General features: G+C 65.8%; 54 protein-coding genes, 1 tRNA gene and 1 pseudogene (2 of these 56 running past the window's edge). 14 read left to right on the top strand and 42 right to left on the bottom strand.

Translation table 11 applies throughout. The features are described from left to right. Together KT882_RS11300 and KT882_RS11295 are read right to left on the bottom strand one after the other, a co-directional pair. Positions 1 to 2753 carry the 5' portion of an efflux RND transporter permease subunit gene (locus tag KT882_RS11300; protein WP_161075668.1) on the bottom strand. The gene continues 400 nt to the left of window position 1, outside the view, so only the first 2753 of its 3153 coding nucleotides appear in the window; the start codon lies at positions 2751 to 2753; its stop codon lies beyond the left edge, outside the window. Continuing rightward, positions 2750 to 4345 carry an efflux RND transporter periplasmic adaptor subunit gene (locus KT882_RS11295; RefSeq protein WP_228895811.1) on the bottom strand — a complete coding sequence of 532 codons (1596 nt, stop codon included), beginning with the start codon at positions 4343 to 4345 and terminating at the stop codon, positions 2750 to 2752. Before KT882_RS11295 ends, KT882_RS11300 begins: the two co-directional genes overlap by 4 nt. Positions 4346 to 4608: 263 nt before the next feature. Here KT882_RS11295 and KT882_RS11290 point away from each other — a divergent pair, with 263 nt between their 5' ends. Continuing rightward, positions 4609 to 5301 (top strand): response regulator transcription factor, encoded by a 693-nt coding sequence (locus KT882_RS11290; protein ID WP_161075619.1) that lies wholly within the window; start codon positions 4609 to 4611, stop codon positions 5299 to 5301. Next, positions 5301 to 6770 carry a sensor histidine kinase gene (locus tag KT882_RS11285; protein ID WP_228895809.1) on the top strand — a complete coding sequence of 490 codons (1470 nt, stop codon included), beginning with the start codon at positions 5301 to 5303 and terminating at the stop codon, positions 6768 to 6770. Before KT882_RS11290 ends, KT882_RS11285 begins: the two co-directional genes overlap by 1 nt. Here the strand turns inward: KT882_RS11285 and KT882_RS11280 are convergent. From KT882_RS11280 to KT882_RS11265, 4 genes are all read right to left on the bottom strand, one after another. Further along, positions 6746 to 7330 (bottom strand): hypothetical protein, encoded by a 585-nt coding sequence (locus KT882_RS11280; RefSeq protein WP_161075620.1) that lies wholly within the window; start codon positions 7328 to 7330, stop codon positions 6746 to 6748. The genes KT882_RS11285 and KT882_RS11280 overlap by 25 nt on opposite strands. Before the next feature lie 194 nt (positions 7331 to 7524). After that, the gene (locus KT882_RS11275; protein ID WP_228895808.1) at positions 7525 to 8004 is read right to left on the bottom strand and encodes a GNAT family N-acetyltransferase; all 480 of its coding nucleotides are present in this window, start codon (positions 8002 to 8004) and stop codon (positions 7525 to 7527) included. Positions 8005 to 8024: 20 nt separating this feature from the next. Beyond that, positions 8025 to 9896: a signal peptide peptidase SppA gene (gene sppA, locus KT882_RS11270; RefSeq protein WP_161075622.1), complete on the bottom strand. Its 1872-nt coding sequence runs from the start codon at positions 9894 to 9896 to the stop codon at positions 8025 to 8027. 45 nt (positions 9897 to 9941) lie between these two features. Then, positions 9942 to 11414: a sodium:solute symporter gene (locus KT882_RS11265; protein ID WP_161075623.1), complete on the bottom strand. Its 1473-nt coding sequence runs from the start codon at positions 11412 to 11414 to the stop codon at positions 9942 to 9944. A gap of 98 nt (positions 11415 to 11512) precedes the next feature. On the opposite strand from KT882_RS11265, the gene dgt reads away from it, so the two are divergent. After that, positions 11513 to 12730, top strand: coding sequence for a dGTP triphosphohydrolase (gene dgt / locus KT882_RS11260; protein WP_228895806.1), 1218 nt, complete (start codon positions 11513 to 11515; stop codon positions 12728 to 12730). A gap of 43 nt (positions 12731 to 12773) precedes the next feature. On the opposite strand, the gene KT882_RS11255 is transcribed toward dgt, so the two are convergent. Next, entirely contained in the window at positions 12774 to 13991 is a 1218-nt protein-coding gene (locus KT882_RS11255; protein ID WP_228895804.1) for an MFS transporter, read from the bottom strand. Positions 13992 to 14089: 98 nt separating this feature from the next. Between KT882_RS11255 and KT882_RS11250 the strand changes: the two genes are divergently transcribed. Next, positions 14090 to 14326 carry a DUF3820 family protein gene (locus KT882_RS11250; RefSeq protein WP_228895802.1) on the top strand — a complete coding sequence of 79 codons (237 nt, stop codon included), beginning with the start codon at positions 14090 to 14092 and terminating at the stop codon, positions 14324 to 14326. Positions 14327 to 14370: 44 nt separating this feature from the next. Here the strand turns inward: KT882_RS11250 and KT882_RS11245 are convergent, their stop codons facing one another. Further along, the gene (locus KT882_RS11245; protein ID WP_228895800.1) at positions 14371 to 14586 is read right to left on the bottom strand and encodes a hypothetical protein; all 216 of its coding nucleotides are present in this window, start codon (positions 14584 to 14586) and stop codon (positions 14371 to 14373) included. A gap of 215 nt (positions 14587 to 14801) precedes the next feature. After that, complete coding sequence (locus tag KT882_RS11240; protein WP_228895798.1) at positions 14802 to 15023, bottom strand: hypothetical protein; 222 nt, start codon at positions 15021 to 15023, stop codon at positions 14802 to 14804. Positions 15024 to 15119: 96 nt separating this feature from the next. Here KT882_RS11240 and KT882_RS11235 point away from each other — a divergent pair, with 96 nt between their 5' ends. After that, positions 15120 to 15683 carry a DinB family protein gene (locus tag KT882_RS11235; RefSeq protein WP_161075627.1) on the top strand — a complete coding sequence of 188 codons (564 nt, stop codon included), beginning with the start codon at positions 15120 to 15122 and terminating at the stop codon, positions 15681 to 15683. Here the strand turns inward: KT882_RS11235 and ampC are convergent. Next, on the bottom strand, positions 15680 to 17542 hold the full coding sequence (gene ampC, locus KT882_RS11230) for a class C beta-lactamase (RefSeq protein ID WP_228895790.1): 1863 nt from the start codon (positions 17540 to 17542) through the stop codon (positions 15680 to 15682). The genes KT882_RS11235 and ampC overlap by 4 nt on opposite strands. Positions 17543 to 17661: 119 nt before the next feature. Here ampC and KT882_RS11225 point away from each other — a divergent pair, with 119 nt between their 5' ends. The 3 genes and pseudogenes from KT882_RS11225 to blaOXA all read left to right on the top strand — a co-directional run bounded on the left by KT882_RS11225 (position 17662) and on the right by blaOXA (position 19820). Then, positions 17662 to 18042: a BlaI/MecI/CopY family transcriptional regulator gene (locus tag KT882_RS11225; RefSeq protein ID WP_161075629.1), complete on the top strand. Its 381-nt coding sequence runs from the start codon at positions 17662 to 17664 to the stop codon at positions 18040 to 18042. Next, positions 18039 to 18926, top strand: a pseudogene (locus KT882_RS30890) (M56 family metallopeptidase); the annotation flags it as partial. The gene KT882_RS11225 and the pseudogene KT882_RS30890, both read left to right, overlap by 4 nt. Before the next feature lie 87 nt (positions 18927 to 19013). Then, complete coding sequence (gene blaOXA / locus KT882_RS30885) at positions 19014 to 19820, top strand: class D beta-lactamase (RefSeq protein ID WP_407682046.1); 807 nt, start codon at positions 19014 to 19016, stop codon at positions 19818 to 19820. Here the strand turns inward: blaOXA and KT882_RS11215 are convergent. The 3 genes from KT882_RS11215 to KT882_RS11205 all read right to left on the bottom strand — a co-directional run bounded on the left by KT882_RS11215 (position 19815) and on the right by KT882_RS11205 (position 21876). Next, positions 19815 to 20210, bottom strand: a complete 396-nt coding sequence (locus KT882_RS11215; RefSeq protein WP_228896611.1) for a PPC domain-containing DNA-binding protein — start codon at positions 20208 to 20210, stop codon at positions 19815 to 19817. The two genes, blaOXA and KT882_RS11215, sit on opposite strands and share 6 nt — an antisense overlap. Before the next feature lie 2 nt (positions 20211 to 20212). Beyond that, complete coding sequence (locus KT882_RS11210) at positions 20213 to 20590, bottom strand: glutaredoxin (protein WP_161071916.1); 378 nt, start codon at positions 20588 to 20590, stop codon at positions 20213 to 20215. Positions 20591 to 20673: 83 nt separating this feature from the next. Next, a complete protein-coding gene (locus KT882_RS11205) occupies positions 20674 to 21876 on the bottom strand; it encodes an MFS transporter (protein WP_228895785.1) in 1203 nt (400 codons plus the stop codon). A 99-nt stretch (positions 21877 to 21975) separates the two neighbouring features. Here KT882_RS11205 and KT882_RS11200 point away from each other — a divergent pair, with 99 nt between their 5' ends. Next, positions 21976 to 22884, top strand: a complete 909-nt coding sequence (locus KT882_RS11200; RefSeq protein ID WP_161071918.1) for a LysR family transcriptional regulator — start codon at positions 21976 to 21978, stop codon at positions 22882 to 22884. 31 nt (positions 22885 to 22915) lie between these two features. On the opposite strand, the gene KT882_RS11195 is transcribed toward KT882_RS11200, so the two are convergent. The 4 genes from KT882_RS11195 to KT882_RS11180 all read right to left on the bottom strand — a co-directional run bounded on the left by KT882_RS11195 (position 22916) and on the right by KT882_RS11180 (position 29471). Next, positions 22916 to 25117 (bottom strand): DUF3466 family protein, encoded by a 2202-nt coding sequence (locus KT882_RS11195; RefSeq protein WP_228895783.1) that lies wholly within the window; start codon positions 25115 to 25117, stop codon positions 22916 to 22918. A gap of 194 nt (positions 25118 to 25311) precedes the next feature. Further along, positions 25312 to 27474 (bottom strand): putative bifunctional diguanylate cyclase/phosphodiesterase, encoded by a 2163-nt coding sequence (locus tag KT882_RS11190; protein ID WP_228895781.1) that lies wholly within the window; start codon positions 27472 to 27474, stop codon positions 25312 to 25314. Continuing rightward, positions 27467 to 28438, bottom strand: a complete 972-nt coding sequence (locus tag KT882_RS11185; RefSeq protein WP_161071921.1) for an EAL and HDOD domain-containing protein — start codon at positions 28436 to 28438, stop codon at positions 27467 to 27469. The genes KT882_RS11190 and KT882_RS11185 overlap by 8 nt, the downstream gene beginning before the upstream one ends. 115 nt (positions 28439 to 28553) lie before the next feature. Further along, entirely contained in the window at positions 28554 to 29471 is a 918-nt protein-coding gene (locus KT882_RS11180) for a LysR substrate-binding domain-containing protein (RefSeq protein WP_228895780.1), read from the bottom strand. 153 nt (positions 29472 to 29624) lie between these two features. On the opposite strand from KT882_RS11180, the gene KT882_RS11175 reads away from it, so the two are divergent. The 4 genes from KT882_RS11175 (at position 29625) to KT882_RS11160 (ending at position 33548) form a co-directional block, all read left to right on the top strand. Beyond that, on the top strand, positions 29625 to 30326 hold the full coding sequence (locus KT882_RS11175) for a pirin family protein (RefSeq protein WP_161071923.1): 702 nt from the start codon (positions 29625 to 29627) through the stop codon (positions 30324 to 30326). A gap of 136 nt (positions 30327 to 30462) precedes the next feature. After that, complete coding sequence (gene ribA, locus KT882_RS11170) at positions 30463 to 31113, top strand: GTP cyclohydrolase II (protein WP_228895778.1); 651 nt, start codon at positions 30463 to 30465, stop codon at positions 31111 to 31113. Positions 31114 to 31149: 36 nt separating this feature from the next. Continuing rightward, positions 31150 to 32568, top strand: a complete 1419-nt coding sequence (locus KT882_RS11165; protein ID WP_228895776.1) for a S1 family peptidase — start codon at positions 31150 to 31152, stop codon at positions 32566 to 32568. Beyond that, positions 32565 to 33548 carry an FHA domain-containing protein gene (locus KT882_RS11160; protein WP_161071926.1) on the top strand — a complete coding sequence of 328 codons (984 nt, stop codon included), beginning with the start codon at positions 32565 to 32567 and terminating at the stop codon, positions 33546 to 33548. The genes KT882_RS11165 and KT882_RS11160 overlap by 4 nt, the downstream gene beginning before the upstream one ends. A 62-nt stretch (positions 33549 to 33610) precedes the next feature. Here KT882_RS11160 and KT882_RS11155 read toward each other — a convergent pair whose 3' ends face one another. From KT882_RS11155 to KT882_RS11035, 25 genes are all read right to left on the bottom strand, one after another. Then, positions 33611 to 34018 (bottom strand): VOC family protein, encoded by a 408-nt coding sequence (locus KT882_RS11155; RefSeq protein WP_161071927.1) that lies wholly within the window; start codon positions 34016 to 34018, stop codon positions 33611 to 33613. Positions 34019 to 34027: 9 nt separating this feature from the next. After that, positions 34028 to 34330 (bottom strand): hypothetical protein, encoded by a 303-nt coding sequence (locus tag KT882_RS11150; RefSeq protein ID WP_187358669.1) that lies wholly within the window; start codon positions 34328 to 34330, stop codon positions 34028 to 34030. A 395-nt stretch (positions 34331 to 34725) separates the two neighbouring features. Continuing rightward, complete coding sequence (gene ispF / locus KT882_RS11145; protein ID WP_161071928.1) at positions 34726 to 35217, bottom strand: 2-C-methyl-D-erythritol 2,4-cyclodiphosphate synthase; 492 nt, start codon at positions 35215 to 35217, stop codon at positions 34726 to 34728. Further along, on the bottom strand, positions 35214 to 35951 hold the full coding sequence (ispD, locus tag KT882_RS11140; RefSeq protein WP_228895774.1) for a 2-C-methyl-D-erythritol 4-phosphate cytidylyltransferase: 738 nt from the start codon (positions 35949 to 35951) through the stop codon (positions 35214 to 35216). Before ispD ends, ispF begins: the two co-directional genes overlap by 4 nt. Positions 35952 to 35961: 10 nt before the next feature. After that, complete coding sequence (locus KT882_RS11135) at positions 35962 to 36681, bottom strand: hypothetical protein (protein WP_187358670.1); 720 nt, start codon at positions 36679 to 36681, stop codon at positions 35962 to 35964. Between the two features lie 5 nt (positions 36682 to 36686). Further along, entirely contained in the window at positions 36687 to 37244 is a 558-nt protein-coding gene (locus KT882_RS11130; protein ID WP_161071930.1) for an NUDIX domain-containing protein, read from the bottom strand. 36 nt (positions 37245 to 37280) lie between these two features. Then, positions 37281 to 37634, bottom strand: coding sequence for a DUF2818 family protein (locus tag KT882_RS11125; RefSeq protein WP_161071931.1), 354 nt, complete (start codon positions 37632 to 37634; stop codon positions 37281 to 37283). Further along, complete coding sequence (gene nuoN, locus KT882_RS11120; protein WP_161071932.1) at positions 37634 to 39139, bottom strand: NADH-quinone oxidoreductase subunit NuoN; 1506 nt, start codon at positions 39137 to 39139, stop codon at positions 37634 to 37636. The genes KT882_RS11125 and nuoN overlap by 1 nt, the downstream gene beginning before the upstream one ends. A gap of 22 nt (positions 39140 to 39161) precedes the next feature. Next, a complete protein-coding gene (locus tag KT882_RS11115) occupies positions 39162 to 40643 on the bottom strand; it encodes an NADH-quinone oxidoreductase subunit M (RefSeq protein WP_161071933.1) in 1482 nt (493 codons plus the stop codon). A gap of 37 nt (positions 40644 to 40680) precedes the next feature. Then, positions 40681 to 42765, bottom strand: coding sequence for an NADH-quinone oxidoreductase subunit L (gene nuoL / locus KT882_RS11110; protein WP_161071934.1), 2085 nt, complete (start codon positions 42763 to 42765; stop codon positions 40681 to 40683). 36 nt (positions 42766 to 42801) lie between these two features. Next, positions 42802 to 43110 (bottom strand): NADH-quinone oxidoreductase subunit NuoK, encoded by a 309-nt coding sequence (gene nuoK, locus KT882_RS11105; RefSeq protein WP_008450334.1) that lies wholly within the window; start codon positions 43108 to 43110, stop codon positions 42802 to 42804. Beyond that, positions 43107 to 43739, bottom strand: coding sequence for an NADH-quinone oxidoreductase subunit J (locus tag KT882_RS11100; RefSeq protein ID WP_161071935.1), 633 nt, complete (start codon positions 43737 to 43739; stop codon positions 43107 to 43109). The genes nuoK and KT882_RS11100 overlap by 4 nt, the downstream gene beginning before the upstream one ends. Before the next feature lie 28 nt (positions 43740 to 43767). Next, positions 43768 to 44256, bottom strand: coding sequence for an NADH-quinone oxidoreductase subunit NuoI (gene nuoI, locus KT882_RS11095; protein WP_056397264.1), 489 nt, complete (start codon positions 44254 to 44256; stop codon positions 43768 to 43770). Positions 44257 to 44265: 9 nt separating this feature from the next. Next, entirely contained in the window at positions 44266 to 45348 is a 1083-nt protein-coding gene (gene nuoH, locus KT882_RS11090; RefSeq protein WP_161071936.1) for an NADH-quinone oxidoreductase subunit NuoH, read from the bottom strand. Further along, on the bottom strand, positions 45348 to 47678 hold the full coding sequence (nuoG, locus tag KT882_RS11085; protein WP_228895771.1) for an NADH-quinone oxidoreductase subunit NuoG: 2331 nt from the start codon (positions 47676 to 47678) through the stop codon (positions 45348 to 45350). The genes nuoH and nuoG overlap by 1 nt, the downstream gene beginning before the upstream one ends. 17 nt (positions 47679 to 47695) lie before the next feature. Further along, on the bottom strand, positions 47696 to 48991 hold the full coding sequence (nuoF, locus tag KT882_RS11080; RefSeq protein ID WP_161071938.1) for an NADH-quinone oxidoreductase subunit NuoF: 1296 nt from the start codon (positions 48989 to 48991) through the stop codon (positions 47696 to 47698). Beyond that, positions 48988 to 49476 carry an NADH-quinone oxidoreductase subunit NuoE gene (gene nuoE, locus KT882_RS11075; protein WP_228895770.1) on the bottom strand — a complete coding sequence of 163 codons (489 nt, stop codon included), beginning with the start codon at positions 49474 to 49476 and terminating at the stop codon, positions 48988 to 48990. Before nuoE ends, nuoF begins: the two co-directional genes overlap by 4 nt. Before the next feature lie 18 nt (positions 49477 to 49494). Next, a complete protein-coding gene (locus KT882_RS11070) occupies positions 49495 to 50748 on the bottom strand; it encodes an NADH-quinone oxidoreductase subunit D (protein WP_161071940.1) in 1254 nt (417 codons plus the stop codon). Further along, positions 50748 to 51341 (bottom strand): NADH-quinone oxidoreductase subunit C, encoded by a 594-nt coding sequence (locus KT882_RS11065; protein ID WP_161071941.1) that lies wholly within the window; start codon positions 51339 to 51341, stop codon positions 50748 to 50750. The genes KT882_RS11070 and KT882_RS11065 overlap by 1 nt, the downstream gene beginning before the upstream one ends. Positions 51342 to 51359: 18 nt before the next feature. Next, positions 51360 to 51836 carry a NuoB/complex I 20 kDa subunit family protein gene (locus KT882_RS11060; protein ID WP_056397301.1) on the bottom strand — a complete coding sequence of 159 codons (477 nt, stop codon included), beginning with the start codon at positions 51834 to 51836 and terminating at the stop codon, positions 51360 to 51362. 3 nt (positions 51837 to 51839) lie between these two features. Beyond that, positions 51840 to 52199 carry an NADH-quinone oxidoreductase subunit A gene (locus tag KT882_RS11055; protein ID WP_093556298.1) on the bottom strand — a complete coding sequence of 120 codons (360 nt, stop codon included), beginning with the start codon at positions 52197 to 52199 and terminating at the stop codon, positions 51840 to 51842. A 188-nt stretch (positions 52200 to 52387) separates the two neighbouring features. Further along, a tRNA-Leu gene (locus tag KT882_RS11050) sits at positions 52388 to 52472 on the bottom strand. 125 nt (positions 52473 to 52597) lie between these two features. Next, positions 52598 to 53035, bottom strand: a complete 438-nt coding sequence (gene secG / locus KT882_RS11045; RefSeq protein ID WP_161071942.1) for a preprotein translocase subunit SecG — start codon at positions 53033 to 53035, stop codon at positions 52598 to 52600. A gap of 54 nt (positions 53036 to 53089) precedes the next feature. Beyond that, positions 53090 to 53851 carry a triose-phosphate isomerase gene (tpiA, locus tag KT882_RS11040; protein ID WP_228895767.1) on the bottom strand — a complete coding sequence of 254 codons (762 nt, stop codon included), beginning with the start codon at positions 53849 to 53851 and terminating at the stop codon, positions 53090 to 53092. 98 nt (positions 53852 to 53949) lie between these two features. After that, complete coding sequence (locus tag KT882_RS11035; protein WP_228895765.1) at positions 53950 to 54927, bottom strand: NAD(P)H-quinone oxidoreductase; 978 nt, start codon at positions 54925 to 54927, stop codon at positions 53950 to 53952. A gap of 196 nt (positions 54928 to 55123) precedes the next feature. Here KT882_RS11035 and KT882_RS11030 point away from each other — a divergent pair, with 196 nt between their 5' ends. Further along, positions 55124 to 55408: the 5' portion of a TonB-dependent receptor gene (locus KT882_RS11030; RefSeq protein ID WP_228895763.1), read on the top strand. Its footprint extends 2082 nt past the window's final position; the window shows 285 of its 2367 coding nt (coding positions 1-285); its start codon is at positions 55124 to 55126; its stop codon lies beyond the right edge, outside the window.

Raw genomic sequence — 55408 nt, 5'->3', positions numbered from 1 at the left:
ATGATGCCGATGATGCCGATCACGCCCAGGTCCTGGCCGCTGACCATCAGCGCCAGCAAGGCGCCCACGCCGGCCGAGGGCAAGGTGGACAGGATGGTGAGCGGGTGGATATAGCTTTCATACAGCACGCCGAGCACGATGTAGACGCAGATCACGGCGGCCAGGATCAGCCACAGCTGGTTCGACAGCGAGGCCTGGTAGGCGCCGGCCGCGCCCAGGAAGGTCATGGACACCGCCGGCGGCAGCTGGATCTCCTCGGCGGCGGCGCGCACCGCCTCCACCGAGCGGCCCAGCGAGACGCCGGGCGCGGTGTCGAAGCCCAGCGTGGTGGCCGGGTACTGCGCCACGTGGGTCAGCTGCAGCGGCGCCGGGCGCTCGGTGATGCTGGCCACGGCCGACAGCGGCGTGGGCTTGCCGGAGCTGGTCTTCAGGTGCAGATTGCCGAGCGACTCGGGCGTGGTCAGCGTGCCCGGCTGCGCCTCCAGGATCACGCGGTACTGGTTGGTCTCGGTGAAGATGGTGGAGACGATGCGCTGGCCGAAGGCGCTGTAGAGCGCGTCGTCGATGGCGGCGGCGGTCACGCCCAGGCGCGAGGCGCTGTCGCGGTCTATGCTGACCTGGGCCGCCACGCCGGTGGCGCCGGCGTCCGACACCACGTTGCGCAGCTGCTCGTGCTTCTGCATCTGCGCGGCCAGCTTGCCGGCCCATTCGGTGACGGTGGCCGTGTCGGCGCCCTCGAGCGAGACCCGGTACTGCGTGGGGCCGGATTCGGCGTCGATGGTCAGGTCCTGCGTGGGCTGCAAATAGATGGTCACGCCGGCCACGTCGGCCACGCGGCGGCGCAGGCGCTCCATGATGGCGTCCTGGTGGCCGCGCTTGTCCTTCAGGTTGATCAGCATGCGGCCGGTGTGCAGCATGGTGTTGTTGGCCGCGTCCACGCCCACCAGGGAGCTGAGCGTGTCCACGTCCGGGTCCTCCATGATGGCGCGCGCGGCGGCCTGCTGCAGCTCGGCCATGCGGCTGTAGGACACCGCCTGCGCGGTCTCGATGCGGGCCTGCAGCTGGCCGGTGTCCTGGGTCGGGAACAGGCCCTTGGGAATGAGCACGTACAGCAGCACGGTCAGGCCCAGCGTGGCCAGCGCCACCAGCAGGGTCAGGCCCTGGCGCCGCAGCACCCATTGCAGCGAGCTGTCGTAGTGGCCGATCACCTTGTCGAAGAAGCGCTGCACGCGGGCGCCGAAGGAGCGCGGGTCGTCGTCCTTGTGGCTGGTGAGCCAGCGCGCCGACATCATGGGCACCAGCGTGAGCGAGACCACGGCGGAGATCAGGATGGTGATGGCCAGCGTGACGGCGAACTCGCGGAACAGCCGGCCCACCACGTCGCCCATGAACAGCAGCGGGATCAGCACGGCGATCAGCGACACCGTCAGCGAGATGATGGTGAAGCCGATCTGGGTGGCGCCCTTGAGCGCGGCGGCCATCGGCGTTTCGCCCTCCTCGATGTAGCGGGCGATGTTCTCGATCATGACGATGGCGTCGTCGACCACGAAGCCGGTGGCGATGGTGAGCGACATCAGGCTCAGGTTGTTCAGGCTGTAGCCCAGCAAATACATGACGCCGAAGGTGCCCACCAGCGAGATCGGCACGGCCAGGCTGGCGATGACGGTGGCGCGCACGCTGTGCAGGAAGAAGAAGATCACCAGCACCACCAGCAGCACGGCCAGCACCAGCTCGAATTCGACGTGCTTGACGGAGGCGCGGATGCCGGTGGTGCGGTCGCTCAGCACGTCGACCCGCAGCGCGCCGGGCAGGCCGGCCTGCAGCTCGGGCAGGCGCTCCTTGATGGCGTCCACGGTGGCGATGACGTTGGCGCCGGGCTGGCGCTGCACGTTGAGGATGATGGCGGGGACCAGCGCGCCTTGCCGGCCGGACCAGGCGCCCAGCTTGACGTTCTCCGCGCTGTCGACCACGCGCGCCACCTCGGACAGGCGCACCGGGGCGCCGTTGCGGTAGGCCACGATCAGGCTTTTGTAGTCCTGCGCCGTGAGCAGCTGGTCGTTGGCGTTGATGGTGAAGGAGCGCGTGGGGCCGTCGAAGCTGCCCTTGGCGCTGTTGGCGTTGGCCGCGCTGATGGCGCTGCGCAGCGTGTCCAGGCCCAGGCCGTAGGACGACAGCGCCTGCGTGTCGGCCTGGATGCGCACGGCCGGGCGCTGGCCGCCGCTCAGGCTGACCAGGCCCACGCCGGAGACCTGGCTGATCTTCAGCGCCAGGCGGGTGTTGACGATGTTCTGCACTTCCGTCAGCGGCATGGTGTCGGAGGTGATGGCCAGCGTCAGCACGGGGGCGTCGGCCGGGTTGACCTTGGCGTACACGGGCGGCGCCGGCAGGTCGGTGGGCAGCAGCGAGCCGCCGGCGTTGATGGCGGCCTGCACTTCCTGCTCGGCCACGTCCAGGGTCTGGCCCAGGCCGAACTGCAGCGTGATGATGGACACGCCGGCGGCGCTGGTGGAGCTCATGCGCTGCAGGCCGGACATCTGGCCGAACTGGCGCTCCAGCGGGGCGGTGACGGTCTGGCCCATCACTTCCGGGCTGGCGCCGGGGTATAGCGTCTGCACCTGGATGGTGGGGAAGTCGACCTGCGGCAGCGCCGACAGGGGCAGGAACTTGAAGCCGACCAGGCCGGCCAGCACGATGGCCAGCATCAGCAGCGAGGTCGCTACCGGGCGCTGGATAAAGGGACGCGACGGACTCATGGCGCGGACTTCGGCGCCGGTGCGGCTGGGGTGGCCGATGCGGGCGGCACCGGCGCCACGCCGGCGGCGGACCAGTCGCGGCGGCGGTGTTCGCCCGAGGCGGCGCGTTCGGCGCCGGCCGGACGGCCTGCATCGGCGCCGGCGGACGGACCGGAGGCGCGGCCGGGGGCTGGGCCGGAGGCCGGAGCGGAGGCCGGCGCGGAAGCGGGGCCGGATGCCGCGCCGGAGGCCGCGCCGGCGCCTTGGCCGCCCTGCCCGCCGCCCTGGCCGCCGTGGCCGCCGCCCTGCCCGTCGCGCTTGCCGCGCTTGCCGCCGCCGCCCGCGCCGCCGCCCGGCTTGTCGCCCGGCAGCGTGACCTTGGCGCCGTCCTTCAGGCGGTCCGCGCCTTCGGTGATGACCTGCTCGCCCGCCTTCAGGCCGCTGCGGATTTCCACCTTGTCCACCGTGGCCTGGCCGCGCGCGACCGGGCGCGTGCTGACGGTCTTGTCGCCGTTCAGCACATAGACGAAGTCGCCCTTGCTGCCGTGGCGCAGCGCCGTGACCGGCACCATGACGGCGTCCTTGATGGTGCGCAGCTCCAGGCGCACATTGACGAACTGGCTGGGGAACAGCGCGTTGTGGCTGTTGGCGAAGCGCGCCTTGGCCTTGATGGTGCCGGTCTGGGTGTCGACCTGATTGTCCAGCGCCGAGAAGCGGCCGCTGTCGAGCGTGACGGCGCGGGTGCGGTCGAGCGCAATGGCCGGCAGCGGCGCGCCGGCGTTGACGCCTTCCATCACCAGCGGCCCCTGGTCCTGCGGCACGGCGAATTCCACGTCGATCGGCGAGAGCTGGGTGATGACGGCGATGCCGGCCGCGTCGCCCGAGCCGACCAGGTTGCCCACGTCGACCACGCGCAGGCCGACCCGCCCGCTGATGGGCGCGACCACCTTGGTGTAGCCCAGGTTCAGGCGCGCCGTGCCCTCGTTGGCGCGGTCGGTCATGACGGTGCCTTCCAGCTGCTTGACCTGCGCGGCCTGGGTGTCGACGTCCTGGCGCGCGATGGAGTCCTGCGCCAGCAGGGTGCGGTAGCGTTCCAGCGTCAGCCTGGCGTTGTCCAGCTGGGCCTCGTCGCGCTGGCGCTGGCCGCTGGCCTGCATCAGCGCCAGTTCGAACTGGCGCGGGTCGATCTGGGCCAGCACCTGGCCGGCCTTGACCATCTGGCCCTCCTTGAACAGCACTTTCTGCAGGATGCCGGACACTTGCGGGCGCACCGTGGTGGTGGCCGCCGCCGTGACGGTGCCCAGCGCGTCGAGCACGATGGGCAGGTCGGCCGTTTCGGCCGTGGCCACGCCCACCGTGGTCGAGGCGCCGCCGCGCCGGCCGCCGCCTCCGCCGCCCGGGCCACCGCCGCCCCCCGGGCCGCCTGGGCCGGGCGCCGCGCCGGGACCGCCGGGGCCGCCCTGGCCCGCTGCGGGATGGGTCAGGTGCCAGGCCAGGCCGCCCAGGCCGGCCATGGCTGCCACGGCCAGCACGCCGCCTATCACTTGCGCGCGGCGGCTGCGTTTAGGAATGCCCGGAGTGTTGCTGGTGGTCGGTGATGCTGGCGATTTCATCGCTGTTGTCCTTGTTTTTTGGCGCGGCGCGCCCAGTACGCGCCATAGATGAAACGACTCTAGCACACTGCCATTTGGGCAAAATGTCGAATTGAAACAAATCGCCGCCCCGCGGCGGGCTTGCAACGGGCAAGGCGCCGGGACGCGGGCCAGAGCGCCTGCAACGGCAGGACGTTACACGCGCTCACCAGCCGATACAAAGCTGCTACAAAAAAATCACAAAACAGCATCATTGGCGGCCGCCCGGCTCCGTAGAATGGGGCATGAGCGAACATATCCTGATTATCGAGGACGATCCGCGCCTGAGCGAGATGCTGTCCGAATACCTGACCACGGCCAAATTCGAGGTCACCGCCCACACCCGCGCCAAGCCGGCGCTGGCCTGGCTGGCGGCCAACCGGGCCGACGCCGTGATCCTGGACCTGATGCTGCCCGACATGGACGGCCTGGAGGTGTGCCGCCAGCTGCGCGCCAGCTCCAACGTCCCCATCGTGATGCTGACCGCGCGCGGCGACGCCATCGACCGCATTATCGGCCTGGAACTGGGCGCGGACGACTACCTGCCCAAGCCCTTCGAGCCGCGCGAGCTGCTGGCGCGCCTGCGCGCCGTGCTGCGCCGCGGCGGCGAGGCGCAGCGCGCGGCCACCGAGGTGCTGCGCTTCGGGCGGCTGGAGATCGAGCCGGGAGCCTACGGCGCGCGGCTGGACGGCCGGCCCTGCGAGCTGACCGCCTGCCAGTTCGACGTGCTCTTGATGCTGGCCCGGAACGCGGGCCGGGTGCTGTCGCGCGAGGCGCTGATGGACGCCACCAGCGGCGGCCAGGCCGAGGCCTTCGACCGCTCGATCGACGTGCACATGTCGCGCATCCGCGCCGCCGTGGAGGACGATCCCAAGCATCCGCGCCGCATCATCACCGTGCGGGGCGCGGGCTATCTGTTCGCCAAGGACCAGGACTGATGCCGCGCTTGTATTTCCGCTTCTACGCCGCGCTGCTGGCCAGCCTGGCGCTGCTGACGCTGGCCGTGGTGCTGCTGTGGCAATGGGCGGGCGCGCCGACCGAGCTGTCGGACCGCACGCTGGGCACGCTGCTGCGCAACGCGCTGCCGGCCGCCGAGGCGCCGCCCGAGCAGCAGCAGGCCGCGCTGGAGCGCCTGACGCGCGGCCTGCGCGCCGATATCACGCTGTTCAGCAAGGACTGGCAGCGGCTGGCCTACGTGGGCGAGCCGCTGGAGCGCCCCGACCGCCGCATGCTGCGCCAGCAGCGCATGGAAATGCTGGAGCGCATGCAGGAGCGCAGGCGCAGCGAAGGCAGGCTGCAAGGTGACGGCGGCGGCAACGGCGGCGCAGCTGGCGGCGACGGCGCTCCCGGCGAGAGCCGCGCGCTGCCGGACGCCGAGCCCTTGCCGCGCGCCGGGCCCCTGGACCGCGCTCGGCGCTGGGCGCGCGGCGACGAAGACCTGGACCGCCCGCTGCGCCTGCGCCGCTTCCAGATGCGGCTGGACGACGGTCGCCATATCATCTCCAACACGCCGCTGCGCCAGATGCCTTCGCGCATGCGGCTGCACACCATCCTGATCGGGCTGGCCATCATTATCGCAATCGCCGCCTACCCGGTGGTGCGGCGCGTCACGCGCCGGCTGGAGCATTTGCAGCAGGGCGTGGAGTCGCTGGGGGCGGGCAACCTGTCGGCGCGGGTGGAGGTCAAGGGCAGCGACGAGGTGGCGGCGCTGGCGGCCAGCTTCAACCGCTCGGCGGACCAGATCGAAGCGCTGGTGGGCGCGCACAAGACCATGCTGGCCAACGCTTCGCACGAGTTGCGCACGCCGCTGGCGCGCATCCGCCTGGCGCTGGAGCTGAGCAAGGAACAGGTGGACGCCAAGCGCCGCGCGGGCCTGGAGCAGGATATCGCGGAGCTGGACCAGCTGATCGACGAGATCCTGCTGGCCAGCCGCCTGGACGCGGTGGGCGAGCGCACCGAGAACGATGAGCTGGATCTGCTGCCGCTGGCGGCCGAGGAATGCGCGCGCTACGAGGAGGCGGACCTGGACGGCGAACCGCTGCCGGTGCGCGGCGATGCGCGCCTGCTGCGCCGCATGCTGCGCAATCTGCTGGAGAACGCGCGCCGCCACGGCGTGCCGCCCACCACGGTGAAGCTGCGCCGCAGCAGCGTGGACGGTGTGGACGTGGCGGAGATCGTGGTGCGCGACGCGGGGCCGGGCATACCGAAGGCCGAGTATGACAAGGTGTTCGAGCCCTTTTACCGCAGCAGCAATGCGCGCGACAGCGTGGGCTCAGGCCTGGGCCTGGCGCTGGTGCGCCAGATCGCCCGCCGCCACGGCGGCGACGCGCGCTGCGACCATCTGCACACCGGCCATAGCGCTTTCGTCATCACCTTGCCGCTTCAGAACGGTTCCCAATCGGTATAGACGCGCAAGGCGCGGCGGTCTATATAGGGCCATTCGTCCGCTGGCAGGGGCGGCTTTTGTGATTCAAACAGGACCGGCGGTTCGGGCGGCGGCTGGCTGGGCGGGCAGTAGGCACGCGGCACTTCGGGAGGCGGCTGGCTAGCCTTGGCTGCTGCCGCGCGCTCTTGCTCGCGGCGCAGGACGGAGGCCATCTTGGCGCGTATTTCACCGGGGTAGCGGACCGTGATATCGGTCCAGGCGTTGCGCACATAGCCTGAGGCTTCTTTGGCGAAGCGGTTCGGGGAGGTGGGTTCGCCCTGGTAGAGCAGCTGAGAGCCCACCACGTAGGCATGGGCAAGGCCGGTTTGGCAGAAGACCGTCAGGCGGGTGCCCTCCGGCAGGAACAATGTCTTCCATTGATAGCCGTCCGGCACGCGTCCGGGATGGCCTTCCCGGCCCATGCGGTCTATCCATTCGCGGACCGCCTGATCGGCCGCTTCCGCCGCGTTGAGCCCGCTGCCGGTGTTGCGCAAAAAATCCAGCAGGCGGTGCAGGGTATCCGTTGGTAGTTGGAGCGACATACAGGACAACATACTGAAATTCCTCCTCAAACGTACTGAATCGTACTGAAAGATACTGAATTCCCACCCAACTCCAGTTAGACCTCAACAAGAGCAGAAGGTTCAGGCCATTCCAGGGAAGATTTCAGTAAATTTCAGTACCGTTCAGGGAATTTCAGTACCAAATCCAGTACCGTGTCCTGCAGGGAGGCGAATCAAGAACCGGCCACCCACACGCCAACCACCTCGCCGTCCCCATCCACGCGAGAGCCGATAAAGCGAAAGTCCAGCTTGCGGACGACGGCGATGGATGCATGGTTTTCGGGCAGAATTTCAGCAATCACCTCACGCACGCCGCTGGAAAAAGCCAGCTCCAGCATCGCCTGCACGGCAAAGAAAGCCACGCCCTGGCGGCGGTGGGCCGGCGCCACGCCATAAGCAATTTCAACCCGCCCATCCGACGGCTCGCCCTTGAAACCGCAGCCGCCAAGAATTTCGCCATCGCCGCGCAGGATCAAAAAAGTGGCGCACCAAATTTCCGGGCCGCCGTGCGCAATCCGGTCCAGCGCGCGCTGCGCCACAAACGCAGGCGGCAAAGCCCCCTGCTGCGCGCGCCCCTCCATGCCGGCCGGGACGCGCGAAGCCGCCAACGCCGCCAGCTCGCCCAGCGCCAGCGGCCGCAGCGACAACTGCAAAGCCGTCCCCTGCGTTTGCATCAAGGCGATTCGCAGAGGCAGTGCGTCACCGCCGTAAAGGGTTTGCGCTTGTCGGCCACCTCGGACAGCCAGCTCAGATCCCGTGCCGCATCGGCGGCCACGCCCATAGGCAAGCCGGTCGGCGCCACGGCCGCCTTGACGTAAGGCGCGAAAGCCTGCGCCGCAGCCTGCGCCGCCGAACCGCCGAAGAACTCCACAAAGCGGTCAAACTTCGACACCTCGCGCTCGATATACGTCACGCGGTAATCGCTGCCCAGCTTCGCGCGCTCGGCGGCAATCTTCAGCGCATCGCCATACGTGCCCAGACGGTCCACCAGACCGCGCTCCTTGGCCTGCACGCCAGTCCAGACACGGCCCTGCGCCACCTCGTTGATCTTCTCCGGCGTAGTCTTGCGCGCCGCAGCCGCCTTCGTCGTGAACTCCGAATAAATATGATTGATGCTGCCCTGGATCACCTGTCCAAAGCGCGGATCCAGCGGGCGCAAAGGATTGGCCGCATCCGCCAGCCACGTGGTGGTCACGCCGGCAGTATGAATGCCCAGCTTATCAATCACCTTGTCGGCGCGCGGCAACAGCGCAAACACGCCGATCGAACCGGTAATGGTGTTCGGCTCCGCAATCACCTCGTCGGACGCCATGGAAATCCAATAACCGCCCGAAGCCGCCACATCGCCCATGGACACCACCACAGGCTTGCCGGCCGCGCGCGTCAGCTCCAGCTCGCGGCGGATCAGCTCCGAACCGAAGGCGCTGCCGCCCGGCGAATTCACGCGCAGCACGATGGCCTTGATGCTGGCATCCTCGCGCGCCAAACGGATCAGGTTCGAGGTCGACTGGCCGCCAATGGAACCGGCCGGCGCCACGCCGTCGCTGATCTCACCCACCGCCATCACCACGCCCACCGCATCGCCCATCATCTTCGGATGCACGCGCGCCAGATAGTCGCCATAGCTCACCTGGCGGAAGGACTTGCCCTTCTCGTCCTTCTCGCCGCGCTCCATCATCAGCGCACGGATTTCGTCGCGGGTCTTCAGGCCGTCCACCAGCTTGGTGTTCAGCGTCACCTGGGCCAGGTTGCCCTTGGCCGCCTCCACCAGCGCCGGCAGCTCGTTGATGCTCTTCATGATGTGGCCCTGCGGCAGCTTGCGCGCCTGCTCCACCTCATTCGTGTAGCTGGCCCAAAGCGCGTTGGTCAGGTAAGCCTCGGCCTCGGTGGCCGCCTCGGACGGGCCGTTGGCGATATACGGCTCGGCAAAGCTCTTGTAGGTGCCCACTTTCAGCAGGTTGACCGTCACGCCCAGCTTGTCGAGCGCGTCGCGGTAGTAGTTGCGGTGGCGGCCGAAGCCCTCCAGCAGCACCGCGCCCATGGGATGGACGTAGACTTCATTGGCGTGCGCCGCCACCAGGTACTGGCGCTGGCTGTAGCTGGAACCCCAGGCCACCACCTTCTTGCCGCTGGCCTTGAAGCGCTCGATGGCGCCGGCCACTTCGCGCAGGCTGGCCTGGCCGCCGCCTTCCAGCTCGTCCAGCAGCAGCACGGCGCCGGCGATCTGCGGATCCTTGGCGGCCGTGTCGAGCACGTTGCGCACGTCGCGCAGCTGCACCGTGCGGCGCACTTCGCCGCCCAGCAGATTGGCTTTCACCGCCTCGCGCACGCCGGCGGCGCCCTGCTCCACCAGCTCGCCCTTCAGGTCCAGCACCAGCATGGTCTTGCCGCCCAGCGGCTTGGGGCCGCCGCTGAAGATGGCGATGGCCAGCAGGATCAGCACGATCAGGAACAGCACATTCAGGACGGCGCGGCGGCCGAAGTCCAGCGCGCGCCAGGCGTAGCCCAGCCCGCTGCCGATGCGGGAAACAATGGATCGTGACATGGATGCTCCTTCAATAATTTAAATCTGACAACACTGTAAGCGAAATCAGCCAGTCTTGCCTAGTGCGCGCGCGGGCGACGAAATCAGGAACAGCCCCGCCATCACCAGCAGGCCGTTAATAATAAGCAGTTCCAGGCCCAGCTTGTAGCTGCCGAAAAGCAATGCTTGATTGCGGTCAATGAGCCAGCACAGCAGCGGCCCGGCCAGCACCGCCAGCGGCACCCAGCGGTCGCGCACCGTGCGCCGCGTCAGGATGCCGAAGGCGAACAGGCCCAGCAGCGGGCCGTAGGTGTAGCCGGCCAGCTTCAGGATCACCCCTATCATGCTGGCGCTGTCTATCCACTTGAACACCATCACCAGCACCAGGAACAGCGCGCAGAAGCCCAGGTGGACGCGGTGGCGCAGGCCGGTGCGGGCGCGCTCGTCCAGGCCGGCGCGGCGCTGCAGGCCCAGGATGTCGATGCAGAAGGACGAGGTCAGCGCCGTGATGGCGCCGTCCGCGCTGGGGAACAGCGCCGACACCAAGGCGATGAAGAAGATCAGCTGGATCGCGGCCGGCATATGGCCCATCACCACGGCCGGGAACAGCTTGTCGCCGGACGCGCCGGGGCCGGACAGGCCGGCCAGCGGCGCGTACAGGTGCAGCAGGCCGCCCAGGAACAGGAACAGCGCCAGCACGCCGACCAGGATCACCGTCAGCGCCACCATATTCTTCTGCGAATTGCCCACCGTGCTGACCGAGATGTTCTTCTGCATCATCTCCTGGTCCATGCCGGTCATGGCGATGGTGATGGCCATGCCGGCCAGCACCTGCTTCCAGAAATAGCTCGGGCTGTCCACGTCCAGGGTCAGCACGCGCGCCAGGCCGGCCGCCTCCATGCGCGCCAGGCTGTCGAGCAGGCCCAGGTCCATGCGGTGCAGCAGCCAGCCGGTGCAGACCACCAGGCCCAGCAGCATGCCGGTGGTCTGCAGCGTGTCGGTCCAGACGATGGTCTTCACGCCGCCCTCGTAGGTGTAGAGCAAGATCATCAGCAGTATCACCAGGTTGGTGGCCCAGAACGGCACGCCCAGGCTGTCGAGGATGGTGGCCTGCAGGATGTTGACCACCAGGTAGAGCCGCGCCGTCGCGCCCAGCGTGCGCGACAGGATGAAGAAGGCGGCCCCGCTCTGGTAGGCGCGCCGGCCCAGGCGCACGTCCAGGTAGTGGTAGATCGACGTCACCTTCAGGCGGTAGTACAGCGGCAGCAGCACATAGGCCACGGCCAGGTAGCCCAGCACATAGCCGAGCACGATCTGCAGGTAGCCGAAGCCGTCGCGCCCCACCGCGCCCGGCACGCTGATGAAGGTGACCCCGCTCAGCGTGGTGCCCACCATGCCGAAGGCCACCAGCATCCAGTTGCTGTTCTTGTTGCCGATAAAGAAACTGTCGTTGTTGGCGTTGCGCGAGGTCAGCCAGGCCACGCCCAGCAGCAGGGCGAAATAGGCGAGGACGACACTGAACAGGGCTGCTGGCGACATGGGACTCCGATAGGGAAATATTTCGCCAGCAATATACACCCGATCCGGCGCGCGCTGGTCTAGAATCCCTTTGCCCTTCCATCACCCAGAGTTATCGCATGTACTCATCAGTAACGATCGCCTACGCGCGCGCCCAGGAAGCCCTGGTGCGGCCGCTGGAATACCGCGTCCACCAGCAGCAGGACAGCCGCAGCGACGGCCGCGAGGACGCCATGCGCGACTACGCGCGGGTGCTGTACGCGGCCTCCTTCCGCCGCCTGCAGGGCAAGATGCAGCTGCTCGGCGTGGACGCCAACCAGTCCAACCGCAACCGCCTCACGCACAGCCTGGAGGTGGCGCAGATCGCGCGCTCCATCGCCGCCGACATGGGGCTGGAGCGCTGCGTGGTGTCCGAGACCTGCGCGCTGGCGCACGACATCGGCAACCCGCCGTTCGGCCACTACGGCGAAAAGATCCTGAACAGCCTGTGCGCCGAGCACGGCGGCTTCGAGGGCAACGCCCAGGCCTTCCGCATCCTGCGCACGCTGGAAAAGCGCCACTACGGCTACGCCGGCCTGAACCTGACGGTGCGCACCCTGTTCGGCATCACCAAGTATTTCCACACGCGCAGCGAGCACCCGCGCAAATTCCTGTACGACGAGGACCACGCCTTCCTCAGCGCCGAGCTGGCGAAGCACAGCATCGCGGCGCGCAAAAGCATCGACGCGCAGATCATGGATTTGTCCGACGAGATCGCCTACGCGGCGCACGACGTCGAGGACGCGCTCAGCTTCGGCATCATCACCGTGGGCGAGATCGCGCACGAGTTCAAGATCAGCGCCGACTACGCGGCCGCCTACCCGCTGTTCTCGGCCATCGCCGAGCGCGCGCACAACGAGGCGCTCAAGTGCGAGCAGCAGGCCTCGTCCGAGGAATATTCCATCGTGCTGCGCAAGGAGCTGACCTCGGAGATCGTGCACACGCTGTGCCGCGACCTGGACGTGGTGGACGGCCAGCTGGGCTACCGCTCGGCCGAGCTGCTGGCCAAGGGCCTGAAAAGCCTGCTGTGGAAGGCGATCCTGCGCAAGAAGGACGTGCAGCTGTACGAAAAGCGCGGCGAGAAGATCATCCGCGGCCTGTTCGAGGTGCTGACCGATCCGCAGTACAACAAGGACAACATCCTGCTGCCGCCGGAGCTGCGCTGCCTGAAGGACAGCCGCGAGCGCCTGGTGATCGACTACATCGCCGGCATGATGGACTCCTACGCGGCGCAGGAATACGAACGCTATTTCGGCCCGGGCAGCCTGGAGCGGATCTACCCGGGCCGGCCGCGCTAGGGCGGCCGGGCAGAGGCGGCACCGGGCGGCGCGCAATGCCGCCTTAGTGCGCCGCCACGCGCACCTTGCGCGGCGCGGCGCCGTCCAGCGCCGCCGCGCGCGGGTTCAGCCGGTCCAGGCGGCCGCTCAGCGCGGTCAGGCCCAGCGCGCCCAGCACCACCAGCGCGCCCATCCAGCCCGTGTGCACCAGGCCCAGGCGCTCGACGATGAGGCCGCCGCCCCAGGCGCCGCCCGCGATGCCCAGGTTGAACGCGGCGATGTTCAGGCCCGAGGCCACGTCCACCGCGCCCGGCGTGTAGTGCTCCGCCTGCTGCACCACATACACCTGCAGGCCCGCCACATTGCCGAAGGCCACCGCGCCCCACAGCAGCACGGTCGCCACCACCAGCCACGGATGCGGCGCGGTGAAGGTCAGCGCCAGCAGCACCGCCGCCAGGCCGGCGAAGATGAGCTTCAGCGCGCCCACCGGGCCGCGGCGGTCGGCCAGCCTGCCGCCCCAGATATTGCCCACCGCCACGGACACGCCGTACACCAGCATCACCACGCCCACCGCGCTCTCGCCGAAGCCGGCCACGCCCTGCAGGATGGGCGCCAGATAGGTGAAGGCGATAAACGAGCCGCCGTAGCCGACCGCCGTCATGGCGTACACCAGCAGCAGGCGCGGCTGGCCCAGCACCTTGACCTGCTGCAGCAGCGAGGCCGGCGCGCTGTGCGCGATCGCCCTGGGCACGTACAGCAGGCTGCCGACAAAGGCCAGCACGCCCAGCGCCGACACGGCCAGGAAGGTGGCGCGCCAGCCGAAGTGCTGGCCGATGAAGGTGCCCAGCGGCACGCCGGTCACCAGCGCCACGGTCAGGCCGGTAAACATGATGGCGATGGCCGACGCCGCCTTCTCGCGCGGCACCAGCGAGGTGGCGATGGTCGAGCCGATCGAGAAGAACACGCCGTGCGCCAGGCCGGTCAGCACGCGCGCGGCCACCAGCGACTGGTAGCCCGGCGCCAGCCAGGCCATCAGGTTGCCGGCGGTAAACAGCACCATCAGCGACAGCAGCAAGGTCTTGCGCGGCAGCTTGCCGGTCAGCGCGGTCAGCACCGGCGCGCCGACGGCCACGCCCAGCGCGTACAGGCTCACCAGCAGCCCGGCCGAGGGCAGGTTCACGCCCAGGTCGGCGGCGATGGTCGGCAGCAGGCCGACAATGACAAACTCGGTGGTCCCGATGGCAAACGCGCTGATGGTCAGCGCCAGCAAGGCAATAGGCATGGCATAACTCCTGTAAAGTAGATGCCATGCAGTATCGGGGCATTCATTCTTTCGAAAAAGACGCCGCCAAGCAGAAGATATTTGAATCCAGATCAATAATGAACCTCGACTCCGACGCCCTGGCACAACTGCTGCGCTACGAAATGCCCTACGGAAAATACAAAGGCCGCGTGCTGGCCGACCTGCCCGGCCACTACCTGGGCTGGTTCGCGCGCGAAGGCTTCCCCGGCGGCCAGCTGGGCGCCCTGCTGGCGCTGATGTACGAGCTCGACCACAACAACCTGCGCAGCCTGCTCGACCCGCTGCGTCCCCCGCCGCTGCGCCCCTGCCGCTGAACCGCTGAACCGCTGAACCGCTGAACCGCTGGTCGCCAGGGCGCTCAGGGAAAGCGCAATCTCGAGAACAGCCGCCCCGCCGCCACCGCGCGCGACGCAACATCCTCGGCGGAATCCAGCCGGCCGCTGGCCTCCAGGAAAGACAGCAAGGCGCGTGTTGTCATTTTCAAGCAGGCCGCAGGCAACACAAAACTGCGCCGCGCCAGTTTGTGGTCCTCGAAAAGCACGATCAGCACGGGTTCCGGCGCGATGCGAGCCATATCCTGGGCGATTTCCTGGATTGCGCGCTCGCCCAGCCCATGCGAACGCGGAGGCCGCCCGGAGATTTGCGCTAGGCGGCAATGGTCGTCGAACGTGCGCGTCGCAACAACCGCCGTCCCAGTATCTTGCCGCCATCGTTGTATTTTTTCGCTGGTTGATCAATGGGCCGGCGTCCGGCAGCAAAATGATTTCCGAGTTGCCCGCCATGGAAGCGTCAGGACAGCAGGCGCTTGAGGGAGTCGGCCATGGCTTGCGTAGTCCGGGGATCGAGGCGCGGCATGGGCAGGCCGGCTTGCGCCATTAACAGGAACAGGTCTTCTCCGTGCTCAACATGCAGCAGCCGCATGGCGGTCAGGTCGTCTATCATGCCGGCGGAAAAGTCCCGCAGGACCGCGTCGGCAGAATGGCTGCTTGCCAGATCAGTGTGCGTCGACATGGTGCTCCTCCCGTTCTACCAGTCTAGCAGCGCGCCGCGCGTATGACGCCGCGCAAACACCTTACAATGACCGATTTCTTCGACGGATACACAGAAATGAGCCGCCACCGCCATGTGCAACTGATGGCCAGCTACAACAGCTGGATGAACAAGAAACTGTACGAGGCGGCGGCCGCGCTGCCGGAAGGCGAGCTGGCGCGCGAGCGGGGCGCGTATTTCGGCTCGGTGCAGGGCACGCTGAACCACCTGCTGGTGGCCGACACCGTGTGGCTCAAGCGCTTCGCCGCCGAGTCCGCGCTGTCGCCGGCGCAGTCGCCGGCCGCGTACGCGGCGCTGGCGCCGGTGCGCGCGCTGGCCATGCCGGCCAGCCTGGACGCGCCGCAGTTCGACGCGCTGGCGCCCATGGCCGCCCACCGCGCCTGGCTGGACGGCGTCATCACCGCCTGGACCGCAGCGCTGACCGAGGCCGACCTGGGCGCCGCCCTGCACTACGCCCGCATGAACGGCGAGCAGTACGCCAAGCCTTTGTTCGAGGTGCTGGCGCACTTCTTCAACCACCAGACCCACCACCGCGGCCAGGCCACCACCCTGCTCTCGCAGGCCGGCGTGGACGTGGGCGTGACCGACCTGCTGGCGCTGATCCCCAATATCGAACCCTAGGGAGCGGCAGCGGCAGGCGCAGCACCGGGCGCGACCCGGCTCAGCACCTCATAGGCCGCGCTCACCCGCTCGCTGCCCGGCAGGCCCCGGTTGGACAGCATCACGATGCCCACCTTGCGCGCCGGATTGAACAGCGCATAGGCCGCGAAGCCGCCGGTGGCGCCGGTCTTGTGCAGCCAGGCGTCCGCCAGCGGCGCCGACGGCGGCGCGACGGCGCTGACCGGGTTGGCCTGCCACGCCGTCTTCTCCGCCGTGCTGGCCAGCAGCTGCTCCAGCCCGGCCTGGCCGGCATACTGCTCCCAGATCAGGTCCTGCGTCATGGCGCCCAGCGTGAAATAGCCCGCATGCGTGTCCGCGACGGCGCGCGCCAGCTTGGCGTCGAGCGGCAGCAGGCCCATATTCGCGTCCACAAAACGTATCATGTCGCGCGTATTGCTCTTCACGCCATAAGCCTCCTCGGCCAGCACGTCGGGATTGACGCGCACCGGCGCGCCCTTGCTGTTGTAGCCCTGCGCATACTGCGCCATCTGCGCGGCCGGCACGCGGATATAGCTGTGCTCCATGCCCAGCGCCGGGAACAGCGTCCGCTCCACCGCGTCCGCATACGGCACGCCCAGGCTGCGGGCGGTGGCGATGGACAGCAGGCCGATGCCCAGGTTGGAATAGGTGCGGTGCGTGCCCGGCGCGTGGCCCGGCTGCCAGTTCTTGTAGTAGTCCATCAGCTGCTCGTAGCTCTTGATCTCGGCCGGCACCTGCATGGGGAAGTCGCCCACCGTGTGCGTGCCCAGGTGGATCAGGCTGACGCGGTCGAACACGCTGCCGCGCAGATAGGGCACATGGCGGCTGACCGGGTCCGTCATGGCCAGCTTGCCCTGCGCCTGCGCGTAGGTCGCCAGCGTGGCCGTGAAGGGCTTGCTCAGCGAGCCCAGCTCGAACAGCGTGGCATTGCTGACCGCCTGCCCGGTGTCTTTCGACGCCACGCCGTAGTTGTAGAAGTAGTGCTTGCCGTTCACGCTGAGCGCCACGGCCATGCCGGGAATCGCATTCTTCTCCAGCAGCGGCTGAATCGCCTGGTCCACCTCGATGGCGTTGACCAGCGCGGGAAAGTCGGCAATAAAGCCGTCGCGCGCCAGCGGGCCGCTGGACACCTCCTGCGGCATGCTTTTGTCCCGCTGCATCAGGCGCGCGAACAGGTATTTGCGCTCCCCTTTCGTGGCCCAGCCCACATACCAGCCATAGCCCGACCCGGCGCCGGTCTTGCCGTTGATGCGCCAGCCTTCCGGCGACTGCCCAAAGCGCATCAGGCGCTCCGTCATCTCGTAAGCGTGCGCGCTCACGCCAAGCTGGCGGTTCACGACCTTGCCCAGGAAGGACAGCTGGCCCAGCGGCGAAATGCGCAGCGAGGACTCCAGCCAGGACGCGGTCAGCCCGTCGTGTCCGGCGTCGCCCGACACGTCCGCGTTGCCGTACTCGAAGCGCCGGGTGTAGGCGGCGAACTGCACCTTGCCCAGCGCCTGGGTCACCTGCTGCGAATACCACACCACCGACTCGCTCATCCACTTGGCCGGATCGGACGCGCTGCGCCAGCTGGGCCGCCAGTCCACATAGCCCTGGCGGAAGGGCAGCTCGGGCGTGTGCTCGTCCTTCAGGAAGCCGGCGTCGTAGCCCATCAGGCTGATGGGGATCTTGAAGGTGGACGCGGGGGTGACCTGACGCTGGCAGTCGCCGCGCTGCATCAGCACCTTGCCGGTGGCGGCGTCGGCAATGGCGGTGCAGATTTCGGCGCCGTGGACGGCGGGCGCGGCGGCCAAGGCAGCCAGGCTGCCCAGCGCCGCCATGGCGATCATGCGGAATTCCATACTTCTCCTCTCAAAGCCGCGAAATGCGACAAACATGGCCATCATGCGACATTGGTCACATTCCTGTCAAACATTTTATTTTTGGTGACATTGGTCGCAAACCCTTGCACAATAGCGCCATGGCCATCCCCTCTATCTCCGAACTGTCCGTGCTCAAGGCGCTGTGGAAGCAGCAGCCGCTGAGCGCGCGTGAAATCCACGACCAGGTTGAACCCGAACTGGGCTGGTCCTATTCCTCCACCCGCAAGACGCTGGAACGCATGCTGGACAAGGGCTCCGTCAGCCAGCAGACGCGGCACGGCGTGCAGGTGTACGAGGCGGCGCTGGAAAAGGTCGGCACCCTGGCCGCCTTCGCGCACGACTTCGGCAAGCGCGTGATGGAAATGGACACCCCGCTGCCGGTCAATATGTTCACCGGCAGCAAGCTGGTCGACGAGGCCGAGCTGGCGCAGCTCGAGCAGCTGCTGAACGACTGGCCGGACGAGCAGGACGCGGCATGAGCGGCGCCGCACCGGTCGACGAATGGCTGCTGCGCTTCCTGCTGGCCAGCGCCGGCTGCCTGGCCGCCGGCCTGGGCGTGTGGGCGCTGACGGCGCTGTGCCGCCGCCTGCCCGGCGTGGCCCTGCAGCGCTCGACCTGGCTGCTGGGCCAGGCCACCGTGGTGGCGGCCTTCCTCGTGATCCTGCTGCCGCACAGCGAGCGCCTGCGCCTGGTGCCGCCCATCGACCTGCCCGACGCCGCGCAAAGCCGCCCCGCCGCGCCAGGCGGCCCCACCGCGCCGCCGTCCGCCGCCGGTACGGCCGCCGCCGGCGCCGCCCAGCTCCAGCCCGCCTCCTGGCTCACGCGCGCCGCGCAGGCCTGGCTGCTGGCCTACCTGCTGGGCCTGGGCTACACCGTGTTCCAGCTGCTGCAGGCGCGCCGCATGCTCAACGGCCTGGCCGCCAGCGGCAGCCGCGTGCCCGCAGCCATGGCCGCCGCGCCTGCGCCCGTCATGATCGAAGTCGACGCCCCGATTTCCCCCATGCTGTTCGGCCTGCTCAAGCCGCGCCTGCTGCTGCCGCGCCACCTGCGCAGCTTCGACGCGGCCCAGCAGCAGCTGATCGTCGAGCACGAGCTGACGCACTGGCGCCGCCGCGACCTGCAATGGATGAGCGTCGGCATCCTGCTGCAGACCCTGCTCTGGTTCAATCCCTTCATGCGCCTGCTGCGCGGCAGCCTGTCCTGGGCGCAGGAACTGGGCTGCGACCGCGACGTGCTGCGCGGCCGTCCACCGGCCCAGCGCAAGGCCTACGCGGCGGCGCTGGTGGCCCAGCTGCGCCTGCAGCACGGCACGCCCAAGACCGCGCTGGCCTTCGGCGGCGTGTGCGCCAGCACCCTGGCCTCGCGCATCGCGCTGATACGCGAACCGGGCCGCGCGCAAGGCCGCCGGGCGCGCGGCGCCCGCCTGCTGGCGCTGGCCGGCCTGGCCTGCGTGTTCGCCGCCAGCCTCGCCTTCCAGCCCGCGCTGGCGTGGCGCATCGCCCCCGCCGCCTCGCAAACGCCCTTCGTCTGCACCGTGCTGATGGACGCCGCCAGCGGCAGGGAGCTGGCGCGCGAAGGCCATTGCGAGGAACGCGTCACGCCCGCCTCCACCTTCAACATCCCCGTCGCGCTGATGGGCTACGACAGCGGCTTCCTGCGCAGCGAACACGCGCCGGTGCTGCCGTTCAAGGGCGGCTACCCCGCCTACATCCCGTCCTGGCGCGCCGCTACCGATCCCAGCAGCTGGCTGCAGAACTCGGTGCTCTGGTACGCGCAGCAAGTGACGGCGCAGCTGGGCGCCAGGCGCTTCCAGGACTACGTGGCGCGCTTCGGCTACGGCAACCAGGACCTGTCCGGCGATCCCGGCAAGGCCAATGGACTGTCGCAGTCCTGGGTCGGTTCCAGCTTGCGCATTTCGCCGCTGGAGCAAGTGGCCTTCCTGCGCCAGCTGGCCAACCGCACGCTGCCGGTATCGGAACAGGCCTATGCGCTGACCGAGCGCATCATGCCGCGCCAGGTGCTGGAGAATGGATGGGAAGTGTTCGGCAAGACCGGCACCGCCTCGGCGCTGCTGCCGGACGGCGCCGACGACCCGGCCCGCCAGTACGGCTGGTATGTGGGCTGGGCGAAAAAAGAAGGACGCACCGTGGTGTTCGCCCGCCTGGCGATGGATACGAAACAGCCAGAGGCCATGGGCGGCGCGCGCTCCCGCGAGGCGATGCTGCGCGAGCTGCCCGCGCGGCTGGACGCGCTATAGCGTCCGCACCACCAGCTCCTTGTAGCCCGAGGCCGGATCGGTCTCGCGGCTGAAAGCGTGGCCGGGCAGCAGCGCCAGCAGCACTTCGGCCGTGGTGCGCACCACGCAGCCCGGCGCCACATGGCCGCCGGACACGCGGCTCTGCCCGTCCGACACGGACATATGCAGATGCGCGCCATCCGGCGCCACCGAACCCGCCAAGGTCAGGATTTCCAGGTCGCCGCGCAGCTCGCTCGCCGACGGCATGCCCGCATAGCGCAGCTGCGCCACGCTCAGGCTGCCGATGCCCTGCACCACAAAAGCCGCCTGCGCGCCCAGCTCGGCGGCGGCCGCCTCGATGGCCGCGCGCAGATCCGCGCCCGGCCCCAGCCTGAGCGGATGCGCTTGCAGGCTCATAGCAGCTTGGGCGCCACCAGCGCGGTGAACTCGCCGCTGTCGACCAGCTTCTTCAAGTCCTGGAAGCCGCCCACCAGCGTGCCGTTGATAAACACCATCGGCAGCGTGGGCCAGCCGCTCCACATCTTCAGCGCGGTGCGGCGGCGCCACTGGCTCAGGTAACTGCCGTATTCAAGGTAGACGTAGGGCGCACCCTGCGCATCGAGCAGCGCGCGCGCCTTGCGGGGGAAGGGATTCATCGCCATGCCGACCACCACCACCTTGTTGGCGGCGACGGCGGCCTGCACTTCCTGCACGATGTCGGCGTGCAGGCCCTCGATCTTGCTGCGGATGGCGGGATGGATGCGGGATGCTTCTAAAACGGGACGGCTCATGGCGCCTCCAGGGATATTGCGGATGACGCAATGTATCCGGCATCGCGCGCCTTGACAAGCGCGCGCTCCGGCTCAGGTCCAACTCAGTGGGCGGCCACCGCGCCGGCCGGCGCGCCGATATTGCGCCGCGCCAGCCAGGCCAGCGGCGCCAGCGCCGCCAGCGAGATCGCCACGCCGGCCCACGGCGTTGCGCCCATCAGGCTGCGCGCCACCATCAGGCCGCCCAGCGAGGAACCGAAGGAGATGCCGAAGTTGAAGGCCGAGATGTTCAGGCCGGACGCGAAGTCCACCGCCTTCGGCGTGTAATGCTCGGCCGTGGCCAGCATGCCGGCCTGCAGGCCGGGCGACAGGCCGAAGGAGAACAGGCCCCACAGGAACAGCAGCGGCACCAGCGCCCAGGGCGTATGCAGCGACAGCGCCAGTCCGGCGTGCGTCATGGCCAGCAGCACCAGCATCATGCGCAGCGAACGCTGCCAGCCCAGGTGGCTGCTCAGGTAGCCGCCCGCCAGGTTGCCGGCAAAGGTGGCCGCGCCGAACACGATCAGCAGCGCGCTGGCGGTGGTGGCCGAGAAGCCCGCGATCTCGGTCAGGATGGGCGTGACATAGGTGAAGGCGGCGAAGATGCTGCCGAAGCCCAGCGTGGTCACCGCCATCATGGTGAGGATATGGCGGTCGCCCAGCGCGGCCAGCTGCGTCGACGCCTTGCCGCTGGCCGCTTGCGCCATGCCGGACGGCAGCCAGCGCAGCATGGCCAGCAGGCCCGCCAGCGCCATTGCCGCCACCGCGAAGAAGGGCAAGCGCCAGCCCATCAGGTTGCCCAGGAAGCTGCCCAGCGGCACGCCCAGCACCATGGCCAGGGTCAGGCCGCCGAACATGACCGAGATCGCCTTGCCCGCCTGCCCCTTGGGCGCCAGCGACGCGGCCACCGTGGCGCCGATGCCGAAGAAGGCGCCGTGCGCCACCGCCGTGATCACGCGCCCGGCCAGCAGCACGCCGTAGCTGGTGGAAAACGCCGCCAGCAGGTTACCGAGCAAGAACACCGCCATCAGCCCGGCCAGCACCTGCTTGCGCGGCAGGCGCGACAAGCCCAGCACCGCCAGCGGCGTGCCGAGCGCCAGCGCCAGCGCGTACAGGCTGACCAGCGCGCCCGCCGCTTCCAGCGACACCTTCAAGTCCGCCGAAATGGCCGGCAGCACGCCCACCACGATGAATTCCGTCACGCCGATGGCAAACGCGCCCACCGACAGCGACAGCACGCCCGGGTGCATTTTTTCCTGGTTGTTCATGGAGTACTCCATTTGTGAATTAATTGACTCCATTGTAGAACCCGGCGCACTGATGATATAGACTCTCAAATAGCCAAACTCTTATGAAATGGATTCACTATGGCCCGGCAGGAGATCAACCGCGCGGCGGAAATGGCGGTATTTGTGGACGTGGTGGACGCGGGCGGCTTCAGCGCGGCCGCCCAGCGCCTGAAGATGACGCCGTCGGCCGTCAGCAAGCTCATTGCGCGGCTCGAAGCGCGCCTGGGCACGCGGCTGCTGCACCGCTCCACGCGGCAGGTGCGCGCCACGCCCGAAGGCGCGGCCTTCTACAGCCAGTGCGTGCGCATCCTGGAAGACATGGACAGCGCCGAGCGCGAAGCGGCCACCACCGGCGTGCCGCGCGGGCGGCTGCGCATCAACTGCTTCGTGCCCTTCTTCATGCTCTACCTGCTGCCCATCCTGCCCGAATTCCTGCAGCGCTACCCCGACATCACGGTCGACATCGCGAGCACCGACATGGTGGTGGACCTGCTGGAAGACCGCACCGACATCGCCATCCGCGCCGGCAGCCTGAAAGACTCCAACCTGGTGGCGCGCAAGCTGGGCGAAGGCCGCATGGCGGTGCTGGCCTCGCCCGATTATCTGGCCCGGCACGGCACGCCGCAGACCCCGGACGACCTGGCGCGGCACAACCTGCTCGGCTTCAATTTCCGCCGCCAGGTGCCGCTCTGGCCCTTCCTGGACGGCAAAGGCGGCATGCTGCAGCTGCGTCCGGAAGGCAACGCGCTGCTGGGGGATGGGGAAAGCATGCGCCACATGGCGCTGGCCGGCGTGGGCCTGGTGCGGCTGTCGCGCATGCACACCAAGCACGACATTGCCGCCGGGCGGCTGGTGCCGGTGCTGGAAGACTACAACCCGGCCGACCTCGAAGCGGTGCACGCCGTCTTCCTCGGCCCCGGCAAGCAGCTGCCGCCGCGCGTGCGCGTGATGCTGGACTACCTGATCGAAAAAATCCGCCTCGATTAAGCCGTGTCTCCGCAGGGTGCCGCAAGACGGCTCAGCCGCCCCGCTGGCGCAACCGGCCGCGCGCCAGCGCCACCGCGCCCATGCCCGCCGCCAGCATACCCCAGCTTGCCGGCTCCGGAACCGGGCTCAGCAGCGCCGAATAGCACAGGTCGCCATTGCGGCAAGCCAGGCCCACGATCTGGCCGCCGTCGTTGATATCGGCCGCGCTCGCGATGTGCCAGCCCGGCGCATCGGCCAGCAGGGCATCCAGATCGCTCTGCACCCCACCGCTGTACAGATAGCTGTGCCGGTCGGCCGGACCATCGCCGGCCTTGGAGAAATAGCCGACCACGTCGCCCCGGTTGTTGACCGCGACGGCCGCGTTGTCCCCCTCCAGGCTGCCGATCGCCCGCATGCGCCCGCCTTCGTACAGAAAGGAATGCTGGTGCAGCGCGCCGCCGCCATAGGTGGCGCCGCCGACCACCGCGCCGGCCTCGTTCATGCCCCTGGCCACCGCCACGGCGGATGGCGCGCTCGACAACAGTCCCAGGTCGATCACGCGGCCGCGGTCGTACAGCACGGCACGGCCGCCGCTGGCGCCGGCCACCTGGCCCGCGTCGTTGATCGCCGCAGCCGTGTCCATCGGCAGCACCGTGATGACGCCGCCGGCGTAGGTATACGCATGGTCTCCGCCGGGCCGATGGCTGTTGACCAGCAAGGTGCCGCTGCTGTTCACGCCCTGCGCGGCGGTGTAGCCGGAGGGCCGCGCGGGGTCGCCAGGGAAGGCCTCCGGCACGGCGCCCGCCTTGCCCTCGTAATAACTGGCGGCGTGCAGCTCGAACCAGCCGGGGCCGACGCTGGTCAACTGGCCTATCCCGGCGACGTGGCCGCGCTCGCTGACGGCCAGGGCCATGCTCATGTCCAGCTCCGGCAGCCATGTCATCTGGCCGGCTTTCCACATGAAGGCGCGCCCCTCCCCCAGCATCTGGCCGTAGTCGCTCGACATGCCGCCAACCACCACGCCGGCGTTGTTGATGGCCCGCGGCACGCTGGCGCGCGCCACGCCGTCAAGCAGGGTCAGGCTGTAACGCGCCGGCGACGCCATGGCGCAGGCGCCGGCGCCGCCTAGCAGGATGGCAGCCGCACAGCGGCTGAGCCTGGGCCTGGGCCGCCGCGGCCGGCGCAGCCATGCGAGTACGCCGAGGCCGGCCGCCAGCATGCCCCAGGCCGCAGGCTCGGGTACCGGCGTCAGCAGCGCGGCGAAGCAGGCGCCGGCCGTGTCGCAGGCCTGGCCGATGATCTGGCCCGCGTCGTTGATGTCGGCCGCGCTCACCAGCCGCAGCGCCGGGTCCGGCCCCAGCAGCGTGTTCAGGTCGTACACCAGGCCGCCCTGGTACAGATACGGGCTGCCCTGCCCGGAAGGCCCTTGCACCGTGCCCACCACCGCGCCGTCATTGTTCACCGCGTTGGCCTGGTTGTCGGTCAGCCAGTCGCCGATGGCCTGCATCTGCCCGTTCCGGTAGACAAAGGAATGCGTGTGCTGGCCCGGCCCGGTGCCGTAGGTGGAACTGCCGACCACCCAGCCGTGGTCGTTCAGGTCGCTGGCGTTGCTGAAGCGGCCCTGCTCCAGCGCGCCCAGGTCGATCACGCGCGCGCCGTCGTACAGGGCCGCGTGCTCACTGTTGCCAAAGAAGGTGCGGCCGGCCACCTGGCCCTGTTCATTGATGGCGCTGCTCCACATCATGGGCAGCACCGTCAGCGCCTGGTTCGCGAACAGATAGGCGCTGGTGCGCCGGTTGGCCCCGGCGTTGCCCACCACCGTGCCCGCGCTGTTGACCCCGACCGCCGTGTTCACCTCGAACGGCGGCGCGCCTTGCGGATCGGCGCTGAAGGGATTGGGGACCGTACGCAGCTCGCCCTGGTAATACAAGGTGGCGTTGCGGAACGTGAAGCCCTCCACCGTGACGGTGTTGGTGGCGCCGGCGATGTGGCCCTGGCCGCTGATCGCGCGTGCGGTGGCCATCGGTTCGGGCAGCACGCTCATCTGGCCGGAACGCCAGGCAAACGCCCGCTGCACGCCCGTCAGCGGATCGCGCCAGTCGCCGGCGATCTCGCCCCGGCTGTTGATCGCGTTGGCGCTGCTGGCGTTGGGCGCCGGATCGAGCAGCGTCAGCCGGTACTGCGGCGTGGCGGCGGCCGCGCCGGCCAGCGCCAGCATCAGCAACGCCGGCAAGGCATGGAAACGAAAGACCATGGGTATCTCCTGAGCACCATCGACGAAAGATGGGGCCATCCTATGCTCGCGGGAAGAGCGCACGCTTGCTACACGCAGCTTGTTTGCGCCAGATCGAAAACGCGTCAAGGCACAATCGTGCGCGCGCCGCGCGGGTATAAACTAAGGAAGGCCAGATCGAGGCGCCCAGGCTGCAGGGGCCGGCGTGCGGCGTGTTACCGCGCGCCGAAGGCCAGCCGCTTGCCCTCGCGCAGCATGCGCTCGAAGTCATCGGCCGGCACCGGCTGGCTGAACAGATAACCCTGCAGCTGGTCGCAGCCCAGCTCGCGCAGGAAGCTCATCTGCTCGGCCGTCTCCACGCCCTCCGCCACGATCTCCTGGCGCAGCTGCTGCGCCATGGTCACGATGGCGCGCGCAATGGCGCAATCGTTCTCCTCATAAGGCAGGCCGATCACGAAGGACCGGTCTATCTTCAGCGTACTGATGGGGAACTTCTTCAAATAAGCCAGGCTGGAATAGCCGGTGCCGAAATCGTCCAGCGCCAGTGCCAGCCCCATCGCCACCAGCTCGTTCATGATCGCCACCACATTCTCGGTGCCGCGCACCAGCAGGCTTTCGGTAATCTCCAGCATGATCTGCTCGGGATGCACCTGGTGGCGCTGCAGCACGTCGGCCATGCGCGCGGGCAGCTGGCGGTCGAACTGGCGCGCCGACAGATTGACCGCAATCGGCGGCATGATCAGGTTGGCGTCCTTCCACGCGCGCACCTGGCGGCAGGCCTCCTCCAGCACCCAGTTGCCCAGCTCCAATATCAGCCCGGTCTCCTCGGCCACCGGAATAAACACGCCCGGCGACACCAGGCCGCGCACCGGATGGCGCCAGCGCAGCAGCGCCTCGGCGCCCACGATGCGGCCGCTGCGCAAGCTCACCTTGGGCTGGTAGTACAGCTGCAATTCGTCGTGCTGCAAAGCCTGCCGCAGCTCGCTCTCGATGCGCAGATGCTCCTTGGCGCGCTGGTTCATCTCCTCGCTGTAGAACAGGAAGGCCGACTCGGCCTGCACCGCCTTCGAGGTGGCCACGTCGGCGTGGCGTATCAGCGCGCCGGTCTCCAGCCCGTCCTCCGGGTACACGGAAATGCCGATGCTGCAGCCCACCTGCAGGCTGTGCGCGGCCAGCTGGATGGGCGCGGCCAGTGTCGACGCCAGCTTCTGCGCCACGATGGCGGCGTGCTCGCGCTTTTCGATATGCAGCAGCGCCACGCCGAAGCGGTTGCCGTCCAGCCGCGCCAGGATGTCGGCGTCGCGCAGCGCGGTGCGGAACAGCTTGCCGATCGCGCTCAGCAGCTCGTTGCCCACGTCGTGGCCCAGCGTGTCGCTGATCGAGCCCAGGCGGCTGATCTCCACCACCAGCAAGGCGCCGTGCTCGTGGTTGCGGCGCGCCTCGGTCAAGGCCTGCGTCATCAGCTGCGTCAGCAGGCACTGGTTGGGCAGGCCGGTCAGCGTGTCGTAGTTGGCCATGCGCTGCATGCGCGCCTCGGCGTCCTTGTGCACGCTGATGTCGGAAAACAGCGAGAAGGTGTGGCTGACCCTGCCTTCGCCGTCGCGCACCGCGCTGATGGTGACCGACTGCGGGAACAGCTCGCCGTTCTTGCGCCGGCCGACGATCTCGCCGCGCCACGGCCCCTCGCCGTTCATGGCGGCGCGCACCTTGGCGCGGAACTCCGCGTCGTGCACGCCCGAGCGCAGCAGGTCCGGCGTCTTGCCCAGCGATTCGCCCGGCGTGTAGCCGGTGATGCGGGTGAAGGCGCTGTTGATGGAGACGATGCGCTCCTTGGCGTCCGTGATCAGCACGCCCTGGTCGCTGTCCTCGATAATCCGGGCGTGCAGGCTGATCTTGTCGTGGTCCGACAGCGGCTCGCTCACGTGCGCCATGCGCACCCGCATGCCCTGCGGCTCGCCCAGCTCGTCCTGCAGCAGCGCCAGCGCCAGCTGCACCCAGATCACCTCGCCGGACTTGCGGCGCCGCCGCACCTCGGCCATGCCGCCGTCCTGCTCGTGCAGCAGCTCGGCCAGCGCGCCGTCGTCGTCCTCGGTGTACAGGAACAGGATGTTCTGGCCCAGCGCCTCCGCGGCCGGGTAGCCGAACAGGCGCTCGGCGCCCGCGTTCCAGGCGGTGATGTAGCCGGCCAGGTCCAGCTCCAGCATGGCGCCCGGGTCGGCACCGCTGCCGCTGTCCGCGCCGCGCTGCGCGGCGCGCGCGGCGGTCAGCTCGGCCAGCGCCGTGTCGAGTTCGGCCAGCGTGGCGGCCAGGGTGTCGCCCTGTTGCGTCCGGGCGGCTTGGCTCAGGGCCAGGCAGCGCGCGATCGCCGCGTCAAGCATGGCCACCGCCGGCCCGGTCCGTGGCTACCGTCAGCATCCATAAATGGGCGTCGGCCACCACGCGGTTGAACTCGGCGGCCTCCAGCTGCACCGCCTCCAGCCGGCCCGCCACGGCGGCGAAGTCGCCGCGCTCGGCCGCTTCCAGCAGCGCCAGCAGCTCGCCCAGCTCGCCCCATTCGCCGGGCTTGCCCAGCAGCGCCTGCTGCGCCGCCTCGCTGATGGTGAGCGGCTCCAGCACCTCGGCCAGCGGCATGCCGAACAGCACGCCCAGCAGCGAAAACATGCCGACCATGAAAGCCTGCTCCTGCTGCGGCTTGCCCAGGCCGGTGCTGCGCGCCAGCAGTTCCAGCGCATGCGCGCGCACCGCCACCCGCGCCAGCAGCATGGGCGAACGGATGTCGCCCTCGCGCGCCGAGAACAGCATCAGGTTGAGCCAGCGGCGCAGTTGCTGGCGTCCCAGGATCAGGATGGCCTGCGCAAAGCTGCTCACGCGGCGGCTGCTGCCCATGCCCAGCGAATTGACCAGCTTGAGCAAATGGTAGGACAGCGTGGGATCGCGCCGCAGCAGTGCCTCGATTTCATGGGTGTCGCCGTCGTTGCTGACCAGCTGCACCAGCTGCAGCGCCAGCGCGCGCGAGGCCGCCTGCGCGCCCACCGCCTTGGCGGGCGGCGCCAGCGGCCAGTTGCCTTCGATCAGCACCACCCCGGCCGGCAGCGCGGCCTTGTCGAACACCGTGTCGGCCCGCACCATCTGGCCCGGCAGGGCCAGCCAGCCGGCCTCCAGCCAGGCCTGCGCATGCTCCAGCCCGGCCCGCACAAAACAGGGGAACTGGCCCGCCAGCGCGTGCATCTGCTCGTCCGGCAGCGCGGCGGCGCCGCCGTCCAGCACCAGCCCGGCCGGCTTGCCGTTGCGGTCGGCCAGCAGTTGCAGGAAAACGGGCGGAGTGTCGGTGATTACGGTCATGTTGTGGTTCCGGGTGTAGCGCGAGGCTGGGCCTTTAATGATTCCATCATGTTACTCCGAAAGCATTGGCACTGGTCAACAAAGCTGCCGCTTGGACACGACGGCGGCGCAACACTCAGCTCGATAAAAACCGGCACAAATGGGCGAACATGCCCGGCTGCCGCATGCGCTCTATCCACCAGCTCAGCGCCGCGCCCTCCTCGCCCGTGCGCCAGGCCAGGTAGAAGGTCTCGTCCGGCTTGGGCTCCTCCACCTCCTTCTCCACCAGGCGCCCGGCCGCGATGGCCGCGCGCGCGCACTGCTCGGGCAGGAAGCCAAAGCCCAGGCCGGCCTCCTGGTACTGGAACTTGGCGTGCATGGTGGGCACGGTCAGCGTGTCCTGCCCCAGCAGCAGGCCCACGGTGCGCGGCGCCATCTGGCGCGCCGAGTCGGCCATGACGATGGCGCGGTGGTGCTGCAGCTCGTTGCGGCCCAGCTTGCCCGTGGCCGAGGCCAGCGGATGGCTGGGCGCCACCGCGAACACGAACTTGATCGTGCCCATGGGGTGCGACACATAGCCGCCGCCGGCCGGGCCGTCGCCGGGCGCGCCCACCAGCAGATCCACCCGGCGCGCCAGCAGCGCCTCCCAGGTGCCGGACAGCGCCTCCTGCACGATGCGCAGCCGGGTCTGCTGCGCCACTTCATAGAAGGCGCGCACGTCCTGGTCGAAGGCCACGGCCGAGAACATGGAATCGATGCCCAGTGCCAGCTCGGTTTCCCAGCCGGACGCCACGCGCCGCACGCGGTGCTCCAGGTCCAGCGCCGCCTTCAGCAGGTAGCGCCCTTCCTTGAGCAGCTCGCGGCCGGCGCGCGTCAGCTCCACGCGCGGGCCGTTGCGCTCGAACACCTGCACCCCGAGATCGTCCTCCAGTTTGCCCACGGTGTAGGAGATGGTGGACGGCACACGGTGCAATTCCTTGCCGGCGGCCGAGAAGGAACCGCGCCGGTCGATAGCGTCCACGATTTGCAAGGCTTCCAGGCTCAGTCTAAGCATTCGATTTTTTCGATGATAGGTCCATAAATTTTCCGTTTTTTGAAACGGCTGCGCAGGCCTATACTTTGACCTATCGATGCAGCGAATTCAAGGCTCAAGTAAGAAAACCCTTCGAATTTATCGCACATAACCTGAAAAGAAACGGAGTTCACCATGTTGCAAGTACGTAAAAGCGAAGAACGCGGTCTGGCTAATCATGGTTGGCTGAATTCGCGCCACACTTTCTCTTTCGGCCATTACCATGACCCGAAACACACCGGCTTCGGCCCGCTGCTGGTCATCAATGAAGACAAGGTCACCCCGGCGCAAGGCTTCGGCACCCACGGCCACCGCGACATGGAGATCATCTCCTACGTGCTGGAAGGCGAGCTGGCCCACAAGGACAGCATGGGCAACGGCTCGGTGCTGAAATACGGCGACGTGCAGCGCATGAGCGCAGGCACCGGTGTGCGGCACAGCGAGTTCAACCACTCGGAAACGCAAGGCGTGCACTTCCTGCAGATCTGGATCCAGCCCAATGTGACCGGCATCCAGCCCAGCTACGAAGAGAAGCACTTCGCGCCGGAAAGCAAACAGGGCCAGCTGCGCCTGGTTGCCTCCAGCGACGGCCGCGACGGTTCCGTGCTGATCCACCAGGACGCGGCGATCTACGCCACCATCCTGAACGGCGCCGACGCCCTGGAGCACACGCTGGAAAAAGGCCGCACCGCCTACGTCCACGTAATCCGCGGCAACGTGACGGTGAACGGTGTGGACCTGAAAGGCGGCGACGCCCTGAAGGTCACCGGCGAGCCCGGCCTCACGCTGGCGCGCGGCGACGCGGCCGAAGTGCTGGTCTTTGATTTGCCCTATTGAAATAGGGATAACAGGGCCTAACATATCTATAGCGTAATTTTTGCTATGATGGCAGGGCGCGCGCGATCCGCAGGACGGTTCGGCGCGCCCTTTTTAGTTTCAAGCACCTGAATTTAAAGCAATAGAGAGTACAGCCATGCAGTCCGCCGCCGAAGCACCAGTGAAAGAAGAACTCGATTACGTGACCTCCTGCGCGCTCCCCACGCCATGGGCGCAGTTCACGCTGCACGCGTTTGTCGAACACGCCACGGGCAAGGAGCACCTGGCCATGGTGCTGGGCGACATCAGCGACGGCGCGCCCGTGCTGGCGCGCGTGCACTCCGAGTGCCTGACGGGCGACGTGCTGTTCTCGCAGCGCTGCGACTGCGGCGCCCAGCTGGAAGGCGCGCTGAAGAAAGTGGCGGCCGAAGGACGCGGCGTGGTGCTCTACCTGCGCCAGGAAGGACGCGGCATCGGCCTGATCAACAAGATGCGCGCCTACCGCCTGCAGGAAGCCGGCGCCGACACGGTGCAGGCCAACGAACAGCTCGGCTTCAAGGCCGACCAGCGCAACTACGCGCTGGTGGAGCCCATGCTCAAGCAGTTCGGCGTGCAAAGCCTGCGCCTGATGACCAACAACCCGCGTAAGATCGCCGCCATGGAAGCGCTGGGCATCCCGGTGGCCGAGCGCGTGCCGCTGCTGGTCAACCGTAACAAGTTCAACCAGAGTTACCTGAATACCAAGGCCGCCAAGCTGGGCCATATGATGACCCCGCCTCCGGCGGCCGCCGAGGACGGCGAACTGTAAGCGCCAACGCCCCCGTCCCCAAGTCACAAGGAATGCATGAAACTTACCCGTCTTGCCACCGTATTGACCATGACTTGGGGCTGTGCCCAGGCGCTGGCGGCCCCGCCAACGGCGCCGGCGCCCTCGGCAACGTCAGTCCCGCCCACGCCCAGCATCGTCCAGCGCCCCATTCCCGGCTCGCCGCCGCAAATTCAGCCCGGCCAGCCGCCTTCCGCTGAAGCCGGCCAGCCGCTGCCGCCGCCGTCCAGCGCGGCGCAAAAACTGTACTCCTCCGCCAAGGCCGACCTGCTGCAGGTGCGCTCGCTGCTGAAAAGCGGCCGCACGCAGTCCTCGGTCGGCTCCGGCTTCCTGGTCGGTAACAGCAATCTGGTCGTCACCAACTACCACGTGGTCTCGCAGTTTGCGCTCGATCCGGACAACTACGTCGGCGAATGGGTGGACACCGGCGGCCAGCGCGGCAACGTCGAGCTGCTGGCCGTGGACGTGCTGCACGACCTGGCCGTGGTGCGCGTAAACCGCAACGGCACCGGCGTGTTCAAGGTGCCCGAACAGCTGGCGCGCCTGAGCCAGGGCCAATACCTGTATTCGCTGGGTAACCCGCTCGACCTCGGCTTCGCCATCTCGGAAGGCTCCTACAACGGCGTCATCACGCGCAGCTTCTACGACCAGCTGATGTTCACCGGCCCCATCAATTCCGGCATGAGCGGCGGCCCCAACGTGACGGTGGACGGCGACATCGCCGGCGTGAACGTGTCCAAGCGCCTGGACGGCGAACTGGTGAGTTTCCTGGTGCCGGCCCGCTTCGCGCAGGAATTGCTGAAGAAAGTGCCGCAGGACAAAGCGCCGCCGCGCAACTTCACTTCGGTGGTGGTGGAGCAATTGCTGCAGCACCAGAAAGCCATGGTGGACCAGCTGCTGGCCACGCCCATGACCATGAAGCCCATGGGCCCCTATATGGTGCCGGTGCGCGAGTCCGAACAGATGCGCTGCTGGGGCCGCTCCAACGTCAAGGCCAACAAGCCCTACACGGTGGACATCACCAGCTGCTCGATGGAATCGGCCATTTTCGTGTCCGGCACCCTGCAGACCGGCGCCATCGGCATCCGCCACCAGTTCATGCGCAGCACCGGCCTGGACCCGCTGCGTTTCGCCCAGCTCTCGAGCGCCTCTTTCCAGAATGAGAATTTCGGCGGCAACAAGGACGCGCACCTGACCGGCCCGCAATGCACGGAAATGTTCGTCAAGAACCAGACCCTGCCGCTGCGCGCCGTGCTGTGCGTGCGCGCCTACCGCAAATTCACCGGCCTGTACGACTTCGCGCTGCTCACCGCCAGCACCGATGAAAGCATGATGAATCTGCAAAGCCGCATGGACGCGCGCGGCGTGTCCTACGACAACGGCATGCGCGCCACGCAGGCCTTCCTGCAGGCGCTGGCGCGGGGAGCGGTCAAATGACGCCACCCTATTTCATCGAAGTGCTGGCCGCCAACGGCGACGTGCTGCAGCGGCAGCGCATCGAGCACCTGCCCATCCACATCGGCCGGGGCTACGGCAACGACTTCATCCTGGACGACGCCCACACCGCCGAACGCCACGCCGTGGTGGAAGCGGACGACAACGGCCATCTGGTGCTGCACGACCTGGGCACGCACAACGGCGTGATCCATCTCGGCAAGCGCCAGCTCAGCGTGCCGCTCAGCGGCACCACCGTGGTGCGCCTGGGCCACACCCGCCTGCGCGTGCGCGACGCCAATTTCCCCGTGCCGCCGGAAGTGGCGGACACCACCATGCACGCCTGGGAGGGCGGCGCTCCGGCGCTGGCCGGCCTGGCGCTGATCGCGCTGTTCATCGGCGCCGAGGCCGCGCTGGTGGATGCGGAGACGCAATCCTTCCAGACCATCCGTTATCTGCTTGTCATTGCATCCGGCCTGGCCGGCGGGCTGGTGTGGAGCGGCCTGTGGGCGCTGGCCAACCGCCTGTTTGGCGGCCACGCCCGCATGGGGCGGCATCTGTTCATCCTCGGCTCCGGCCTGGTGATGGCGGGCGCGTGGCGCGTGCTGAGCAATGTGCTGGCCTATGCGTGGTCGCTGGAGTGGCTCACCCGCTACGGCAATCTTGTCACCTTGGCCATCGTCTGCGGCGTGATCTTCTTCCACATGCGCACCATCAAGCCGCGCAATCCGAAGACGCTGATGAAGGGCTGCATGGTGCTGATGGCCCTGGGCTCAGGTTTGATACTGGCAAGCAATATGCAGAATTCCGGCCGGCTGGCGGACGAGCTCTACATGTCCGTGCTGCTGCCGCCGGTGGTGCGCCAGAGCCCGGACCATCCGGTAAGCGACTTCATGGCCGAAGCCGCCAAACTGAAAACCCAGGCCGACGCCGCCCGCGCGCGCGCCGGCAAATCCGAGCCGGACGACGACGACCAGGATTAAAAAGGCAGGCTCACACCTCACACCGTAGGGCGGGTTAGCGCAGCGTAACCCGCCATGCCGGCTCAATCCCAGGCCGGCCCTTTTAATTCCACAGTATTACCTTCCGGGTCGTCGACATAAATCGATGGCCCCTCTCCTTCCGCGCCATAACGCGATTCCGCAGGCCCGGCGACAATACCCGCCGCAGCCAGCTCGGCCAAAATAGCCGCCTCGTCAAAATCCTCCACCCGGAAACAGAAATGGTCCATATTGCGGCCTTCCTTGCCGGGCGCCGCACCGCCCATTTTCCCGAGTTTGCCGTCCACCGGCACCAGATCCACCAATGAGCTGCCTGCGCGCAATTGAATCAGCCCGATTGCCTCCTGCCGCTTTTCAATAGTGCATCCCAGCACCCCGGTATAAAACTGGACCATCTTATCCAGATCCACTACCCGCAGCACGATATGGTCAATTTCCCGCAGTTTAATCATTACGCCTCCTTAAATACGGCCACGAATGAACTTGCCGAGGAAAGTATCGCATTCCTTCGGGGTCAATACTTTCACCGGATCGCCATGATAAACGTAAAGAAACGGCGTCCCCCCCAAACGATCGGTTAATTTAGCCGATACCAGGAATTGCGTTCCCAAGGGATAAGTTTCCGTATCACTCATGCTGCGCGCGCAATGCACCAGCAGGGAATTGGAATAAGCCTGTCCCGGCACGGGGCAAATCTTCACCTGCCCATCCCGCCAGCAAGACTCCACCGCCACATCCCGATAAGCATAAACATCGCGCGCCATTGCCACTCCTCATTGAAAACCAATCCTCATTATACCCACGCCAAGGCGCAGTAGCCACGATCATGCCTTTTCCCGGCATGAACAAGCTAATAATTAGCATACCAAGCCCGTGACGATGAGCGAACTCAAGGCGAGAGTATGCGATTCACATCAAGATGCTATAACTTGCACTGGATTGGGGAGCCGCTAAAATGAAGACAGAGCGCCTCACCTGGGATGAATCCAAACGGCCGAGCAATATGCGCAAGCCTGTTTCTGTCATTTATACGGAGAATGAAAATGAAATCAGAATTATCTCGCTCCGAAAAACAACTCGATCCGAAGAAAAAATCCTCACCCGAGATCTCCCTGACTGAATGGGAGCGCTTAGAAGATACGTCCTAACAAATAGATTATCAAGCCAAAATAAGCAGCGCAACTGCATCCGCATTAATTCCTTCTTCGCGGCCGAGATAACCCATCTTTTCGTTGGTCTTGGCTTTGATATTCACCTGGCCAACTGCCACGCCCAAATCCTCAGCAATATTCGCGACCATCGCGGGGATATGCGGCGCCATTTTAGGGCGCTGGGCGATAATCGTGGCGTCGATGTTGCCAATGTCATAGCCGGTGGCTTTAACGCGTTTCGCGGCTTCGCGCAGCAATGCCCGTGAATCCGCGCCCTTGAATTCAGGGTCAGTATCCGGGAAATGCTTGCCGATATCGCCCAGCGCGGCGGCGCCCAATATTGCGTCGGTAATAGCGTGCAGCAAGGCATCCGCGTCGGAATGGCCCAGCAGGCCGAGATGATGGGGAATATCCACCCCGCCCAAGATCAGTTTGCGGCCTTCCACCAGGCGGTGGCAGTCATAACCCTGGCCAATTCGGAATGGGAGTTGCACGGTCATTTTTCTTCCTTTTCTGGATGCGCCAGATACATTTCGGCGATGCGTATGTCGCTGGGTAAAGTAACTTTCAGGTTGCGCGGATGGCCTTCCACCAACTGCGGCGATAGGCCCAGCAGCTCGACGGCGCTGGCGTCGTCGGTGATCGCGCTGGGGTCGGCGGCACTCGACAGGGCGCGCAGCAGCAGTTCATAGCTGAACATTTGCGGCGTCTGCGCCAGCCACATGCCGTCGCGCGGGATGGTGGCGGTGGCGCCGGAACGGGTGGTTTTAACGGTGTCCACCACGGGCAAGGCCAGCAGGCCGCCGGCGGGATTGCCGCCCGCTTCCGTGATCAGTTTGGCAATTAATCCCGGCGTCAGGCCGGGGCGCGCAGCGTCGTGGACCAAGACCAGATCGGCGGCCCCAATACGCTCGCCAGCCGCGCGCAGACCGTTCAGAATGCTGTCCATGCGCGTTGCGCCGCCGCAGCGCAGCACGGTGACGCGCGCCTCGCCAGCCGCAGGCACGCTCGCCCCCTCCCCCGCCTCCGGCAGCACGCCGGCGATATAGCCATCCGCCTCGCTCACGACCACGAAGACATGCGCAATCAGCGGGCTGGCCAGGAAGGCGTCCACCGTCAGGCGCAGCATCGGTTTCCCGTTGATGGGCAGATACTGCTTGGGACTGGCCGCCGCCATCCGGGCGCCGACGCCGGCCGCCGGGATCAGCGCGAAATACTGTATTTGTTCTGTCATTCTGCTCTCATTATCGGCGGCCCAGGCCTTTGCTCAGCACGGCCTGGATCTCGCCATTGCACGCCTTGCTCAGGCGCATATACTCTGCCGGCGCGTCGATCTGCGCCTGCACGGTTTCCACTTTGGCCATCTCGGCCTTGATATAGGGCAGCCAGCCGGTATCGATTTCCCGCGCCAGCGCCGTCCTGGCCGTGCCGCCCGGCGCATACAGCGGCTTGCCGCCATAGCGGTTGGCCAGCGCGGCCCGCACGGTCTGCTCCACCTTGGGCAGGTGGTCCATATACGCTTTCATATGGCGGAACTCGTGCTCCAGGATCTCCTTGTAGCCGCAGCTGCCCGGCGGGAATTCGCTGCTGACGTAGATCAGCACCGGCGCATAGCTCAGCTTGACCGACACCTGCGGCGATACGCACTCGTAGCCCGTGACCGGATCGGTCAGCATGGCGCCGTCGGACGCGATGGCCACGCGGGAATCGGTCTTGGTCAGTCCCAGCACATAGGTGTTGGCGCGCGCCGCCCCCTTCATGACGGTAAGCGCGCGGAAGGACAGGCGGTTGTCCACGCTGTAGCCGTTCTGTTGCGCCGTCAGGATGGACACGGACTTGTTGATGCTGTCCTCGCAGCGGGCCTGGAACGGCGTGCGGCCCGCGCCCGCGGCAGCGGCCGGGCTTGCGGCCAGCCAGCAAAGCGCCAGGCACCAGCCCGGCAGCGCGCACGCCAGTTTGCTCATCGCGCTCAGCCCGGCTGCCACGCTCCGGCCAAGATTTTCTCCAGCCAGAACGCGCCTATCATGGTTTTCACGTCCGTGATCTCGCCGCTGCGCACCCAGTCGAGCATCTGCTCCACGCTCACGGCCATGGTTTCCACGAACTCGCCCTCGTCCAGCTTGGGCGGGCCGGCGGTCAGCCCGCGCGCCAGGAAGATGTCCAGGTGCTCGTCCGAGTAGGCGATGGCGTTGTGGATGGTGCAGACGAACTGCCAGTCGCTGGCGGTGTAGCCGGTTTCTTCCTCCAGCTCGCGCTTGGCGCCCTCGAGCGCGGTCTCGCCGGCGTCCTTCTTGCCTGCGGGGAGTTCGATGAATACGCGGTCGAGCGGATAGCGGAACTGGCGTTCCAGCAGCACGCGGCCGTCGTCGAGTACGGGAATGATCACCACCGCGCCGGGGTGCTTGATGTATTCGCGGCCGGTGGGCTTGCCATCCGGTAGCGTTACGCGGTCTTTGTGGACTTTGAGGAAATAGCCGTCATAGGCCAGGCCGCCGTCGATCTTGGTTTCTTTCAGGTGCGCATCCATGCGCCCTCCTCTTGCTGAGACAGAAACCGCAGTGTATCAGTGACGGGGCTTGTACAGGTAGCGCAGGACGAAACCGGGGAAGGCCAGCACGATGAACAGGCAGGCGGAGATGGCGTAGAACTCCCACGATTGCGGGAACACGGTGCCGATGCGGCCTTCCAGCAGCACGGCCACGCCGCCTACCAGGAAGTACAGCACGGCCAGTTCCGCCAGCCGCACCAGGAAGGTCTTGTGCGGGGAGGAACCGGCGCGCCGGCTGGCCGAAGGCGCGCCCGAGGTGAGCGCGGCCTTGACCGGGATGACTGCGAATACCTTGTCGTTGAAGAAAGGCAGATTGGCGCCCGCAACCGCGAGCAGAATGACCAGCCAGCTGGAGGCGCCAATATCCATCAGGCCGCCAGAGTCTTGCGCATGGCGTCCAGGCAGGCGTTCAGCAGCGGGCCCGGAATCATGCCCATGCCAACCACGGCCAGCGCGTTCAGGCCCAGCACCAGGCTGGTGTCGGCGTTCACGGCCAGCGGCGCGGTGTCTGCAGGCTCGTCGAACCACATCACTTTCACAACGCGCAGGTAGTAGAACGCGCCGATCAGCGAGAACATCACGGCCAGCACGGTCAGCCATACGGCGCCGGTGTGCAGCACGGATTGCAGGACCGAGAACTTGGCGGCAAAGCCCACCAGCGGCGGTACGCCGGCCAGCGAGAACATCATGATGGACATGATCAGCGCGTACCAGGGCGAACGCTTGCTCAGGCCCTTGAAGTCGTTCAGCTCGTCGGCCTCGAAGCCGGCGCGCGACAGCACCATGATCAGGCCGAAGCTGCCCAGCGTGGTCAGCACGTAGACGATGGAGTAGTACATCGCGGCGCTGTAGGCAGCGGCGGCGTTGCTCTTGTCCACGCCGGTTACGCCGGCCAGCAGGCCCAGCAGCACGAAGCCCATTTGCGCGATGGTCGAGTACGCCAGCATGCGCTTCAGGTTGGTCTGCGCGATCGCGGTCAGGTTGCCGATGCCCAGCGACAGCACGGCCAGTATCATCAGCATCTGCTGCCAGTCGTTAGCCATAGGCAGCAGGCCTTCCACCAGCAGGCGCACGCAAATGGCGAACGTCGCCAGCTTGGGCGCGGCGCCCAGCAGCAGGGTCACCGGCGTCGGCGAGCCCTGGTACACGTCCGGTACCCACATGTGGAACGGCACGGCGCCCAGTTTGAAGGCCAGGCCGGCAACCACGAACACCAGGCCGAACACCAGGATGGCAGGCTTGATGGTGCCGTCGGCGGCTTTCGCGGCCACGGCGTTCAGTTCCATGGTGCCGGTGGCGCCGTACAGCATCGAGATGCCATACAGCAGGAAGCCGGAAGCCAGCGCGCCCAGGATGAAGTACTTCATGGCCGCTTCGGTCGATTGCGCGTGGTTGCGGCGCAGCGCCACCAGGGCGTACAGCGACAGCGACATCAGTTCCAGGCCCAGGTAGATCGACAGGAAGTTGTTACCCGAGATCATGACCATCTGGCCCAGCAGCGCGAACAGCGCCAGCACGTAGAACTCGCCGCCCAGCTCGCCGCCCAGCATGCCGCGCTGGTGCGCGTACTGGCGGGAGTAGATCAGCGTCAGCGCCACGGCCACGTAGGACGCGATCTTCAGCAGGTTCGCCATCGGGTCCGAGATGAACATGTCGTTGAAGGCGTACACCGTGGTGCCGGCGTTGAAGTCGGCGAAGGAGAACACCGCGCAGCCCGCCAGCGTCAGCAGCGAGAGCACGTAGGTGATGCCGCGCTTGCTCTCACCGAGGAACATATCGATCAGCAGGATGGCCGAGGCGGCCACCAGCAGGAAGATCTCGGCGGAGAGCGGCGCCAGTGTGGCCACGTGGGTGGCCTGAGTGATTGGATTCATGTAGAGCTTTCCCGTTTATTTCTTATGGCAGCTTGGTCTGCGCGACATGCTTGAGCAGGTCGGCCACCGAGGTTTGCATGGTGTCGGTGAATGGCGCCGGGTACAGGCCCATCACCAGCACAGCGATTGCCAGGATGCCCAGCATCAGGAACTCGCGGCCGTTGATGTCGGTCAGTTCCGCCACGTGGTGGTTGGTCACTTTGCCGAAGATCACGCGCTTGGCCATCCACAGCGAGTACGCCGCGCCCCAGATCAGCGCCGAAGCAGCCACGATGCCGGTCACGAAGTTGAACTGCACCGCGCCCAGGATCACCATGAACTCGCCCACGAAACCGGAGGTCGCTGGCAGGCCGCAGTTGGCCATCGAGAACAGGATGAAGAAGGCGGCGAATTTCGGCATCTTGTTCACCACGCCGCCGTAGTCGGCGATGTTGCGCGAGTGGGCGCGGTCATACAGCACGCCGATGCACAGGAACATGGCGCCGGAGATGAAGCCGTGCGAAATCATCTGCACGATGCCGCCCTGCACCGACATGTCGTTGAACATGAAGAAGCCCAGCGTGACGAAGCCCATGTGGGCGATCGACGAGTAAGCAACCAGCTTTTTCATGTCCTTCTGCACCAGCGCCACCAGGCCGATGTAGACCACGGCGATCAGCGACAGGCCGATCACGAACCAGGCCAGTTCGCGCGATGCGTCCGGCACGATAGGCAGCGAGAATCGGAGAAAACCATATGCGCCCAGTTTCAGCATGATGGCGGCCAGCACGGCGGAACCGCCGGTCGGCGCTTCCACGTGGACGTCCGGCAGCCAGGTGTGGACCGGGAACATCGGCACTTTCACGGCGAAGGCCATGAAGAAGGCGAAGAAGATGGCGATCTGCTCGTTCATCGTCAGCTTGGCTGCATGCCAGTCCAGCACGCTGAAGCTGCCGGTCTTGTTGTACAGGTAGATGATGGCGACCAGCGTCAGCAGCGAGCCGAAGAAGGTGTACAGGAAGAACTTGAACGACGCGTAAATGCGGTTCGCGCCGCCCCACACGCCGATGATGATGTACATCGGGATCAGCGTGGCTTCAAAGAAGAAGTAGAACAGCAGGCCGTCGGTGGCGGTGAAGACACCGATCATCAGGCCGGACAGGATCAGGAAGGCGCCCATGTATTGCGCCACGCGTTCCTGGATCACTTCCCAGGCCGAGATCACCACGATGATGGTGATGAAGGCGGTCAGCGGCACGAACCACAGCGACAGGCCGTCGATGCCCAGCGAGTAGAAGATGTTGAAGCGCTCGATCCACGGCGACTTCTCGACGAACTGCATGCCGTGGGCGGCGTTGTCGAAATGCGAGATCAGCGGCAGCGTCGGCAGCAGCGAAACGATGGAGCCGATCAGGGCCATGACACGCACCATGCCGGCGCGCGAATCGCGCCCGGTAGCCAGCACGATCAGGCCTGCCAGTATCGGCATCCAGATCGAAAGGCTCAAGTAAGGAAGATTATTCATTGTTGACTGTATCTTTTTTCTAGTTGCGTGTCAGCTGTTAAGCGTGCCAAAACGGCAGGAAGTAGACCAGGAAACCGACAATGCCCAGGATCATCACGAACGCATAGTGGTAGATGTAGCCGGTCTGCGCCAGGCGGGTCAGCGAGGAGAACCACGCCACCACTTTTGCACTGCCGTTCACCACCAGGCCGTCGATCAGGGTACGGTCGCCCACTTGCCACAGGCCGTTGCCCAGCACGCGCGCGCCGCCGGCGAACACTGCCTGGTTGAACTTGTCCATGTAGTACTTGTTGTCCAGCAGGGTGTGGATCGCCTTGAACTTGGCGTAGAACCAGGCCGGTACGCGTGGATTGATCATGTAGCAGTAGTAAGCGGTCGCAACGCCGGCGATGGCCAGCCACAGTGGCAGCGAAGTCAGCGAATGCACGGCCATGGCCCAGGCGCCGTGGAATTCTTCGGTCAGGATTTCCATCGCCTTGTGGTTCTCGCCGATGGTGATCACGCCTTTGAAGAAGTCGCCATGCAGCATAGGTGCAATGGTGAAGTAGCCGATCAGGACCGACGGAATCGCCAGCATCACCAGCGGGAACCAGACCACGAATGGGGACTCGTGCGGTTTCTCGCCCGGCGCCAGGCCGTGGTGCTCGTGCTCGTCATGGTCGTCGTGACCGTGGTCGTCGTGCGCGGCGTGGGCCGCGGCGGGAGCATGCGCATCATGGCCATGTGCTTCGTGCGCGTGGGCCTTGCCGAAACGCTCTTCGCCGTGGAACACCAGGAAGTACATGCGGAAGGAGTAGAACGCGGTCACGAACACGCCGGCCAGCACGGCGAAGTTCGCAAAGCCTGCACCCCAGATATGGGTTTCATGCACGGCTTCGATGATCGAATCCTTCGAGTAGAAGCCCGAGAACAGCGGCGTACCGATCAGCGCCAGGGAACCCAGCAGCGAGGTGAACCAGGTGATCGGCATGTACTTGCGCAGGCCGCCCATGTTGCGGATGTCCTGGTCGTGGTGCATGCCGATGATGACCGAACCGGCGCCCAGGAACAGCAGTGCCTTGAAGAACGCGTGCGTCATCAGGTGGAACACGGCCACCGAGTAGGCCGAAGCGCCCAGCGCCACGGTCATATAGCCCAGCTGCGACAGCGTGGAGTAAGCCACCACGCGCTTGATGTCGTTCTGGATAATGCCCAGGAAGCCCATGAACAGCGCGGTAATCGAACCGATCACCAGCACGAAGGACAGCGCGGTGTCCGACAGCTCGAACAGCGGCGACATGCGGGTCACCATGAAGATGCCTGCGGTAACCATGGTTGCGGCGTGGATCAGCGCGGAGATCGGGGTTGGACCTTCCATCGAGTCCGGCAGCCACACGTGCAGCGGGAACTGGGCCGATTTGCCCATGGCGCCGATGAACAGGCAGATACAGGCCACGCTCAGCAGCATCCAGTCGGTGCCCGGCAGGTGCAGCAGCGCCAGTGCGTCCTTCTTGGCGAACACTTCCTGGTAGTCCATGGTGCCGGCGTAGGCCAGCAGCAGGCCGATGCCCAGGATGAAGCCGAAGTCGCCCACGCGGTTGACCAGGAAGGCCTTCATGTTGGCGAAGATCGCGGTTGGACGGGTGTACCAGAAACCGATCAGCAGGTAGGAAACCAGGCCCACTGCTTCCCAGCCGAAGAACAGCTGCAGGAAGTTGTTGGACATGACCAGCATCAGCATCGAGAACGTGAACAGCGAGATGTAGGAGAAGAAGCGGTTATAGCCTTCGTCGTCCTTCATGTAGCCGATGGTGTAGATGTGAACCATCAGCGACACGAAGGTCACCACGTTCATCATCATGGCCGTCAGCGCGTCGACCTGGAAGCCCACGGCCAGCTTCACGCCGGCCACGGTCATCCAGCGGTACACATCGCCGTTGTAGGATGCGCCGTCCAGCACTGCGAGCAGGGTCTGGAAGGAAATAATGAATGCAATCAGCACGCCCAGGATGGTCGCAGTGGTTGCCACTTTTCGGCCAACTACGTTGCCGAAGAATTTGGTGCCGAGCAGGCCCGCAATTGCTGAGCCCGCCAGCGGAGCCAGCGGTACAGCCAAAAGGAGGTTAGGGTTAAGCCCCGTCATGATGAACCTTAATGTTTATTATTCGAGGTTGTTAACTCAGCCTTTGAGGCTGTCCAGGTCTTCCACGTTGATGGTGTCCAGGTTACGGAACATCACCACCAGGATCGCCAGGCCGATTGCCGATTCGGCAGCCGCCACGGTCAGAATGAAGAAGACGAAGATCTGCCCGGCCGCGTCGCCAAGGTAGTGCGAGAAGGCGATGAAATTCATGTTCACTGCCAGCAGCATCAGTTCGATGGCCATCAGCAGGACGATGATGTTCTTGCGGTTCAGGAAAATACCGACGATCGAGATCGCGAACAGGATCGCGCCCAGGACCAGGTAGTGAGCCAGAGATAAAGTCATTGAGCCTCCTTCGGTGCTACGTTCGTTGCCGCGTCGCGGGCGGTCGCCTTCATCTTGACGATGCGCAGGCGGTCGTTGCGCTTGACGCGCACAGCGTCAGCAGGATCGAAGTACTTGATGTCCTTGCGCTTGCGCAGGGTCAGCGCCACGGCGGCGATAATCGCCACCAGCAGCACCACGGCCGCGATTTCGAAGGCGTAGATGTACTTGGTGTAGATCAGCATGCCCAGCGCCTTGGTCGAGCCGATGTGGCCGGCCGCTTCCGGCGCGGTGGCGCCGTTGATGCCGAAGGAGCGCCAGATCACCGACGCCATTTCCAGCACGATGATGCCGCCGATCACGCCGGCGATGGGCAGGTAGCCCCAGAAGCCTTCGCGCAGCTTGGCCACGTGGATGTCCAGCATCATCACCACGAACAGGAACAGCACCATCACGGCGCCGACATACACCAGCACCAGCACGATGGAGAGGAATTCAGCTTTGAGCAGCATCCAGATGCCGGCCGCCTGGAAGAAGGCCAGCACCAGGAACAGCGCGGCCTGAACCGGGTTCGGGGCCGTGATTACGCGGATCGACGCCAGCACGAGGATGGCGGAGAACACGTAGAAAAGAATGGTTGTAAAGTCCATTTGTAGTCCAGATCAGTATCGGTGGCGATCAGCGGTACGCTGCATCCGCTTCGCGGTTGGCGGCGATGTCGGCTTCGTAGCGGTCGCCCACTGCCAGCAGCATCTCTTTGGTGTAGTACAGATCGCCGCGCTTCTCGCCGTGGTATTCCAGCACGTGGGTTTCCACGATGGAGTCCACCGGGCAGGATTCTTCGCAGAAGCCGCAGAAGATGCACTTGGTCAGATCGATGTCATAGCGCGTGGTGCGGCGCGAGCCGTCGTCGCGCTGTTCCGATTCGATCGTGATGGCCATGGCCGGGCACACCGCTTCGCACAGCTTGCAGGCGATGCAGCGCTCTTCCCCGTTGGGGTAGCGGCGCAGCGCATGCAGGCCGCGGAAGCGCGGCGACATCGGCGTCTTCTCTTCCGGGTACTGCACCGTGATCTTGCGGGCAAACATGTACTTGCCCGTCAGGGCCATGCCTTTGATCAGTTCCGACAGCATCAGGCTGCCGAAGAAGTCTTTAACTTTTTCCATGTCGCTTCCTTACTTCCAAATATTCCACGGCGAATTGATCACGCCTGCTACCAGCACCAGCCAGACCAGGGTCAGCGGGATGAAGACTTTCCAGCCCAGACGCATGATCTGGTCATAGCGGTAGCGTGGGAAGGTACCGCGCACCCAGATGAAGATCGAGACGATGGCGAAGGTTTTCGCGAACAGCCAGAAGAAACCGCCGAAACCGCCGCCGAACTCCAGGAACTTGAACGGTGCAGCCCAGCCGCCCAGGAACATGATGGCGGCCAGCACGCCGACCAGAATCATGTTGGCGTATTCGGCCAGCATGAACATGGCGTAGGACATGCCCGAGTATTCCACCATGTGGCCGGCCACGATTTCCGACTCGCCTTCCACCACATCGAACGGGTGGCGGTTGGTCTCGGCCAGGCCGGAGGTCAGGTAGATCACGAACAGCGGCAGCAGCGGCAGCCAGTTCCACGACAGGAAGTTCATGCCCATCTCCACCATCTGGCCCTTTTCCTGGCCCTGGACGATGTCGATGAAGTTCAGCGAGCCCGATACCATCAGGATCACCACCATCACGAAGCCCATCGGGATCTCGTAGGAGATCATCTGGGCCGAGGCGCGCATGGCGCCCATGAAGGAGTATTTCGAGTTGGACGACCAGCCGGCGATGATGATGCCGTACACCTCCATCGAGGTGATCGCCAGCAGCAGCAGCAGGCCCGCGTTCACGTTGGCCAGCACGGCTTCCGGACCGAAAGGCACCACCGACCAGGCGGCCAGCGCCGGCATGATGGTCATCACGGGACCGATCACGAACAGGCCTTTGGCGGCCTTGCTCGGAATAACGATCTCTTTGAGCAGCAGTTTCAGCGCGTCGGCGATAGGCTGCAGCAGGCCGCCGGGACCGACGCGGTTAGGGCCGATACGGATCTGGATCCAGCCGATCAGCTTGCGCTCCCACAGGGTGGCGTAAGCGACCAGGCCCATCAGCGGCAGCAGCACGCACAGCAGCTTGATCATGGTCCAGACGAAGAACCACACTTGCGGACCCAGCAGAGCCGAGCCGTTGGTGGTGATGGTGTTGACGAATTCCAGCGCCATTACTTGGCCTCCCCTGCTTTGGCTACGGTGATGGCGCCGAACATGGCGCCCAGCTTGGCGGTCGACTCATGCGCGGCCGGCACGCGGACCACATTGGCCGCCAGGCCAGCGTCGATCACGGCTTCCAGCACGGCAGTACCGCTGCCCTGGGTCACGGTCACTTTGTCGCCGGCCTTGACGCCCAGCGAGGCGGCGGTCGCCACCGAGATGCGCGCCACGGGGGCGGCGCCGTCGATGGTGGCCAGCAGCGGACCGGAACGGCGCGCGATGGCGTCGGCGAAGTGGATAGGCACGTCGGCCAGGCGCTCCAGCGAACCGGCGGTGCCGAACTTGGCGGCGGCGACAGCTTGCTTGGACACGTTGTTCAGCTTGCCCGACAGGTCGGTCACGCCCTTGCCCAGCAGCTCGTCGCGGATCGCTTCCGAGGTGTCGTAGTCGAAACCGGACAGGCCCAGGATGTTGCCCAGTACGCGCAGCACTTTCCAGCCCGGACGGGTTTCGCCCAGCGGCTTGACGGTGGCGTTGAAGCTTTGCGCGCGGCCTTCGGCGTTGACGAAGGTGCCGGAGGTTTCGGTGAACGGCGAAATCGGCAGCAGCACGTCGGCGTGGTCCATGCCATGCTTGAAGGCGGACAGCACGACGACCATCTCGGCCTGCTTCAGCGCGGCGGCGGCCGCTTGCGGGTTGGCCGCATCCAGTTCCGGTTCCGCGTTCAGCAGCAGATAGGCTTTCTTCGGTGCGGAGAACGCAGGAGCGGCGCTTTTCGCGGTGGCGTTGGCCAGGTAGCCGCCCACGGTGTTGGCGGCTTCCACCAGGTAGCCCAGCTTGGCGCCGGTCTGTTCGGCGATCCACTGCGCGGCGGCGTGCAGCGCGGACGCTTGCGGATGCGCGGCGGCGGCGTTGCCCAGGAAGACGGCCTTGCGCTCGCCGGACAGCAGCGAAGCAGCGATGCCCTTGGCGGCGTCCGAAGCTTCAATGCCTTCGAAGCCTGCGGGAGCGGCCACTTCTTTCGCGGCGGCCACGGCCACAACGACTTGCGACAGCGCGGCCAGCCAGTCCGACGGCGCGGCGGTGATCTGGTTTGCCACGTTGATCAGGCTGTCGTCTGCGGTGCCGTTCAGCACGGACAGCTTGGCGCCCGATTTGACGGCGGCGCGGATGCGGGTTGCCAGCAGAGGGTGATCCTTGCGCAGGAAGGAGCCGATGACGAACACGCGCTGCAGCGACGTCACGTCGGCAACCGGCATGCCCAGCCATGGCGACACCTGGCCGTCCAGCGCGAAGTCGCTCTGGCGCAGGCGGAAGTCCACGTGCTCGGAACCCAGCGAACGGGTCAGCTTTTGCAGCAGGTGCAGTTCTTCGGTGGTCGAATGCGCGGTCGCGTAGGACGCGATCGCGTCGGCGCCGTGTTCATGCTTGATGTTTTTCAGGCCGTGCGCCACGTATTCCAGCGCGGTCTGCCAATCCACTTCTTTCCACTCGCCGCCTTGCTTCAGCATGGGCTGGGTCAGGCGTTCGGCGCTGTCCAGCGCTTCGTAGGAGAAACGGTCTTTATCGGAGATCCAGCATTCGTTGACCGCGTCGTTTTCCAGCGGCAGCACGCGCATGACCTTGCCAGCCTTGACCTGGACCACCAGGTTGGCGCCCAGCGAGTCGTGCGGCGAGACCGATTTGCGGCGCGACAGTTCCCAGGTACGGGCGCTGTAGCGGAAAGGCTTGGACGTCAGTGCGCCTACCGGGCACAGGTCGATCATGTTGCCGGACATTTCGGAGCTGACCGCTTCGCCGACGAAGCTGGTGATTTCCGAGTGTTCGCCGCGGCCCACCATGCCCAGCTCCATCACGCCGGCCACTTCCTGGCCGAAACGCACGCAGCGGGTGCACTGGATGCAGCGCGCCATTTCCTGCATGGACACCAGCGGGCCGGCCTGCTTGGGCGTGACCACGCGCTTGTCTTCCTGGTAGCGCGATTCGCCCTTGCCGTAGCCCACGGCCAAGTCCTGCAGCTGGCATTCGCCGCCCTGATCGCAGATCGGGCAGTCCAGCGGGTGGTTAATCAGCAGGAATTCCATCACGGACTTCTGCGCCTGCACAGCCTTGTCGCTGGCGGAGCGCACGATCATGCCGGCGGACACGGGCGTGGCGCAAGCGGGCAAAGGCTTGGGCGCCTTTTCCACTTCGACCAGGCACATGCGGCAGTTCGCTGCGATCGACAATTTCTTGTGATAGCAGAAGTGCGGGATGTAGGTTCCCAATTTGTTGGCAGCGTCCATCACCATGCTACCAGCAGGGACTTCGACTTTCTTGCCGTCTATTTCGATTTCAACCATGGTGATCGTTACGCAGCTTAGAGGTAAGCGGGCACCAAGCAATGCTTGTGCTCGACGTGATATTCAAATTCTTCGCGGAATTGCTTGACGAAGGCGCGTACCGGCATCGCGGCGGCATCGCCCAGAGCGCAGATGGTGCGGCCCTGGATGTTGTCGGCGACCGAGTTCAGCAGGTCCAGATCTTCCGGACGGCCCTGGCCGTTCTCGATGCGGTGGACCACGCGGTACATCCAGCCCGTGCCTTCGCGGCATGGGGTGCACTGACCGCACGATTCTTCGAAGTAGAAGTAGGACAAGCGCTCCAGCGCCTTGACCATGCAGCGCGTCTCGTCCATGACGATGATGGCGCCCGAACCGAGCATGGAGCCGGCCTTGGCGATCGAGTCATAGTCCAGATCGGTTTGCATCATCAGTTCGCCGCGCACCACCGGGGCCGAGGAGCCGCCGGGGATGACCGCCTTGATCTTCTTGCCGCCGCGCATGCCGCCGGCCAGTTCCAGGAACTCGGCGAAGGGGGTGCCCAGCGGGACTTCGTAGTTGCCCGGACGCTCGACGTCGCCCGAGATCGAGAAGATCTTGGTGCCGCCGTTGTTCGGCTTGCCCAGCGCCAGGTAGTTCTCCGGACCCATGTTCAGGATGAAGGGAACAGCGGCGAAGGTTTCCGTGTTGTTGATGGTGGTCGGCTTGCCGTACAGGCCGAACGACGCAGGGAAAGGCGGCTTGAAGCGCGGCTGGCCTTTTTTGCCTTCCAGCGATTCCAGCAGCGCGGTTTCCTCGCCGCAGATGTAGGCGCCGTAGCCGTGGTGCGCGTGCAGCTGGAAGCTGAACTCGCTGCCCATGATCTTGTCGCCCAGGAAGCCGGCGGCGCGCGCCTCTTCCAGCGCTTCTTCAAAGCGCAGGTACTCGGCGAAGATTTCGCCGTGGATGTAGTTGTAGCCCACCGTGATGCCCATGGCGTAAGCGCCGATGGCCATGCCCTCGATCAGTGCATGCGGATTGTAGCGCATGATGTCGCGGTCCTTGAAGGTGCCCGGCTCGCCCTCATCTGTATTGCAGACGAGGTACTTCTGGCCCGGGAACTGGCGCGGCATGAAGCTCCACTTCAGGCCGGTCGGGAAACCCGCGCCGCCGCGGCCGCGCAGGCCGGAGGTTTTCAGGTCAGCGATGATGGCTTCGGGCGCGATCTTCTCTTCGATGATGCGGCGCAGCGCCGAATAGCCGCCACGTTTCACGTAGTCGGCCAGGTGCCAGTTGTCGCCGTTCAGATCCTTCAGGATCAGCGGCTTGATGTGACGGTCGTGCAGACTGGTCATTTGTTAGCTTCCTTCAGTTCCACCACCAGCGCGTCGATCTTGTCGTTGCTCATGAAGGAGCACATGCGGTGGTTGTTCACCAGCAGCACCGGCGCGTCGCCGCAGGCGCCCATGCACTCGCCTTCCATCAGCGTGAATTCGCCGTCTGCGGTGGTGTCGCGGTAGTCGATGCCCAGCTTCTGCTTCAGGTGGTGCGCGGCGCGCTCGCCGCCCGACAGGGCGCACGGCAGGTTGGTGCACACGGTGATCTTGTGCTTGCCGACCGGCTTGGTGTTGTACATATTGTAGAAAGTGGCCACTTCCTGCACGGCGATGGCCGGCATGCGGATGTAGTCGGCCAGTTCCTGCATCACATCGGTCGACACCCAGCCCAGTTCAACCTGGGCGTGGGCCAGCGCGGCCATCACGGCCGATTGGCGCTGGTCGTCCGGATACTTGGCCAGTTCGCGGTCAATTTTTTTATAGCACTGCTCTGATAACAACATTCTCTTTGCCTCTCGGACTTAGCGGTCAATACTGCCGAACACGATGTCCTGTGTACCAATAATGGTCACGGCATCGGCAATCATGTGGCCACGCGCCATTTCGTCCAGCGACTGCAGGTGGGCGTAGTCTGGCGCGCGCAGCTTCATGCGGTACGGCTTGTTCGCGCCGTCCGACAGCAGGTAGATGCCGAACTCGCCTTTCGGGTGCTCCACCGCGGCGTATGCTTCGCCCGGCGGCACGTGGAAACCTTCGGTGAACAGCTTGAAGTGGTGGATCAGCGATTCCATATTGGTCTTCATGTCCACGCGCGACGGCGGCGCCACCTTGCGGTTGCTGGACATGACAGGACCCGGATTGTTGCGCAGCCACTCCACGCACTGCTTGATGATGCGGTTCGACTGGCGCATTTCTTCAATGCGCACCAGGTAGCGGTCATAGCAGTCGCCGTTGGTGCCCACCGGGATGTCGAAGTCCATCAGGTCGTACACTTCGTAAGGCTGCTGCTTGCGCAGATCCCACTCGATGCCCGAACCGCGCAGCATGGCGCCGGTGAAGCCCATGGCCAGCGCGTCTTCCGGCGTGACCACGCCGATGCCGACGGTACGCTGTTTCCAGATACGGTTGTCGGTCAGCAGCGTTTCGTATTCGTCGACATAGGTCGGGAAGCGGCGCGAGAAGTCTTCGATGAAGTCGAGCAGCGAACCCTGGCGGTTGTCGTTCAGTTCCTTGATGGTCTTGGCCGACTTGATCGGCGAAGCCTTGTGCTGCGGCATGGTGTCCGGCAGGTCGCGGTACACGCCGCCCGGACGGTAGTAGGCCGCGTGCATGCGCGCGCCCGATACCGCTTCGTAGCAGTCGAACAGGTCTTCGCGGTCGCGGAAGGCGTACAGGAAGGGACCCATGGCGCCCACGTCCAGCGCGTGCGCGCCCAGCCACATCAGGTGGTTCAGCAGGCGCGTCATTTCGTCGAACATCACGCGGATGTACTGTGCGCGCAGCGGGACTTCAACGCCCAGCAGCTTCTCGATCGCCATCACATAGGCGTGCTCGTTGCACATCATCGACACGTAGTCCAGGCGGTCCATGTAGGGCACGGACTGCAGGTAGGTCTTCTGCTCGGCCAGCTTCTCGGTGCCGCGGTGCAGCAGGCCGATATGCGGGTCGGCGCGCTGGATGACTTCGCCGTCCAGCTCCAGCACCAGGCGCAGCACGCCGTGCGCTGCCGGGTGCTGCGGACCAAAGTTCAGGGTGTAATTCTTAATCTCAGCCATTATTTCATCCCGTAGTTTTCTTCGCGGATCACGCGCGGCACGTTTTCGCGCGGCTCGATCGTGACAGGCTGGTAGACCACGCGCTTCTGTTCTTCGTCGTAGCGCATTTCCACATAGCCGGAGACCGGGAAATCCTTGCGGAACGGATGGCCCACGAAACCGTAGTCGGTCAGGATGCGGCGCAAGTCGTTGTGGCCTTCGAACAGGATGCCCAGCAGGTCGAACGCTTCGCGCTCGTACCAGTTGACGGCGCGCCAGATCGGCATGACGGACGCCACCACGGGCATGTCGTCGTCCGGTGCGAACACGCGCACGCGCACGCGCCAGTTGTGCTTGACCGACAGCAGGTGCGACACGGCCGCGTAGCGCAGGCCGTCCCAGCTACCGTCGCCGTAGGTCGAATAGTCGACGCCGCACAGGTCGATCAGCTGCTCGAAATGCAGCGTGGGATCGTCGCGCAGGGTCTGCATGACGGCGTAGTAATCGGCCGCTTTCACGGTCAGGGTGATTTCACCCAGCGCTACTACCGTAGTAACGCGATCGCCCAGGGCCGTAGCCAGGGCGTTTTGCAAGACTTCCAATTGTGTACTCATAGTTCTGAAGCGCCCCGTTTAGCGTGCGATCGTGTTGGTACGCTTGATCTTGTTTTGCAACTGCAGGATGCCGTACAGCAGCGCTTCGGCCGTAGGCGGGCAGCCCGGCACGTACACGTCCACCGGTACGATGCGGTCGCAGCCGCGCACCACGGAGTAGGAATAGTGATAGTAGCCGCCGCCGTTGGCGCAGGAGCCCATCGAGATGACCCAGCGCGGCTCGGACATCTGGTCGTAGACCTTGCGCAGCGCCGGCGCCATCTTGTTGCACAGCGTGCCGGCAACAATCATCACGTCGGACTGGCGCGGCGACGGACGGAACACGATGCCGAAGCGGTCCAGATCGTAGCGGGCTGCGCCCACGTGCATCATTTCAACCGCGCAGCAGGCCAGGCCGAACGTCATCGGGAACATAGACCCGGTGCGCGCCCAGTTGATCAGCTTGTCGGCTGTGGTGGTGATGAAACCTTCGTTTAATACGCCTTCAATAGCCATGGCTTATTCCCAATCAAGGGCACCTTTCTTCCAGATATACCAAAAACCGACCACGAATTCGGCGATAAACACCATCATCGTAATGAAACCTTGCCAGCCCAGTTCGCGCATGGAGACGCCCCATGGGAAGAAGAATGCCGTTTCCAGATCGAACAAAATAAACAGAATTGCGACGAGGTAGTATCGTACGTCGAATTTCATGCGTGCGTCTTCGAAGGCCTCGAAACCGCATTCGTAGGGGGACAATTTGGCCGCGTCAGGCTTGTGTGGACCGAGCAGACGGCCAAGCACCTGGGGAACTACGCCGACACCGAGGCCGACGAGCAGGAATAAGAGAACGGGGAAGTAATTTTCGAGGTTCATTGATGAGCTTAATGTTGAACGATCGTTTAGGAAGGCACCGCGCTACCCTGCGGTGCAGTAAACGCTCGACCCCAATCAACATTGAGACCAGGATCAAACGACACATCCTCGTAAAAAAACCAGCTTAGGCCGGGGTGGAGGGATTATTTCCCCTGCCCTGGCGCACCTGCTGGCTTTCTGTATTTCTTTGGTGCCGACGACGAGACTCGAACTCGTACAGCTTTCGCCACTACCCCCTCAAGATAGCGTGTCTACCAATTTCACCACGTCGGCGTTAAGCCCGTTATTCTACAGTGATTTCACTGCTTTGTTAATGCGTATTGCGGCAAAACAAGAAGAAAACGGTAAAGCTTGACTGAATTCCTAGAGTATCAAGGATATCAGGGATATCGAGGGGATTACTTTTGCGGCGCCGGGGCCGGAGCGGACGCAGGCGCGGCAGGCGCCGATGCGGCTGCCGGAGCAGGCACGCCGGCGGCGGCGGCAGTGTCAGCGGCGCTCGGCGCGGCTGGCGCGGCGGCCGGGATCGCTGCCGAACCCTTGGTCGGAGCCGGGGTGGTGACCTTGTCCATCACGCCGCCGCCGGTGCTCACGCCCGGGTTGGTGGCCATCGACGCCAGCGCCAGGGTGGCGGCGAAGAAGATGGCCGCCGCCACGGCGGTCGACTTCGACATGAAGTTCGACGAGCCGCTGGCGCCGAACAGGCTGCCGGATGCGCCGGAACCGAAGGCTGCGCCCATGTCCGCGCCCTTGCCGTGCTGCAGCAGCACCAGGCCAATAATAGCCAGCGCCGACAGCACCTGGACGACGACGATGAGGTTGTGCAAAGTGTTCATGCTATTCCATTTCCAATTGAGGGTATTTCAGTTAAATCGTTTTCGGTTAATACATTATTCCGCAGCGTGCACGATGGCGAGGAAATCCGCCGCCTTCAGTGCCGCACCGCCGATCAGGCCGCCGTCGATATCCGGCTGGGCCATCAATTCCCCGGCGTTTTCCGGCTTCATGCTGCCGCCGTACAAAATCTGCACGCCGCCGGCCACCGCCGCGTCGCGGGTGGCCACTTGCTTGCGCAGCTGCGCATGCACCTCCTGCGCCATGGCCGGGGTGGCGGTCTTGCCGGTGCCGATCGCCCATACCGGCTCGTAAGCCAGCACGATCTTGCCCAGTGCCGAAGTTTCCAGCACGTCCAGCACGGCTTGCAGCTGGGCGCACACCACCACATTGGTCTGCCCTGCTTCGCGCTCGGCCAGCGTTTCACCCACGCACACCACCGGGGTCAGGCCCGCAGCCAGGGCGGCCAGCACCTTCTTGGCCACCAGCTCATTGCTCTCGTGGTGATAGGCGCGGCGCTCCGAGTGGCCCACGATCACATAGCGGCAACCGAAGTCGGCCAGCATGGACGCGGCAACCTCGCCGGTGTAGGCGCCTGCGGCGTAAGCCGACACATCCTGCGCGCCCCATGCGACGGGCGAACCTTGCAGCGCAGCCTGGCACTGGGCCAGGTAAGGCGCAGGCGCGCACACGGCGCAGTCAGCCTGTTTGCCCGCAGCCTCAGCCGTGACCCCTGCCGCAATGCCGGACAACAGCGCAGCGTTGCTGTCGCGGCTGCCGTTCATTTTCCAATTTCCGATGACGAGTTTGCGTCGCATAGTAGCCTAAAATTCAATAACCCGTTATTTTAACGCGAGGCGCAAACCGGGGTCAAACCAGCATCGCCGGAGTGTTGCTCATTGGCTTGATTATTTGCTCATATTTCGAGCATGATCTTGCCCACGTGGGTGCTGCTTTCCATCAGCGCGTGCGCGGCGGCGGCCTGCTCGAGCGGGAACACCTGGTGTATCACCGGCTTGATCGCGCCCGACTCCAGCAGCGGCCAGACGCGCGCGCGCAGCTGCGCCGCAATGCGCGCCTTGAAGGCCACCGGGCGCGGACGCAGCGTGGAGCCGGTCACGGTGAGGCGGCGGCGCAGCACCTGGCCCAGGTCCAGCGTGGCCTTGGCGCCGCCCAGCAGCGCGATCACGGCGATGCGACCGTCGTCGGCCAGGCAGTTGATTTCGCGCGGCAGGTAGTCGCCGCCCACCATGTCCAGTATCACGTCCACGCCCTTGCCGCCGGTCAGCTCCTTGGCGATGGCGGCAAAATCCTCGGTCTTGTAATTGATGCCGCGCTCGGCGCCCAGCTGCTCGCAGATGCGCGCCTTCTCGTCGCTGCCGGCGGTGGCGAACACGCGGTGGCCCATGGCGGCCGCCAGCTGGATCGCCGTCACGCCGATGCCGGACGTGCCGCCCTGCACCAGCAGCGTTTCGCCCTGCATCAAATGGGCGCGGTCGAATACATTGCTCCACACGGTGAAGAAAGTCTCAGGCAGCGAAGCCGCCTCCAGCATGGACAAGCCCTTGGGGATGGGCAGGCACTGGTCGGCCGGCGCGGTGCAGTATTCCGCATAGCCGCCGCCCTGCGCCAGCGCGCACACCAGGTCGCCCTTGGTGAAGCGGCTGCCCGCCAGGTCGCCGTCGACGATCTCGCCGGCCACTTCCAGGCCCGGCAAGTCGGATGCGCCCGGCGGCGGCGCATAGCTGCCCAGGCGCTGGAACACGTCCGGCCGGTTGATGCCTGCCGCGCGCACCTTGATCAGCACCTCTCCGGCCTTGAATTCGGGTATGGGACGCTCGCACAGGCGCAGCACGTCGGCCGGGCCGGGTTGGCTGATTTCTATCGCACGCATGGCTGCCCTCTCCTAAGTTCATCGCTGAAAACGGCGATTGTACGCGAGCCGGGGCGCCCGCGCAGGCAGACCCCGCCGACCGCCACAACGCTGAACGAGATTAGTAGTGATAATGAGATCGATTCCTATTTACTTTTTATCTTGGGGAAACTATACTTTCGGGAACTTATAAAACCAGCATCTTCCCGGGAACTCCATGAAACAGCCAGCTATCAGCAAGCCTAAAAGCCTCCGCCTCGAACAAGACAGCGCCCTGGGCGCCATGGCCAAGACCACCCTGGCCGTGAGCATTTCCACCGCCATGCTGATGCCGCTTGCCGTGCATGCCGACACCGGCGCCGACACCGCCGCTGCCGAAAAGGACGAGAAAACCGGCTCCGTCATCATCCTGGGCAAGCGCCTGGACCCGAATCCAAACGCCGAGCAAGGCGCCGCCTATAAAGCCAAGACCTCGGCCGACAGCCGCCACACCCGCCCTATC

It is taken from the genome of Pseudoduganella aquatica (assembly GCF_020865585.1).
GTDB lineage: Bacteria > Pseudomonadota > Gammaproteobacteria > Burkholderiales > Burkholderiaceae_D > Rugamonas > Rugamonas aquatica_A.
Note: the sequence above shows the minus strand (reverse complement) of the source record. Positions and strands in the feature narration are given on the sequence as shown.

What these genes read in the sequence shown, in the direction of transcription:
- KT882_RS11295 (WP_228895811.1), bottom strand. Translation starts at nt 4,345, where the DNA reads ATGAAATCGCCAGCATCACCGACCACCAGCAACACTCCGGGCATTCCT.
- KT882_RS11290 (WP_161075619.1), top strand. Translation starts at nt 4,609, where the DNA reads ATGAGCGAACATATCCTGATTATCGAGGACGATCCGCGCCTGAGCGAG.
- KT882_RS11285 (WP_228895809.1), top strand. Translation starts at nt 5,301, where the DNA reads ATGCCGCGCTTGTATTTCCGCTTCTACGCCGCGCTGCTGGCCAGCCTG.
- KT882_RS11280 (WP_161075620.1), bottom strand. Translation starts at nt 7,330, where the DNA reads ATGTCGCTCCAACTACCAACGGATACCCTGCACCGCCTGCTGGATTTT.
- sppA (WP_161075622.1), bottom strand. Translation starts at nt 9,896, where the DNA reads ATGTCACGATCCATTGTTTCCCGCATCGGCAGCGGGCTGGGCTACGCC.
- KT882_RS11265 (WP_161075623.1), bottom strand. Translation starts at nt 11,414, where the DNA reads ATGTCGCCAGCAGCCCTGTTCAGTGTCGTCCTCGCCTATTTCGCCCTG.
- dgt (WP_228895806.1), top strand. Translation starts at nt 11,513, where the DNA reads ATGTACTCATCAGTAACGATCGCCTACGCGCGCGCCCAGGAAGCCCTG.
- KT882_RS11255 (WP_228895804.1), bottom strand. Translation starts at nt 13,991, where the DNA reads ATGCCTATTGCCTTGCTGGCGCTGACCATCAGCGCGTTTGCCATCGGG.
- KT882_RS11250 (WP_228895802.1), top strand. Translation starts at nt 14,090, where the DNA reads ATGAACCTCGACTCCGACGCCCTGGCACAACTGCTGCGCTACGAAATG.
- KT882_RS11245 (WP_228895800.1), bottom strand. Translation starts at nt 14,586, where the DNA reads ATGGCTCGCATCGCGCCGGAACCCGTGCTGATCGTGCTTTTCGAGGAC.
- KT882_RS11240 (WP_228895798.1), bottom strand. Translation starts at nt 15,023, where the DNA reads ATGTCGACGCACACTGATCTGGCAAGCAGCCATTCTGCCGACGCGGTC.
- KT882_RS11235 (WP_161075627.1), top strand. Translation starts at nt 15,120, where the DNA reads ATGAGCCGCCACCGCCATGTGCAACTGATGGCCAGCTACAACAGCTGG.
- ampC (WP_228895790.1), bottom strand. Translation starts at nt 17,542, where the DNA reads ATGGAATTCCGCATGATCGCCATGGCGGCGCTGGGCAGCCTGGCTGCC.
- KT882_RS11225 (WP_161075629.1), top strand. Translation starts at nt 17,662, where the DNA reads ATGGCCATCCCCTCTATCTCCGAACTGTCCGTGCTCAAGGCGCTGTGG.
- KT882_RS11210 (WP_161071916.1), bottom strand. Translation starts at nt 20,590, where the DNA reads ATGAGCCGTCCCGTTTTAGAAGCATCCCGCATCCATCCCGCCATCCGC.
- KT882_RS11205 (WP_228895785.1), bottom strand. Translation starts at nt 21,876, where the DNA reads ATGAACAACCAGGAAAAAATGCACCCGGGCGTGCTGTCGCTGTCGGTG.
- KT882_RS11200 (WP_161071918.1), top strand. Translation starts at nt 21,976, where the DNA reads ATGGCCCGGCAGGAGATCAACCGCGCGGCGGAAATGGCGGTATTTGTG.
- KT882_RS11195 (WP_228895783.1), bottom strand. Translation starts at nt 25,117, where the DNA reads ATGGTCTTTCGTTTCCATGCCTTGCCGGCGTTGCTGATGCTGGCGCTG.
- KT882_RS11190 (WP_228895781.1), bottom strand. Translation starts at nt 27,474, where the DNA reads ATGCTTGACGCGGCGATCGCGCGCTGCCTGGCCCTGAGCCAAGCCGCC.
- KT882_RS11185 (WP_161071921.1), bottom strand. Translation starts at nt 28,438, where the DNA reads ATGACCGTAATCACCGACACTCCGCCCGTTTTCCTGCAACTGCTGGCC.
- KT882_RS11180 (WP_228895780.1), bottom strand. Translation starts at nt 29,471, where the DNA reads ATGCTTAGACTGAGCCTGGAAGCCTTGCAAATCGTGGACGCTATCGAC.
- KT882_RS11175 (WP_161071923.1), top strand. Translation starts at nt 29,625, where the DNA reads ATGTTGCAAGTACGTAAAAGCGAAGAACGCGGTCTGGCTAATCATGGT.
- ribA (WP_228895778.1), top strand. Translation starts at nt 30,463, where the DNA reads ATGCAGTCCGCCGCCGAAGCACCAGTGAAAGAAGAACTCGATTACGTG.
- KT882_RS11165 (WP_228895776.1), top strand. Translation starts at nt 31,150, where the DNA reads ATGAAACTTACCCGTCTTGCCACCGTATTGACCATGACTTGGGGCTGT.
- KT882_RS11160 (WP_161071926.1), top strand. Translation starts at nt 32,565, where the DNA reads ATGACGCCACCCTATTTCATCGAAGTGCTGGCCGCCAACGGCGACGTG.
- KT882_RS11155 (WP_161071927.1), bottom strand. Translation starts at nt 34,018, where the DNA reads ATGATTAAACTGCGGGAAATTGACCATATCGTGCTGCGGGTAGTGGAT.
- KT882_RS11150 (WP_187358669.1), bottom strand. Translation starts at nt 34,330, where the DNA reads ATGGCGCGCGATGTTTATGCTTATCGGGATGTGGCGGTGGAGTCTTGC.
- ispF (WP_161071928.1), bottom strand. Translation starts at nt 35,217, where the DNA reads ATGACCGTGCAACTCCCATTCCGAATTGGCCAGGGTTATGACTGCCAC.
- ispD (WP_228895774.1), bottom strand. Translation starts at nt 35,951, where the DNA reads ATGACAGAACAAATACAGTATTTCGCGCTGATCCCGGCGGCCGGCGTC.
- KT882_RS11135 (WP_187358670.1), bottom strand. Translation starts at nt 36,681, where the DNA reads ATGAGCAAACTGGCGTGCGCGCTGCCGGGCTGGTGCCTGGCGCTTTGC.
- KT882_RS11130 (WP_161071930.1), bottom strand. Translation starts at nt 37,244, where the DNA reads ATGGATGCGCACCTGAAAGAAACCAAGATCGACGGCGGCCTGGCCTAT.
- KT882_RS11125 (WP_161071931.1), bottom strand. Translation starts at nt 37,634, where the DNA reads ATGGATATTGGCGCCTCCAGCTGGCTGGTCATTCTGCTCGCGGTTGCG.
- nuoN (WP_161071932.1), bottom strand. Translation starts at nt 39,139, where the DNA reads ATGAATCCAATCACTCAGGCCACCCACGTGGCCACACTGGCGCCGCTC.
- KT882_RS11115 (WP_161071933.1), bottom strand. Translation starts at nt 40,643, where the DNA reads ATGAATAATCTTCCTTACTTGAGCCTTTCGATCTGGATGCCGATACTG.
- nuoL (WP_161071934.1), bottom strand. Translation starts at nt 42,765, where the DNA reads ATGACGGGGCTTAACCCTAACCTCCTTTTGGCTGTACCGCTGGCTCCG.
- nuoK (WP_008450334.1), bottom strand. Translation starts at nt 43,110, where the DNA reads ATGACTTTATCTCTGGCTCACTACCTGGTCCTGGGCGCGATCCTGTTC.
- KT882_RS11100 (WP_161071935.1), bottom strand. Translation starts at nt 43,739, where the DNA reads ATGGACTTTACAACCATTCTTTTCTACGTGTTCTCCGCCATCCTCGTG.
- nuoI (WP_056397264.1), bottom strand. Translation starts at nt 44,256, where the DNA reads ATGGAAAAAGTTAAAGACTTCTTCGGCAGCCTGATGCTGTCGGAACTG.
- nuoH (WP_161071936.1), bottom strand. Translation starts at nt 45,348, where the DNA reads ATGGCGCTGGAATTCGTCAACACCATCACCACCAACGGCTCGGCTCTG.
- nuoG (WP_228895771.1), bottom strand. Translation starts at nt 47,678, where the DNA reads ATGGTTGAAATCGAAATAGACGGCAAGAAAGTCGAAGTCCCTGCTGGT.
- nuoF (WP_161071938.1), bottom strand. Translation starts at nt 48,991, where the DNA reads ATGACCAGTCTGCACGACCGTCACATCAAGCCGCTGATCCTGAAGGAT.
- nuoE (WP_228895770.1), bottom strand. Translation starts at nt 49,476, where the DNA reads ATGTTGTTATCAGAGCAGTGCTATAAAAAAATTGACCGCGAACTGGCC.
- KT882_RS11070 (WP_161071940.1), bottom strand. Translation starts at nt 50,748, where the DNA reads ATGGCTGAGATTAAGAATTACACCCTGAACTTTGGTCCGCAGCACCCG.
- KT882_RS11065 (WP_161071941.1), bottom strand. Translation starts at nt 51,341, where the DNA reads ATGAGTACACAATTGGAAGTCTTGCAAAACGCCCTGGCTACGGCCCTG.
- KT882_RS11060 (WP_056397301.1), bottom strand. Translation starts at nt 51,836, where the DNA reads ATGGCTATTGAAGGCGTATTAAACGAAGGTTTCATCACCACCACAGCC.
- KT882_RS11055 (WP_093556298.1), bottom strand. Translation starts at nt 52,199, where the DNA reads ATGAACCTCGAAAATTACTTCCCCGTTCTCTTATTCCTGCTCGTCGGC.
- secG (WP_161071942.1), bottom strand. Translation starts at nt 53,035, where the DNA reads ATGAACACTTTGCACAACCTCATCGTCGTCGTCCAGGTGCTGTCGGCG.
- tpiA (WP_228895767.1), bottom strand. Translation starts at nt 53,851, where the DNA reads ATGCGACGCAAACTCGTCATCGGAAATTGGAAAATGAACGGCAGCCGC.
- KT882_RS11035 (WP_228895765.1), bottom strand. Translation starts at nt 54,927, where the DNA reads ATGCGTGCGATAGAAATCAGCCAACCCGGCCCGGCCGACGTGCTGCGC.